We start from the raw sequence: 57,671 nt of genomic DNA on the forward strand, positions 1-57,671 counted from the left end.
TGGGATTATTTTAAGAAGCAGCGCTAATGCCTTGAAATGAACATTTTTACATCTCAAATTTTTTTTGCTTTAGGATAACAGCCCAAGAATTATCCTTAAAACATAGTCCAATTTGGCAATTTTCGAGACCAGACCCACAAGGTTTCTGAAACCTTGCAGGTCTTTGTTATAAAAAAATAAAAAAGGATTCTCACCCTCACCTTCCTCTTTTACAATACCGTTGTTCTTGTCTCCTGTTTCCTGATTCAGAAGATCTCCAGCAGATAGCGCTGATTTTCGCAGCTTTTTTTAAACTTAGAAACTTTTTACTTTCCACTCTTCTGCGTTAGGGATAGCAGCGGCATCCTTATAGCGGTTGATAGGACTACGATTTTGACAATTATCGGCCGACCCATGTTATTACTCTCCCCCCTTACCCCGAAAACCGCTATAAGATATAGCGAATAGCCCGGCCCCGACCTTTTAAGGAGGGGAAACGCCAATAAAAAATTTACTATAATATAATCAAAACCTGTACACTGGAAAGAAAACCAGTTTATTCCTCATCTTTCCAGGAATTCTAAAAAAAAACCAATTATAGAAATCGTAAGTTATCCAGATAATTATATGAAGAAGTTCCAAACGAGCCCGAAACGCACCAGAAAATCTGTATAAGGATAACGGGGGGCCGCAAAATTATTATTTCCGGTAATAAGAGAGTTTAAGTTTTCCAGTTTAAAAAAGACCCTTGTCTGCCTCACTTTTCCGTTAAAAAAGAAATCGAGAATGGGATAACCACCCAATTCCTGCTCCTGCTGTACGTAAAATTCGGCTAAAACAGGGTCATATCCATTTATCTCATAAGGAGAGAAATATTTAAAAGTAAAACCGGTTTGCAGATACAGCGCTTTATCAAACCAGTGATCATTATAATAAAATGAATTTCTGGTAACAAAATCAGGAAGTTTTAAAACCTCTGCTCCGTTTACCACATTTTGATACATAAGGGTATGGTGCATTCCAAAAACTCCAAGATTAAACTCCCGCTCTGCCTTTACCTTATAATAACGCACCTGATCACTATACTGGAAGGGTTTTACCTGATTAATTTCTTCGGCAAGACCAAAAAAGGTATAATTCTGAATCTGAGTTAGATTAAATTCGGCATCAAATAATTTTTCTGAATCCAGCCGGAAATGCAGGTTTTGTGAATTCACATTATCGTAGTTGTTTTGCCAATTATAATTCAAGTAGTCGCTCTGGTAAAGCAAAAAATTATAATTTGGCACTTTGCTGCTCTGGTTAAGTCCAAATTCTATTTGGTTATCTTCATCTAAAGCATAGGATGCTGTTGCCTTTAAATAATTTCCGGAAAATTCACCGGCCAAATTAAGAGAGGCCTCGGCATCCAGATTAAAACCACCAATATTTTTTTGATATTCTCCTCCTATGGACACCACTCCACCGGTAAGTTTATTGGTAATCACCTGATCGTTTTCCAATACATACACGGAATTATATCCATAATTAAAATGCTCATATCCTGCTTTTGCTACTAATTTCCCTAAAATGTTATTTTTAAAAGTCACATTGGCTTCATTATAAACTTCTTCTAGCCGCACCTGATCTTTCAAACCGGAACTTTCAAATGATTCTCCAAATACATCCGGCACTGCCTGAGCCTGATTGTAAGTGTACTTTTTATAATTATAATTAAAAACATGTCCCACCGAAAGGCTGTTAAGACTATCGGTTAAAGGATTGGTGAGGAAATATTCATGCTCAAGATAGAATCTTTTACCATGTAGTGTATTTTCGGCATTTTCAAACCGTACATCCAGCAGGGAACGATCTTCAAATTCTTCTTCTTCAGCAATGTATTGTGCCAGCGCCTGGTCTGTTAATCCGCCATTTTCTTCGTTAGTAAGATTATGCGTTATAAAATGACTACGCAACTGGTATTTTTTATTGGCAGTATGATAATTTGCCGTAGTTCGAAATATTCCTGTACTGGTTAGATAATGCTGGTATTTCCCAAGTGCACGCACCCCATTATAGGCTACTGAAAAATTAAAATTATCTGAAGTATTAACGGTAAAAAAGGCATCCAGCTGCTGCCCCTGTTCAGGAACAGTTTTAAAATATAATTCGGTTAAAGGAGTGGGTACCCTGTAATATGATATATCTTCCACTTCAAAAAAATGAAAATGCCTGGCCTGCGCCCCGAAATCGGGCGTGATTTGATCAAATTCTGGATTATAGCTTAATTTAGTGTATGGCTGACCTGTATTGTTAAAAGGTAAGAGTTCAAAATTGTCTTTTCGAAGATAGTTGAACCTATAATCTTTTTGGATGGTTAACGAGGTATCTACAAAAGTGGTATCATTTTCATGGGAAATGATTTTATAATCCTGAATGGGAGCTTTGGCAAGACTATCCGGAACTGTGGTTTCTTCGGAAGATTGGCCGGATGGCTGTAGCGATCCTTCTTCTTGTTGGGCAATAACATGGAAAGTGAAGAGGCTAAAGAAAACTACAAGCAGATTGTTTTTCATCATTTCTATTAAACTTCAACAAAAGTAAAATATTATATGAAATGAGCCAGAAATTGGCAGAAACAAAAAAACCACCCCGAGGGGTGGTTTTGGAAGAATTCCTATAAAATTGATTATTCAGCTGAATCGTCTCCTGCTGAATCGTCTCCTTCATCAGAAGAATCATCATCACCGGCATCTTCCCCGGCTGAACCTGTCATATTAACTCTAACAAAAAAGGCATCACCATATGCGCTTCCGTCCAAAGTTCCAGCCAATCCGGGTTGAACTAAAACAGGAGAAATTTCCATGATTTTCTCACAAGAATTTACTATTTCACCTGACCCTTTAAGATTATAATCCGGCTGAGGATCACCCTCATATATGGTGGATACATAATACTGTTCGGGAATAGTTACTTCAAATGATTCAAGATCTACTTCAAGTCTTACTAGTGACTCATCTACAATAGGTTCCCCCCATGCATCATTAAGCCATCCATAAACGAGGCCTCCGGTCATCATCAATTCACCATCTTCTATATAGGTAGTAAATTCAGTGGGATAGCCCCAAATATCAGTTCCCGACCAGGTTCCGACAAGTTCCTCCAAAGTAATTGAACATCTCCTAAAAAGTTCAACATTAAGTGTCCCGTTATCTACAAGAGTCTCATTGCCGTCAACATCTGTAAGGTTAAGAATTAAATATGAACTTCCACTTTCCGGGATAGCCGCAAAGTTGCCTGAAATAGTTAGTGTTCCAGTATATGAGCCCGCAGGTATTACCAAATCACCAACATTATACTGATCAGCAGACGCAGTAGATTCCGGATCTATTTCTACATTTACACTTCTTTCTGTAGATGCTGTATTGGTTACAACCACATCAACCTCTACAGAAGCTCCTTCCTCGGGCGTAGCCAAGGTCACGGATGAAGTAGAAAATTGAGCTAGAACCGGATAGTCATCACCAATTGTAGGTATCTCATTCTCCTCACAGGAGACCAGCGCCATAGTACTTACTATGAGAATACCAATCTTATTAATTATATTTTTCATAATTCAAATTTTATTTTGATTAGTATCCAGGATTTTGCTCTATATTAGAGTTTGCATTAATCTCTGCCTGAGGAATTGGGAATTGAAATCTAAAATTCCCTGCGGGAAGAGTAAGTTCTTGTGGAGGCGTTCCAGATCCATCAAGTATATCTCCATTATTTGATCTAACAATAGCGTCACCCATTCTTTTAATATCGAAAAACCTATGTCCTTCAAAGGCTAATTCAATTCTTCTTTGGCTTAAAATAGTATTTAGTAACTCCTCTCCAGCTTCTCCCCCTTCATAGGAATCCAATCTTTTATCCCGAAGCTCGTTAAGAGTTTCGAGCGCCTCAGTTTCCATACCAAGACGGTATTGAGCTTCAGATTTGTTTAAAACAACTTCAGCAGCACGCAAAACTTTAACATCTACAAGGCCATTATTCTGTCCCTCTTCTCCTAAAAACTTCTTTACCGCATTGTATTGATTTCCTGAATTTACCCCTACATAAGTTAAGACATCATGACGGACATCACTAGTATCTACACTATTAATAAATTCATAATCAGCCACATATTCTGATCTTACAGTTTCACCAGTTGTTTGGCTGTAAGCAACCCCTATATTACTAAAAGTACTTTCCGATGATGTATTGACTGACCATTCTACTATAACTCCAGTATTGGTAGCATCTGTATAGACCCCGGGAAGTTCCTCGGCAGTTGCTATTGGCTCAGAAACTTCATTTGCGGCGTCAATTACATTTTGATAATCCCCGTTATAAAGGTACACTCTAGAAAGAATCGCGTAAACCGCATCTCTATCTAGCCTACCTTCTCCATTACTGGCACCAATTAATTCTGCCGCCCTTTCCAGATCACTTATAATTTCAGCATAATTACTTTCTACTGTTTCTCTGGCCGGTTCTGCATAAGGATCCCCGGTATCGCCGTCTTCAACTTTTACATATACCACCCCAAGGGAAGAATTTGCATCTTCACTTTGCGTAGGAATTTTAGCATATATCCGCACTAGATCAAAATGAGCGAAAGCCCGGGCTGCCAAAGCCTGTCCAAGAATATTATCTTTCACATCTCCTTCAGGAAGGTTATTAATTTGACCGATAATTAAATTTGCAGCATTAACAGCTTCATAAGCTTCACTCCAGTAAAGAGAGATCGCTCCCCCTGTATTAGGAACATACTGCCAATCATAATAAACTTCGTTGGATCTACGGCCAGTTGTTGCCAAAATAACATTATCGGCTAAGATATCAGGAATGGTCTGGTATCCTGCTTCTGCATTATATTCTGTAGTTGAAGCATAATAGTTAAATAATTGACTGTAAACACCATCTACACCATTTTGGAAAGAAGCCTCACTATTGAAAAATGTTTCCGGATTTCCTTCTGTAAAAGGTTCCAAATCATTTATCTCATCATCGCAACTAAAAAGCACAAGTGATATAAATGAAAGTGATAAAAATTTGATATAGTTTTTCATATTCTGATTCTATTTTTTTGATTAAAATCCTATTTCAAATCCTACTGTATAAGATTTGGTTTGAGGATAGCTATATAATGAAAATTCACCAGCAACAAAACCTTCATCTTCAGGCGCAATAGTCTCTTCTGATCCGATTCCGATTTCAGGGTCGCCGGTAAAATTAGTGAAGGTTAGCAAGTTCTGACCTGTTGCAAATATGCGGAAAGTATCAATACCCATTCTTTCTGCAAAACCAGATGGTATATTATAATCTATAGTAAGATTACGCAACCTCATATAATCACCACTTTCTAAAAATCTTGTTGTGGTTTGATCTGCATTAGCCTGATATAATGGACTTGGAAGCACATTCTGGTCTCCTGGCTCTTTCCAATAATTAAATGCTTCTACATATAAGTTCTGATTAACATTACTTATAGCTACACCATCAGATTTTTGATAATTAAGAACATAATTTCCTTTTTTAAATACAAAATCTCCCCTCAATCCAAAACCTTTATATTTAATTGATGTAAAGAAACCGCCTTCAAAATCAGCCTGGGGTGATTTACCATCTATTATAGTCTGGTATGAATCACTATACTCACTTGTAAGATTACCATCGCTATCCAAAAATAGTGGCTGCCCATTAGCTGGATTCACCCCTGCATAACGCGGTAAATAAAATGTATTTATTTCTTCTCCTTCACGCAATATAGTTGTTCCATTAATAATATCTTCTCCATTTACAAGCTCTTTCACTTCATTATCCAGGAAGGCTGCATTACCTCCAACAGTCCAGGTGATATTGGCGTTTCTAATGACATTAACATTTAAAGAAACCTCTACACCACTATTCTGAATTTCCCCGATATTACTTAATATAGAGTTATTTTCATCACCCACAGTTTGGGAAATTGGTCTGTTTAGCAATAAATCCTGGGAAGATTTTTTGAAGTAATCAACTACACCAGAAATCCTGTTATTAAAAATAGAGTACTCCACACCTATATCCAATATTGCCTGAGATTCCCATTGAATATTTGGGTTACCTACTCCAATAGGAATAGCAGTAGTTGATCCATTATAAGTGTTAAATTGCAGTAAGTTCAAGAAATTAAAGTCTCCAATATTCTGGTTACCTGCAGTACCATAAGAAGCCCTTAATTTTAAATCACCAAATACGGAGCCTTCCATAAAGTCTTCATTGGCAATATTCCATGCTGCACTCCCACTATAAAAATACCCATATTTATTATCAGGCCCAAATCTTGAAGAACCATCTCTTCTAATAGATCCCGATAGGATATACTTACTGTCAAAATTATAGTCAACAAACAGACCCTGAGAAAAGAGAATATTTCTCTCTTCCTCACTACCAGCTGAAGTAGCTTCTGCAGCAACTTCCTGATATGGGATGTTTGGGGAAGGAAAACCTCTACTGGAAGCAAAAAGATCGGTATAGATGTTTTCATTATATTCCAAGAGGAAACTCGCACTTAAATTATGTACATCATCAAAGCTATCAGCATATGTAAATAAGTTATTTACGTTATATTGAAAATCTAACTCATAATTATCCGTCTGAGATCCAGGAAAATCAGCATTACCCACAATACTATTAAGAACACCCCCCGCAATTGACCGAGTGGTTCTATTGTACCTGTTACTGGTAGCTCCAACTGTAAACCTATTCGAAAATTTATCGCTGAGCTGAATATCCGCGTGAAGACTACCAAGAATTAAAAAGTTCCTGTTATCTTCAGGTTCAGTTTGTAATGCACGTGCAATAGGAAACCCCTGAGTAGTTGGATTAAAAACAGGAGAGCCATCATCCTCCCTGACAATGTCACCCTGAGCATCTCTTGAATATAAAGGCTCATAAGGATTATAACTGTACATTGCAACAAAAGGATTCTGAACGTTGTTTCTATCCCTGGGCAAATCTGTAGTACTACGGGCAAGGGAAATATTAGCGCCAATTTCTAACCAATCTTTTGCCTGATATGTTGTATTTAATCGTGTTGAAATTCTTTCAAACCCATCAATCCTATCAATAATACCACTATTTTTGTCGTAGCCTAAAGAAAGGAAATAGGATAATTTCTCATCTCCTCCTGAAATAGAAAGGGAGTTGGATTGAATGTAAGAATTCCTAAGAAGTTCTTGCTGCCAATCTGTATCATAAGATCTTAATAATTCCAATTGGTCAGGGTTCGCCGTGAATCCGGGCAAACTTTGTGCATCAGTCACGCCTAGTTCTGCCAATTGTCTCTCATACTCAAGTTTTTGTGCAGCATCCATCATTTCAAAATTCAAATCATCAATTTTAGAACCACTTCCCAATGAAGACCTAAAAACAATTCTCGCCTCGCCTGATCTACCTTGTTTTGTAGTAATAACTACTACACCATTTGCACCCCTGGATCCATACTTAGAAACAGTAGCTGCATCCTTTAAAACAGAAAAACTCTGAATATCTGAGGGATTGAGGTTGTTAATAAAAGATTGATCAACTGGTGTTCCATCTACAACATACAATGGAGTGGAACCGGCATTAACAGATCCAATCCCACGAATTTGAACAAATGCTGTTTGCCCAGGACGACCATTGGCAGCAGTTACTTGTACCCCCGCAGCTTTTCCTTGTAAAATATTATCTACACTTGTAGATGGTACAAAAGTTTCTATTTCTTCAGAAGAAACGGTAGAAACGGCTGATGTAGATAATTCCCTAGAAGTGGCCCCATATCCTACTACTAAAACTTCATCCAGAGCAGCAGCATCAACATCTAAAGCAATATCTATTACATTTGATGCCCCTACAGTCACAGTTTGGGTAGCAAAACCCACATAAGAAAATACGAGTTTACGACCAGCTGCCACTGAAATATCATATTTTCCGTCGAAATCTGTCTGAACTCCATTATTAGTTCCCTGTACAATCACGTTAACCCCTGGTAGAGGTAAACCCTGATCATCCGTCACTGTTCCAGTAACGGTTTTCTCCTGTGCAAATGTAAATTGCACTACGAACGCTAATAGTAGCGTAAGAATTGCATGTAATTTGTGTTTCATTATTATTTAAATTTGAATTAGCCTGCGCCAAAAATGCTAATAAAATGCTAATAACACAAGCAATATTTTAATATTTAACTTCTTCTATCCCCCTATTAGAACTCCACACCTGAGAATTTTACTAAATTTGTCATCATATTATTTTAAAGCCGAGGCCATTTATGCTCAGAAGATTTAGTACAGGAAAAGTCACCGCCGGAACCGACGAAGCAGGACGTGGATGCCTCGCCGGACCGGTAACTGCGGCGGCCGTTTTATTACCTGATAATTTTCGGCATCGATTGTTAAATGATTCTAAAAAGACAAACCTAAAAAATCGGAATCTCCTAAGATTTGAAATTGAAAAAAAGGCAGTCTGCTTTGGAGTTTCTCACATATGCATGGAAGAAATTGATAGAATCAACATCTTAAATGCATCCATTTTGGGAATGCACCGCGCTCTGGAAAAACTAACTCACTGTCCCGAATATATAATTGTAGACGGGAACAAATTCAACACTTATAAAGATGTTCCGCATGAGTGTATTATAAAAGGAGACGGAAAATATTTTAGTATCGCAGCAGCTTCTATACTGGCAAAAACTTATAGAGACGAGTATATGGAGATAATTCATGAAGAATTTCCCATGTACAACTGGAAGCAAAATAAAGGTTACCCCACTCGTGAACATCGTGAGGCTATCCGTAAACACGGAATTACTAAATATCACAGAAAAAGCTTTCGTCTTTTACCGGAGCAACTTGAACTGTCCCTTTAAATTTCTCCACCCTTTGTTGCTATATGAATTAAATCCCTATGTGAATTTAAAATTCGGGGCAAACACACCAGTATGAACCGGAAAAAACGACTTCAAAATTTTGAATTAAACCTTGGGGATTAATCGCTTATGGGGGATAACTAAAAAGGAGGCTTAATGCCTCCCTTTTCAATTAAAACATTTTAATACTATTGACCATAACCAGGATTTTGCTCCAGCAAAGAATTAACATCCATTTCTCTTTGCGGTATAGGAAAAGTTAAACGCTCGTCATCATATTCCAAATCTCCTACTGGTCTCATTGTTCTTTGAAGATCCTGAATAAGAAATCCTTCAAATGCGAGTTCTAATTCCCTTTCTTTCAAAATCTCATCAAGTCCAACATTATCTAGTAGATTTGCATTTGCCCTTTCTCTTATAACATTAATATCCTCAGTGGGAGTATTCCCTATAGAGGTACCAAGTCTAAAATTAGCTTCAGCTCTAATTAGGTACATTTCTGCCAATCTTATCACAGGGATATTGGCGAATTGATTTGTATACTTGGAAGTAAGCGTTTCTCCGTTATCATCACTTTCGTAAAAGAAAGAAGACCTATCATCTGTTTCAGAATCAAACATTTCAATAAACTCAGGATTCACCGTAATGTCTCCGCCTCGTCCTCCTAAATCTTCCTGCGCATAATGCAATACAAGATCATTGCCTCCTCCTTGTGTGGTAACCTGAAAAGCAAAAATATATTCATCACTATCTACCTCATTATTAAATGCTTCCTCATAAGTATCAGTAAGCGAATGGTCACTGTTTTCAATAACATCATTTGCCGCATCCCTGGCTCCTGTGTAATTTCCCTGTTGGAGATAAACCCTGGCTAATAGCGCTTTAGCTGCATATTTATCTGCAAAAAAGGAATTAGATGCAGGCAACATTTCAAAGGCATTATTTAAATCTTCCAAAATCTGATTATAAACTTCTTCTACTGAATTTCTTGGAATTTCAAGATTTCCTGAATAATCTATAACACCTTCAAGAGAAAGAGGTACTCCTGGCTGCGAGTTTTCCTGCCCTGCTTCATAAGGCGCACCATAAAGCCTTACCAAATCGAAGTAAGTAAGAGCCCTCAAAAACATAGCCTGCCCGGCAATATTATCTTGTTCCTCTTCATCTACAAGTTCAATATTATCTACCACAAGATTTGCCTGGTTAATCACCTCATACCCGTTCAGCCAAATATCCCTCACATAAGAATTATCGACGAAAATATTTTTTCTAAAAACATCTCTAGGCTGTGTGAAGGTACCCCTCCAGGTAGCTTCATTTGTAAAACCATAAAGGTCGGACAGCATTTGTATATCCCCTCCATAGGAATCTGCCTGTCCAGCCTCTTCGTAAGCACCTATTAAAATATTCTCCACATTTTCACCGCTAGATAATGCAACCTCTGTTGATATTTCTTGTGCAGGCTCTATATTAAGTTCATCTTCACATGAAGTAAAGGCTATGCCTATTAAGAATGTTGCAAAAATTAATCTGTATTTTTTCATATTATTTTTTTAGAATTTTAGATTTACACCAATGGAATAGGTTCTCGCTGCCGGAGCAGAATAAAAACTAACACCCGTACCTTGATTAGCATCACTTGTACTTTCCGGGTCGTACCCCTCATAATCTGTAATGGTTAACAGGTTTAAACCAGAGAAATAGACTCTGAAATTCTGTAGCCCCAATTCTTCAATTATATGGTCTGGAAGAGTATAACCCAAAGTTAAATTTCTCAACCTGATAAAATCAGATTCCTGAAGATATCTTGTAGATTGTGCAGTACCGTTAGCTCCAAAAAATCTTGCCTGCGGCACATTGGTTATATCTCCCGGCTCCTGCCATCTATCTAACTGATCTGCTGTTTGATTATCATAATAATCTCCATTAGCAGATTGGTAAACACCTCCAGCATTATAAATACTTGCCCCCCATTCTCCCTGGAAGGTAAAAGCAAGATCTATCCCTTTATAATAAAGGGAGTTAGTAAAACCAGCAATCCATTCCGCGTAAGGTTGACCGGCTACTATACGATTAGCTTCATTGGGATTAGTTGTGGTTTCCCTCTCAGTATCTTCACCGTTAACATAATACAGGGCATCACCATTATCAGGATCTACTCCTGCATATTCTAAGAGATAAAAGGCTGAAATTGGCTCTCCTTCCCTTAGTATATTCTGGCCGGTAATAATATCTGCTCCATCGGTAGGCAAAGATTTTACTGTATTATCATTGTTAGCAATATTAAAACTGGTACTCCAGGTAAAATCACCCTGAAAAATATCTGCATTAATAACAAATTCAACTCCTTCATTTTCCATCAATCCAATATTCCTGTTGATAATTGGCCGGCCAGAAGTTCCCGGTAAAGGCACTTCAAAAAGCAATCCATCAGATTCTTTCAAATAATAATCGATTTCTCCTGAAATTCTATTATTCAGGAATCCATATTCAAGTCCCAGGTCAAATTGATCTACACTTTCCCAGGTTAGTAAGGGATTTTCTGCCTGATTTGGTGCAATCCCGGGTCGTTGATTATAAGACACCCCTCCAAAAAGTCCTCTTGAAGCAAAGTCATCTATATTTGCGTTTCCTGTTTGGCCATAACTAGCTCTAAATTTTAAAAATGAAAGAACTGTATTATCCTGAAGAAAATTTTCTTCTGTAAGAATCCATCCTCCTGAAACTGCTGGAAAAGTTCCAAATTGGTTTTCAGAGCCAAACCTTGAGGAACCGTCTCTACGCACACTCGCTTTCAGTAAATATTTATTGTTAAACGCATAAGTTGCCCTGGCAAAATAGGACAGAAAACTATTGCCGGTTTCTTCCCCGCTACCATCAGTAATTTCTGCAGCACTTTCTATTGTCTGGAAATCGTCTGTTGGAAATTCAATTCCTGTAACATCCTGAAACCTTCTGTTAGTATTGTTGTATTCCATTCCCGCAACAACATCTAAATCATGCACACCTGAAAAAGTCTTACTAAAGGAAAAATAATTACTGGTAACGTAAGATTCTGTAGCCACACTGGAAGCGTAGGCCTCTCCATTAGTAGCCTGAAAAGGAACCAGCCTACCTTCAAACTGATCTTCTGTTTGGTAGTACAAATCATATCCAAAATCTGTATTGAATTTCAGGAATTCAAAAAACTGATATTCTGCAAAAGCCCTACCTGTCACTCTTCTAACTAACGTATTATAAAAAGCATATTTATCCTGCAAAAGAAAATTGGGATATAAGGTATTAGAATTAGGCTCCCCATCTTCTAAATATGCCGGAGAAAGAGCAGGCTGTGCCACTGCCTGAACAGGGTTTACAAAAGCATTGTCGTTAGCTATTCTGTCAATATTTGTTCTGGAAAAGCTCATATTTAACCCTGTATTAAATTTATTGGTTAATCTATGAGAAACATTAGCTCGTGCGGTTACACGGTCCAATTCATTTCCGGTAATGATACCTTTCGTATCATTATAAGCTCCTGAAAAGAAATAGGAGGTTTTCTCATCTCCACCAGAAACAGAAAAGTCCATATCCTGTACAAATCCATTTTGAAAAATTAAATCCTGCCAATCTGTATCTACCTCTCCATCTCTCCAGTTTGTACCGTTAGCAAGAGATTCAAAATTCTCTTCTGCCACAGCCAAACCTTCTTCCTCTCCGTAAGTATTAATAGCAGCTTCTGTAAACAATTCAATATATTCATCGGCATTTAACCAGTCCCTTAAATTAGCCGGCTCACTAACCCCATAGGAATAATTAAGGGATAAGCTAGCTTTCCCGCTTTTTCCCTTTTTAGTGGTAATAATTACCACACCGTTAGCTCCTCTGGAACCATAAACTGCTGCAGCAGAAGCATCTTTAAGAATGTCTATAGATTCAATCTCGTTGGAACTAAGAGTAAGCAATGGATTAGTAGGAGCACCGTTATTGGACTCATTATTATTAATAAGAGGAACCCCGTCCAGAACATACAAAGGCTCTGATCCTGCACCAATACTGGAAACACCACGAATCCTAATATTTACACCTCCTTCAACCTTACCATTGGTTTGGGTTACCTGAACCCCTGCCGCCTTTCCTGCCAAAGCACTTTGCACACTTGGTGTAGGGACTTCATCAATATCTTCTGATGTTAGCTTCGCCACATTATCGGTAAGCATCCGTTTACTCTGCGTTCCATACCCCACTACCACAACTTCATCAAGAGCAGCAGCATCCTCGGCCAGCTGAACATCTAAAACATCATCAGTTTCTACAGCCCGTCTTTCAGAAGCAAAACCCAGATAACTAAATACCAGGATTTCCGCAACACTGGCTTCAATACTGTAATTCCCATCAAAGTCGGTTTGCACTCCACGGTTGGTATTCTCTACAACCACATTCACACCGGGAATAGGCATACCATCTGAATCGGTTACCGTACCGGTGACTACTTTTTCCTGGGCAAAGATTAAATGCCCGACTAATAATGGCATTAAAACCAGAAGTCTTTGTAATTTTTTCTTCATATACATTAGATTTTTGAAGGGTCAAAATTCCAAATTATATAGTATACAGGGAAGAAAAAGTTCTTTTTTCTACAGAACCAGAAGAAGAATTATTTGAAAATCGATTTTAGCATGTCAAAATGCGATTGTCGTATTTTGAGCAGCTATTTATTAAAAACTTCAAAATGATTTTTATCCTTCCATCCGCTAATTGCTGCTAAAAATATCTAATACACCCCTAAAAATGAAGGGTAGTCAAGAAATATTTATTCACTTAAGAGAAGTTCTGCCCCAAAAAGCGCAGCAAAATGCTTCAGAAGTTTTTCCTGAACTTCATTTAAAGGAATCTCTTTTTTGCCCAATTCAATATTTAATGAAGTAACTGCTTTATCCTGAATTCCGCAGGGGATAATATTATCAAAATAACCTAAATCGGCATTTACATTTAAAGCCAGTCCATGCATTGTCACCCATCGGCTCGCACGCACCCCCATGGCGCATATTTTTCGGGCAAACGGAGTTCCTATATCCAGCCAAACCCCGGTTTCACCTTTACTCCTTTCGGCTTCAATGTCATACTCTTTTAAAGTAAGTATTACTGCTTCTTCCAACAGCCGAAGATATTTATGAATATCGGTAAAAAAATTATCCAGGTCTAAAATTGGATAAGCTACCAATTGTCCCGGGCCATGATAGGTAATATCCCCGCCCCTGTTTATTTTATAAAAACTGGCATTTTTTTGCTTTAGTTCTTCTTCAGAAATCAATAAATTTTCTGCATTTCCGCTCTTGCCAAGAGTATAAACATGAGGATGTTCCACAAACAACAGATAATTTTTAGTTTCTTCATCCAGACTTTCCCGCCGATTTTTAATTTTCCTGTCCAGGGTTTTTTTAAATAAATTCTCCTGATAATCCCAAACATTCTTGTAATCCTTAAAACCGAGATTTTGAACCTCTACCTTTTTATTCATAACTAACTGTTTGGGTTATTCAGAATAATAAGTGCGGCAATTACTCCGGGAATCCAACCAAGAAGCGTAAGGATAAAAACTATAATAATAGATCCGCAGCCTTTATCAAAAACCGCAAGAGGTGGGAATAAAACTGAAAGAATAACACGCCAGACACTCATTTTCAAAAATTGAAATTATGTCACAAAGATAGAATTAAAATTTCGGCTTTCACTGGCATTGGTGGATAGCGTGATTGTCATTATATTTGCTTCCGCACAAGGCATAAGCCTGTAGAAATCACAATAAAATACCATGCAGTTATCTGAACAGGAAATTATTAGAAGGGAAAAATTATCTGCCCTAAGGGAAGCGGGAATTAATCCGTATCCTGCCAATCTTTATCCGGTAAATCGTACTACGGCCGATATTAAATCGAATTTTGAAGAAGGTGAAAAAGTAGTTATCGCCGGTAGATTAATGTCCAGGCGAATCCAGGGGAAAGCTTCTTTTGCTGAGTTACAGGATTCAAAAGGCAAAATTCAGGTATATTTTAACCGCGATGAAATTTGCCCTGATGAAGATAAGAGCAAGTATAATGATGTTTATAAAAAGCTGCTCGATATTGGTGATTTTATTGGTATTGAAGGCGAACTCTTTAAGACCAAAGTTGGTGAGATGACCGTCATGGTTAAAGATTACAGCCTGTTAACCAAATCTTTGCGTCCGCTTCCGCTTCCTAAGACCGATAAAGAAGGAAATACTTATGACGGATTTAAAGATCCTGAACATCGCTACCGCCAGCGTTATGCCGACTTAGCAGTGAATCCACATGTAAAAGAAATTTTCGTAAAGCGAACAAAATTGTTCAATGCCATGCGAAATTTCTTTAATGATAAAGGCTATTTTGAAGTGGAAACACCAATCCTTCAGTCCATTCCCGGCGGTGCCGCCGCAAGGCCTTTTATCACGCACCACAATGCGCTGGATATCCCGCTTTATTTAAGAATCGCTAACGAGCTTTACCTTAAAAGGCTTATTGTTGGTGGTTTTGACGGCGTATATGAGTTCTCCAAAAACTTCAGAAATGAAGGAATGGACAGGACTCATAATCCCGAGTTCACTGCCATGGAAATCTATGTGGCCTATAAAGACTACAATTGGATGATGGAATTTACCGAAAATCTTCTGGAGCATTGTGCGGTTGCCGTAAATGGCACTACCGAAGCTACTTTCGGAAAACACCATGTAGATTTTAAGGCGCCGTATAAAAGAATTACCATGACCGAAGCCATTAAAGAATTTACCGGATTCGATATTACAGGTAAATCTGAAAAAGAGCTTTACCAAGCTGCCAAAGGAATGGGAATTGAAGTTGACGATACCATGGGCAAGGGCAAACTTATCGACGAGATCTTTGGTGAAAAATGTGAAGGCAATTTTATTCAGCCCACATTCATTACCGATTATCCAAAAGAAATGAGTCCGCTTTGTAAAGAGCACCGTGATAATCCAGAATTAACCGAGCGTTTTGAACTTATGGTCTGCGGAAAAGAAATTGCCAATGCTTATTCAGAATTAAATGATCCTATAGATCAGCGTGAGCGTTTTGAAGAGCAATTAAAACTTTCCGAAAAAGGAGATGATGAAGCCATGTTTATCGATGATGATTTTCTTAGGGCATTAGAATATGGTATGCCTCCCACCTCCGGTTTAGGTATTGGGATGGACAGGTTAATCATGTTCCTTACCAATAAACAATCTATCCAGGAAGTATTGTTTTTTCCTCAAATGAAGCCGGAGAAAAAGGCCCCGATGCCAAAGCCTGAGGATTTTCTCAAAATTGGAGTTCCGCAGGAATGGATAGACACGGTAATGCATGAATTTGCCAGTGTATCAAAATTAAAAGAGCATAAGCCTACGCAGGTACACCAGAAATTAAATGGTTTAAGAAAGAAAAATAAATTACCGGTATCAGCCTTACAGCTGGATGAAGTGGAAAAATGGTTTAACTAATTATTTTAACTTTAATTTAAACCTTTTACATTCACACAAGTCTAAAGACTGCCGAAAGGCGGTCTTTTTATTTCGGACACTCCGGAAGAACTGTTTTTCTTTACATTACATCCTAAACTTAAACTAAAAATTTATGACCAAAAATTTATCTTATAAAGCTTTACTTGTTGCCTTATCAATTTCTGTTTCCGGTTGTGCTGTCTTTAATGGCAAAGATGCATCAGGTACCGCACAGTCATCAGAAAAAAAAGAGACAAAAGAAAAGGACGGACTAAAGCCTTACAATAAAGTAATTACCAACGAAGCAAAATCTGATAATGGCTTATTTACAGTTCATAGAGTAGATGAAAAATATTATTATGAAATTCCGGATAGTCTTTTTAACCGGGAAATGCTTACCGTTACCCGTATTGCCAAAACGGCCAGCGGGATTGGTTTTGGCGGTGGTAAACAGAATACCCAGGTGCATCGCTGGCAGAAAAAAGGCAATGATATTTTGCTTCGTGTGGTTTCTCATGAAATTTATGCCGCCGATTCACTTCCCGTTCACGAGGCAGTGGTAAATTCTAACTTTGAGCCAATTCTTCAAAAATTTCCAATTAAAGCAGTAAAAAAAGACTCTGCCAGCAGCAATGTAGTGATTGATGTGACAGATCTTTATACTAAAGATGTTATGGCTCTTGGCCTGCAGGATTCAGAAAGGGAGGAATATAAAGTTTCCCGTCTTGATGACAGCCGTTCTTATATAGACACCATCAGAAGTTACCCTGAAAATATAGAAGTTAGGCATGTAAAGACATATAATGCGGGAGATCCACCGTCTAACTCCAGCCTGGGGTCGGTATCCCTGGAATTTAGCAATTCCATGATCCTGCTGCCAAAAGTACCTATGGAACGCCGCTATTTTGACCAGCGTGTGGGATGGTTCACCACAGGACAAACAGATTATGGACTGGATGCACAAAAAAGTGAAACCGTGCGCTACCTTGATCGCTGGAGATTAGAGGTTAAGGAAGAAGACAGGGAAAAATTTAAGAATGGAGAACTGGTAGAGCCAAAAGAACCCATTGTTTATTATATAGACCGTGCGACTCCTCAAAAATGGAGGCCGTTTATTAAAGAAGGAATTGAAGACTGGCAACAAGCTTTTGAAGCTTCCGGATTTAAAAATGCCATAATTGCCAAAGATGCTCCTACTGTAGAAGAGGATCCGGACTGGAGCCCGGAGGATGCAAGATATTCTGTAGTACGTTATCTGGCTTCTCCTATTCCCAATGCAAATGGTCCTCACGTAAGTGATCCGCGCTCGGGGGAAATTCTGGAATCAGATATTAACTGGTATCATAATGTAATGACCCTTTTAAGAAACTGGTTCTTTGTTCAAACCGCCGCGATTAATGAAGATGCCCAGGGAGTAAAATTTAAAGATGAAGTAATGGGCCGGTTAATACGATTTGTATCTTCTCATGAAGTTGGGCACACTTTGGGACTGCCACACAATATGGGTAGTAGTGTTGCCTATCCAGTAGAAAGCCTTAGAGACCCTGAATTTACCAAAATGTACGGCACTGCGCCTTCAATAATGGACTACGCCCGTTTTAATTATGTGGCGCAGCCGGGCGATGGCGATGTTGCTTTAATGCCAAATATTGGCCCTTATGATAAATATGCCATTGAATGGGGTTACCGCCCGATTCCGGAAGAAGGCCCTATTGAAGAAAAGAAAGTGCTTGATCAGTGGATTCTAAAACATGCCCGTGATCCTGTTTACAGGTTTGGGCAGCAACAGGGTAATGTAATAGACCCAAGTTCTCAAACCGAAGATTTGGGTGATGATGCCGTGCTCGCCAGCCACTACGGAATTTTAAATCTAAAACGTATTGTACCTAAACTTATAGACTGGACTTCAGAAGAAGGAAAAAACTATGATGATTTAAGTGACCTTTACAGCCAGGTGGTTGGACAGTACAACAGGTATATGGGGCACGTTGAATCTAACATAGGTGGTGTTTATGAAAACTTCAAAACCTATGATCAGGATGGTGCGGTTTACACACACGTTTCAAAGGAAAAGCAGAAAAGTGCTATGGATTTCCTTCAGAAGGAATTATTTAAGACCCCCGAATGGTTGCTAAACGATTCTATCTTCAACAGAATTCAGTACGATGGAAGTATAGAACGAATCCGAACCATGCAGGAAAGAGCACTTGGTAATATCCTGGATTTTGGAAGGATGGCCCGTTTGATGGAAAATGAAGAAATTAATGGCAACAATGCTTATTCTTTGCTAGACATGATAACCGAATTAAGAAAAGGAATATGGAGCGAATTGTCTTCAGGAGGAGAAATAAACCGTTATCGCAGAAATCTTCAGCGGGCATATATTGCCAGGATGGAATACCTTATGACGCAGGAGCAGGAACAGGTACCGGCGCGTTACAGGGAATGGGTTAACCAAAGTGATATTGACGTTTCCCAAAGTGATATAAGGCCTGTGGTACGAGGAGAACTAAAGACGCTGCAAAGGCAAATAAGGAGTGCATCCTATAATACAAGAGATACCCTTACCAAATACCATTTACAGGATGCTTTGGAAAGAATAGATTTAATTCTAAATCCAATTGCTAAAAGCTAATAAAATTTCAAAAGTTTTTGAGCCTGCCAATATTTATCTGGCAGGCTTTTTTTTGCCTGTTATCCAACTTATTTCTGCTATTATCCAGTATCTGTAAGTTTTTCGCTACTTCTTCCAATTAACTGTTTTTCACATAATTAGAACCTATTCAGAAATACTTTTTGTTCACTTTAAGAATCGAGTTAAAGTAAGTCTAAACATGATTTAAAATTTCTGTTTGAGCCGAAAGTTTTACAAATTGGGGTTATTAACAACTTAAAAAAATACAATATGAAATCGACGATCAATTTTGACAAGTACAGTAAGTACTTTTTACTTCTTTTTCTTACTCTGGGAGTAGTAAGCTGCGATGAAGATGATGATGTAATTGACAATGATGAAGATTACACCGGATCCATTACAGCTATGGACCAGACAATTTCTCAGGAGGACAACACCATAATGGTACAGAGTGTTACCGTTGGACAAGATAGCTGGTTAGTAGCAGTGCATTCCGATGAAGAAAATTCTGATAATTTTATCGTAGAGCCGGTAATGGTGGAAGAAGGAAGTGATTCAGACATTATGTTAACCCTGAATGAAGATGCCGGACTTATGGAAGGCGATAATGAAATTACATTAAAGCTTTATGCTGAAGACGACGATGGTGTATGGGATATAGACGATGAGGCTATTACCGATACAAGCGGACTCTTGACCACTACCACTATTACAGTTACTGTAGAAGGCACTACTGCCAATAGTTTTGCAGATTACGATACTGATGGTGACGGATTCCTGAATGCAGATGAAGTTGCAGGGACTTATCAAAACGACTTTAACAACTGGGATACCGATGCTGATGGTTCTTTAAGCGATGAAGAGTTTTCTAATACCACCTTCGCGAATACAGATACAAATAGCGATGATGGTATAGATGAGGACGAATGGAACGCTGGTAACACAGGTCAGTTTAGCACCTATTCAGGAGATAATGATTTTGCTTATTATGATACCGATGCTGATGGTACTATAAACAGTGATGAATGGAATACAGGCTATGCTGATTCTGACTGGTATGGTACTTATGATGCAGATACCAGCAATAGCGTAACAGAAGACGAATGGAACGCAGGTCTTTATAATGACTGGGATACCGATGCTGACGGAATGATTAATGAAGATGAATATAATAACTATAGCGGTTATGCCGGTGGATGGTCCTCTGAAGCCGGAACTGGTACAACCATGTAATATTGGTTGGCGATTGTTAGGAAAAGGCTGGAAGATTATTCTTCCGGCCTTTTCTTTTTTACTAAACTTCTTGGATAGTTAATAAACATCACAGTTTTATATTAAACTATCAACTAGATTACAAGTCTAAGTTCTAAATACTTATAAATATGAAAAAACTAATTTTATTACTGATTATGCTGGTATCTTTATCTGCATTTTCACAGGACGAAGGCCGAAGAATGGGTAACAGAAGCCCCGAGGAAATGGCAAATTTTGCTTCAGAACGAATGACCAATATGCTCGATTTAAATGAAGCACAACAGGAGCAGGTGAAATCATATTACCTGAACAGAACTGAAGAAATGCAAAAAATGCGAAAAGAGCAATCCGGAAGGATGAGCAGGGAAGAAAGAAAAAAAATGATGGAGAAAGCAGCCACTGCTGAAGATGAGGAAATGAAAAAGATCCTTACCGAAGAGCAATATGGAAAATGGCAAAAATCCAGAGAAGAACGCAGAAAGAACTGGCAGGATGGAAACCGCCGCAGAAATTAAGTATCTGTCTTGATAATTAAGAGCCTGTAAAAATGGAGGATTTCAGTACACCATCCCCATTTTTTTACAGGCTTTTCTTTTTCCTATCCAAGTTTCGTAGAACGTAACCTTAACGCATTGGCTATTACCGAAACCGAACTAAAACTCATTGCCAAAGCAGCAATCATTGGAGACAACAAAATTCCGAAGAAAGGATAAAGTACTCCGGCCGCAATAGGCACTCCCACCGAATTATAAATAAGGGCAAAGAAAAGATTCTGCTTAATATTCCTCATCACCCTGGCGCTTAATTGCTTTGCTTTTACAACCCCCTGAAGGTCTCCCTTCAGCAAAGTAATTTCAGCACTTTCAATTGCCACATCAGTTCCCGTACCCATGGCAATACCAATCTCAGCCTGGGCAAGGGCAGGCGCATCGTTAATTCCATCGCCAGCCATAGCCACTTTTTTCCCGTTTTCCTGAAGACGTTTTACTTCTTCCAGTTTATCCTGCGGCAGCATCCCGGCTTTAAAACCAGTGAGGTGCATTTCCTTAGCAACAGCCGCCGCCGTGTTTTCATTATCACCTGTGAGCATAACTACCTCAACACCCTTCTCCATTAATTCTGAAATGGCCTTACAGCTGGTTTTTTTGATGGCATCGGTTACAGTGAGATATCCTGCAATTTTTCCATCAGCTGAAAGATAAGAAACCGTTTTTCCCAGTTTCTGTTCTTCTGAAACCTGCTCCTGAAGTTCTGCGGGCAACGCAACATTCAATTCTTTCATCAATGCGGCATTTCCTATTCCTATCTTTTCGCTATTTATTTTCGCAGTAACTCCTTTCCCGGTAACCGCATTAAAATTTGATGCCTCTAAAAATTTTACATTTTTCTCACGGGCGTAATTTACAGTGGCTTCAGCCAAAGGATGTTCACTCTGGGAATTGACCGAAGCAATTTTCCGCAGCACCTCTTCTTCAGAAAAATCACCTGCAGGCACAACTTTTTCTACGGAAGGTTTGCCCTCGGTTATTGTACCGGTTTTATCAATTATCAGCGTATCTATTTCATCCATCTGCTCCAGGGCGCGGGCATTTTTAATTAGCACGCCGTTTTGGGCACCCTTCCCTACTCCCACCATTACAGACATTGGTGTGGCAAGACCTAAGGCGCAGGGACATGCAATAATTAGTACCGCAATGGCATTGATTAAAGCATAAACATAAGATGGTTCCGGGCCATAAATGGCCCAGATAATAAAGGTTATTACAGAAACTGCCACTACAACCGGCACAAAATATGCTGAAATTTTATCTGCCAGTTTCTGGATTGGCGCCTGCGAACGGCTGGCATCGTTAACCATTTTCACAATCTGGGCCAGCAGGGTCTCATTCCCCACTTTTTCAGCTTTCATGGTAAAGCTTTTATTCCCGTTAATGGTACCTGAAGTCACTTTATCTCCTTCATATTTTTCCACCGGAACAGGTTCTCCGGTGATCATAGATTCATCTATACTTGTTTCCCCTTTTTCAATTGTGCCATCTACGGCAATTTTATCACCGGGCTTTACCCTTAAAATATCTCCCACTTCAATTTTATCTGAAGCAATAACTTCTTCCTCCCCGTTAACAATGCGAATTGCGGTATTAGGTGCTAATTTCAGAAGCTTTTTAATGGCAGAATTTGTCCTGCTGTGTGCCCGGGCTTCCATTACCTGGCCCAGCAAAACCAAGATAAGAATCACCGTGGCCGCTTCAAAATAAACATGCACGGTACCCGCTTCGGTTTTAAACTGCTGCGGAAAAAAATCCGGAACCAACATCCCGAAAACGCTAAAGAGCCACGCAATTCCGGCCCCTATTCCTATTAAAGTAAACATATTGAGGTTCCAGGAAACTATAGATTTCCATGCACGTTCGAAGAACATCCAGGTGGCATAAAAAACCACCGGCAGCGATAAGCCTAATTGTATCCAGTTCCAGTACTTCAAATCCATCCATTCATAAAGCGGATTATCAGCCAGCATTTCAGACATGGCGATAAGAAAGACAGGCAGGGTAAAAGCAATTGCAATTTTGAACTTTTTCAGCAGTTTTCTATAAGTTTTGTCCTCGGCTGAAGAGTCTACTTCTTTAGGCACAAGATCCATCCCGCAAATGGGGCAACTGCCGGGGCCATTTTCTTCAATTTCAGGGTGCATTGGGCAGGTGTATTTGCCACTCACCGCCGTGAGACTCATTTCCTCCACCAGGTCCATCCCACACACAGGGCAATCTCCTGGCTGGTTATAGGTTTTTTCTCCCTCGCAATGCATAGGACAGTAAAAAACACCTGTACCTTCGCCTTTTGATACAGGTTTTTCCTCGTGTTGATGATGTTTATGCTGCTCTCCCGGCAAATGAATCTGGTAATTCCCGCCGGCCTCTTTTAATGCCTGCTGAAATTTGCCTATTTTAATATGCTTCTGCATTTCTATTTCAGCTTCAGCTTTCTCCAGATCAACGGAAGCTTTGGTCACTCCTTCAACTTTATTTAAAGTTTCTTCCACATGGGAACGACAGCCGTTGCAGGTCATGCCGGTTACAGCATATTTATGCTTCATTACATGTTCATGATTTTTCTCTGCCTGTACGGAACTGGAAGCTTCAGAAGAATGCTGATCTTTTTCTTCAGCTTCAGAAGGAAGATAAATTTGATAATTCCCGCCTGCTTCCTGCAATGCCTGCTGAAATTTGTCAATTTTAATATGCTGCTGCATTTCTACTTCAGCTTCAGCTTTCTCCAGATCAACAGAAGCTTTGGTCACTCCTTCAACATTATTCAAAGCTTTTTCCACATGACTGCGACAGCCATTACAGGTCATTCCTGTAACTTTATAGGTATGTTTCATTATTGCGCTCAATTTAGGGCAAGTTAAATTTTCAATATCCAATTCAGTTTTAAAATTGTCGGATTTCCTTTAGAATTCTTTCTACTTTCTTCGGGAAATCTACGCTTCTTTCAGATTAAAATGAGGAGAGTTACAGGCCTGTTCTAATACCATTCCAATTTTACAAACAAAAAAAGCCCGAAAATCCGGGCTTTTATAATCAATTGAAAAGCGTTTGTTTTATGTCAAAAATTCCTCACAGGCTTTTTCACATTCCCTGCAGGATTTTGCACAATCCTGGCAATGCCTGGAATCATGTTTTCCACATTCATCTGCACACTCTCCACATACCTGCTTACAATATTGCACTAAACCTTTTACATTGGCACCATCTATGGCAAGAATCTGAACCAGTGCAGCACAAGCTTCGGCACATACTTTATCTGTACGGATGCAGGAAACCATCATTTCTAAATTATCCTCACCAAGGCAGGCATCTGCACAATAATTACAATGATTTATACAGTTTCCCAGTGTATGAATAAATTTCTCATTTCTCATAATTGTATTTTTTTGGTTACACTTTAAAATTAATAAGCATGAACAAAAATTACTTTTAAAATTATGGTAAAGAATATTGCTATTAAGGAAGATTTAATGTATATCCTTTTTCTGTCCTATAATTTCTTTCGTCACCCTGAATTTATTTCAGGGTCTCAGTATTGCAGTGATTCGCATTGAAATGAGATTCTGAAACAAGTTCAGAATGACGTCATTTTTCAGTTTAGGATACTTTACGGACAAAAAAAGATTTATAAAGAATCCAGGGTGTTACGCTTTTTGACTCGTTTGGCGCGGTATTCAGAAGGGCTTATACCTGTACTTTTTCTAAAAGAACTGGATAGGTATGCAGCACTGGAATAGCCCGTACAGTCAGCAATTTCAGAAATATTTAATTCATCATATTCCAGCAATTCTTTTACTCTTTCTATTCTTATTGTATTCTGAAAACTGGAAATACTCCTGCCCTCATATCTACTAAAAAGATTGGTGAGGTGGCTATAATCATAATGCAGGCGGTCGCTCAATACGCGGGAAAGTTTTTCTTCAGGCATTTCATTTTCATAAACCTGCTCAATAATTATTGATTTGATATTATTTATGATCCTTTCATTTTTCTCCTGAAGAATTTCGAATCCTACTTCTTTAAACTCCTGATCTAGCATACGAAGTTCCGGAGCTGTAAGTTTTCTGTCAATAGCAGCTTCGCCCAGGGTTATATGGCTAAAAGGGATCTTGTGCCGCAGCAATATTTCCCTTACCGTTGCTATACACCGGTTGCAAACAACATTTTTAATCTGGATGGTTTCGTTTTTCAAATCTTCCGGGATTGATAAAGCCGGTTCCTTCAGGGAAAAATCCAGATCAGGAACCGGCTTTTTTTATTAATTTAAAGTTTCTTCAGTTCTTCCACAGTTCAGCATTTTATCTCCGAAATATGGATTCCTGATTTGTTTTGTACTGGAATACCAATAGCCTCCCTCACCTTCAAAAGCCATAGGGCAATATTGCTTATAAATTTCTCCTGACGCTAAAGCCCCTTTCAACACTGGCTCCATTGCGGAAGCCAGGCTGGAAAACGCCTCTCTCTGAACATTTATATCTTCTGTTGCCATAATTTTATTGGCTGCGTTTGCCAATTCTGCCCTTTCTGTATCCTTTTTGATTTCATTCAGTATTTTTTGGGCAGATTTTTGTGCTTCAACAGCATTATCGGCTACCAGCGCATCTTTCACTCCGGTGTAAGCTTCGTAAATACGGCCGGTGATCTTATCGTTAAATTCCGGGGCTGCAGCGGTATCCTGCATTTCCTTCATACTGGTTTCAGATTCCTGGTGATGCTCATTCTGCATGGGCATACTCTCTTCTTCATTTCCTTTATTATCCCTGCAGGATGCCAGGCTTAAACTTCCGGCTATCGCTGCAAAAAATACTGCATTTCTAAATACTCGTTTCATAATTTCTTTTTTTGGGTTATTTAAATTAGTAAATCTTTTTATTATTGCTGAATAATGCTTTAGTATTTTTATTCTGATTTCATTTATTCCCCGCCAAAGGTTTTTTTAATTTCCCCGCAACCCAGCATTGCCTCGCCAAAGTAAGGGTTTCGTATTTCCTTTATTTCACTTATCCAGTAAGCTCCTTTGTTATTATTGGCCATCGGGCAGCGTTGCATGTACAGCGTTTTATTAAGATTATCCATATTGGAAACAAATGCAAGCATATTTTCTGAAAGTATCACAAAATGATCCCTTTGATTCTCCAGCTGGTTATTTTCTGAAATTCCTACCAGCATGGTTTTTATCTTCTCCAGGTGCGAAACTTCCATAGTTTCAAGATTTGTGGTTTTCAGGCTCTGCAACTCCTGAAGCATCTCAAAAGCCGCAGCTCTGGCACCTTCAATATTGGAACTCACCAAAGCATTTTTTAAATCCAGGTAGGCATCAAGCACAGTTGTAAAGTCCTTCTGAAAAGTTTCCGGAAGCTGCATTTTCATATTCCCGGGCTTTTCTTTTTCCATAATATCACTGTTCATCATAGAAGGTTTCCCCTGCAGCTGGGCAGCGGCATCTACCGTAAAGGTTCCGTTTACAACAATTTCCTCACCCAACTGTAAACCTGCAACCACCATATAACTATTGCCCGTTTGTGTCCCGAGCTGCACTTCCCTCATCTCAAAAACGGGTTTTTCAGGACTGGTTTGTACATAAATCAGGGAACGTTCTCCCGTCCATAGCACAGCAGATTTAGGAATACTTATATTTTCTGAATTTGCCATTTGCGCTGTAGCAATATTTCCTTCCACAAACATTCCCGGTCTCAAAACATTATTCTCGTTTTCCAGTTCAGCTCTTACTCTGATGGTTCTGGTAGAACTATTCAGCAGAGGGTCTACAAAAGAAATTTCTGATACAAATTCCCTGTTTGGAAACGAATTGATGGTAATGCTAATTTCCTGGCCTTCTTCCAAACTGGAAATCTGATTCTCGTAAGCATCAAAAACCGCCCATACTGTATTTAAATTGGCAATTTTATAAAGTGGCTGTCCCTGCTCTACGTAATCTCCCTCCTGCACCAGTTTTTCGGTTACCGTTCCACCCAGCGTTGCATAAATGGGGAAATTTTCCCTCACGCTTCCGGAGTTTTCAATGGCATCAATTTGTTTATCTGAAAGCTTCCATAGCTTCAGTTTGTTGCGAACAGCTTTGTAAAGTGCCGGCTGATTTTCTTTTAATCTTGCTGCGGTCAATAATTCCTGCTGGGCAGAAACCAGTTCCGGCGAGTAAATAGTACCAAGTAACTGCCCCCTGTTTACCTGCTCACCGGTGGTATTGATATTCAATCTTTCTATACGCCCGCCGAAATAGGAAGATTGCACCGCGTTGGCTTCTTCATTTATCCTGATTTTTCCCGATAGTGTCAATTTACCCGAATTTTCCTCTGTGCCGCCTACCCTGGTGGTCTGGATATTAGCCAGGGCCATGGCATTTTCTGTCAGGCTAAACTGTTCTGCAGACAATCCAGAAGTCCCAGATTCTGATGGAACAAGGTCCATCCCGCAAATTGGGCAATCCCCGGGCTCCGGCTGCATAATCTGCGGATGCATGCTACACGTCCACATTTGCCCGATATTCTCGTTTTCATGCTCATCATTCCGGGAAGTGTTTTCCCCTGCTCTTTCTTCAGCATTAGTTCCGAAGAAAAGATAGCCCAGCAGCAATCCTGAAAGCAAAATTCCTATGTAAATGATATATTTTTTCATCTCTTTTAAATTTAAAAAATAGGTTTCGGCTAAGCTCCACCTGGCATTCTGCTATAATTAATTGCTTAAATAATTCACCATTGTGGCCTGCATGTAAAAATTCTTCACCGCTTTTATATGACCAAGCTGAAATTTTAACTGCATTTCCTGGATTTCCAGCACATCATTAAAATCTATGGTGCCGGTTTCGTAATTTTTAAGCAGAATTTCTTCCGCATCATTCGCCTGTTCCAGGTTTTCTATATAAGTGGCTGCGGTAATTTTTGCTGAAGTCCTCTTATTTATCGCTTCCCGCAGCATGGTTTGCAGCTTAAGCTGCTTACTTTCCCGCTGCGCTTCAATTTCCTTCTGCCTTAATTCGTTCTGCCGTGTCACCGATTTATTTTTGTTGGTGAAAATGGGAATAGCCACCGATACCATAGGCATCAGGATATCTTTGCCATTATCGCTAAAATCCATATCGGCCCGTTCCGCCACACTCACGTAATCCACGCCCAGGCCAATTTTTGGCAGGGATTCTTTCTGATTTAATTTTTCAGCTTCAGTTACTGAAGCATATAATTCTTCAAATTTCAGTAATTCAGGATGCACTTCTGAAATTTGCTCTTCTTCTGCGGAAAGCTCTCCATCGGGAATCACTAAAGAATCCATAATTGAAACCGGGAAATTCTCTTTCCTGTTCAGCAGATTTATTAACTGGTTCTTTTCTATACCGACTTCCTGTTCCAGGGTTTCTGCCTGTTGTAAAAGGTCATTCTGCCTCATTTGAAGCCGAAGCACATCTACCGCCGAAGCATTTCCCACTTCCACAGAATTCAAGGCGAGTTCATGGTAGGTCTGCAGCAATTCTGCATTTTCCTCCAGGATGGCTTCTTTTGCCTGCAGCTCATAAAGCCGGTAATAGGACTGGGCTACAGCTAATGCCAGTTTTCGTTTGGCAATGGCAATTTCAACATATTCAGCATCAGCCATGGAATTTGCATAATTTTGCCGGGCAGTTAGCGTTCCAAACCAGGGCAGCATCTGTCTTACCGAAAACCGCGCTTTTTGCGGCCCCGTCCTGGTTTCCGGTTCACTCACAAAATATCCCGCGCTGAACTCGGTATCAGGCAAGGCATCCACTTCTTCCGTTTTCTCTGCAGTAAGTTCATAATGATATTGCAGCGCCTGAATCTCCGGACTATTTTCTTCAGCCTCCTGAATGTAAGACTGCAATTGCTGCGCGCTTGCTGATTGAAGAGTGAAAAGGGAGAAAATCAGGAAAAACATTCTCCCTGCATTTGCTACCTGTATTTTTTCGTACCTTCTCATACTATTCTAAATTCTAAATTCTAAATTCTAAATTCCAACTTCTTACTTCTTACTTTAATTTCCTGTCTCCAGCTAAACAATACCGGCACCACAAACAAGGTGATTAACGCAATGAGCATCCCGCCAAATGAAGGAATGGCCATTGGGATCATAATATCACTTCCCCTTCCTGTGGAAGTTAATACCGGCAGTAGCGCGAGAATGGTAGTTGCCGTGGTCATTAAACAGGGACGTATCCGTTTTTCGCCTGCTTCCACTACCGAAGCCCGAATTTGCTCCTTTGTTTCGGTTACATTTTTGTCAAAAGTCTGGGTGAGATAAGTCGCCATCACCACACCGTCATCGGTTGCGATTCCAAAGAGCGCAATAAAGCCCACCCATACGGCTACACTCAGGTTTATGGTTCGCATCTGGAACAGGTCTCGCAGGTTTTCTCCGAAGAAATTAAAATTTAAGAACCATTCCTGCCCGTAAAGCCCGATAAGCAGAAACCCGCCAGCAAAAGCCACCGCAATTCCTGTAAAAACCATAAGTGAAGTGGAAACCGATTTAAACTGAAAATACAAAATGAGAAAAATGATAATCAGGGATAAAGGAACAACTACAGATAAGGTTTTTTCTGCCCGCAGCTGATTTTCATAAGTTCCTGTAAACCGATAAGTAATTCCTTGTGGCACCTCTAATTCTCCGTTATCTATCTTCTGCTGAATAACCTCCTGGGCATTTTCCACCACATTCACCTCAGCATATCCATCCAGCTTATCAAAAAGCACATATCCAATCAGGAAGGTATCTTCACTTTTAATTACCTGCGGGCCCTGCTCATATCGTATTTCCACAAGTTCGCCCAGCGGTACCGGGCTTCCGTTTTCCACAGGCACATAGATATTTTTTATATCTTCCGGATTAGCCCGTAATTCCCGGGGATAACGCACCCTTATTCCATAACGTTCCCTGCCCTCTACGGTTTGGGAAAGCTGCATCCCGCCAACGGCTACTTCAAGAATTTGCTGCACCTCTTCTATGCTCACGCCATACCTTGCCAGCCTGTCCCGCTGAATATCAATAAGCAGATAAGGTTTCCCCACAATCCTGTCGGCAAAAACAGCTTCATCTTTTACACCATCTACTTCCTTTAGAATTTCTTCCAGTTTTAAGCCGAAATCTTCAATAGTTTTAAGATCGGGCCCTTTTACTTTAATTCCCATGGGCGCACGCATTCCCGTTTGCAGCATTACCAAACGTGTTTCAATTGGCTGAAGTTTTGGTGCTGAAGTAATTCCCGGTAATTTTGTTACCCTTACAATTTCGTTCCAAATATCATCCGGCGATTTAATTCCCGGCCTCCAGTTTCTAAAATATTCGCCGTCTTCATCTTCTACCAACTCTTCGGGCGCCACATCGAGTGAAGTCCGGATATCAGCTTCCTGATAATTTTCATTTTTGGTAGCTTCATCTATATCAGAATTAGGATTTAGCACCAGGCTTCCATTCTTAAGAATAAAAAAGCCGTCATCATTTACCTTATATCGCTGCCGCTTCCCTGCTTCGTTACGCATGTATTCAGATTTATACTGAATAATATTTTCATACATGGAAAGCGGGGCGGGATCCAACGCAGATTCGGTACGGCCGGCCTTTCCAACCACGGTTTCAATTTCGGGAATATTGGCCACAGCCATATCTAACTGCTGCAGGATGCGCTTATTTTCTTCAACTCCCGCGTGAGGCAGGGAAGTGGGCATCAGCAGGAAGGAACCTTCATTTAAAGAAGGCATAAATTCTTTCCCGGTATTCTTCATAATAAGAAAACCAAGAATCACAATTAGGGTGGGAATTGACAAAAAGAGCAATTTATTCCGAAGGGCCCAGCGTAATATCCTAGTGTAATAATTTCTGAAAAGCAGAAAGCCGCCCAGTATTCCGAAGGTGATAAGACTGACAAAAATCAGGTTCATAAAAATGCTACGGTCAAAGCCCAGCGGGCGCCAGTATTCGGCTAAAAGGAAAACAATAGCGGCTGCTGAAATAATCACATTTACCAGATTTGCCTTTTTGGGCGTTATCTTTTTCTTCAGAAGTAAAATTCCGGTTACGCCGAAAGCCACCAGCACCAAACCTATAAAATAGCCAAAGATAATGGCGGTAACCCCGCAAATTATTAAAACGGCATTAAGTACATAACCAATACTGGTTTTTGCAGTTCTTTTTCTAAAGAAAGCAGCTGCAAAAGGCGGAATTAAGAAGAGAGCTACGATTAAAGATGCCGTTAAAGCCATTGTTTTTGTAAAAGCCAGCGGGCGAAACAATTTCCCTTCAGCTCCAATCATTGTAAAGACCGGGATAAAACTGATAATAGTGGTAAGCACCGCAGTAAGAATGGCTCCGGAAACTTCAGAAGTTGCATTATAGACTATAGTGTTAACGGGCAGTTTATTGCCATTATCATCTAAACTGAGTTCATCCAGGTGCCGCAGGATATTTTCAGAAAGGATAACGCCCACATCCACCATTGTTCCAATAGCAATGGCAATACCCGATAAAGCCACAATATTGGCCGGTATATCAAATGCTTTCATCGCAATAAAAACCATGAGCACCGCTACCGGTAATAATCCTGAAATTAGTACAGAGGCCCGTAAATTATAAACCATGACAATTATTACCAGAATGGTGATAAGAATTTCCATCGTGAGGGCTTCATTTAAGGTACCCAGCGTTTCCTGAATAAGATCTGTGCGGTCGTAAAAGGGAACGATGGTGACCTGAGAGGTGCGCCCGTCTTCAAGCGTTTTGGACGGAAGTCCGCCGCTAATCTCATCAATCTGTTCTTTTACATTATTGATAACCTCCAGCGGATTCGCCCCGTAGCGTGCCACCACCACTCCGCCAACCACCTCGGCGCCTTCCTTATCCAGAATACCGCGACGCTGTGCAGGACCTAAGCTCACATTGGCAATATCGCCAATGCGCACAGAGGTGAAATCTTCAGAAGTAATAACCGAATTTTCAATATCTTCTATAGACTCCACATAGCCCAGGCCGCGCACCAGGTATTCTGCACGGTTAATTTCCAGGGTTTGTGCACCAATATCACGGTTGCTTTGCTTTACGGCATTCACCACTTGCGGCAGGCCAATGTTGTATTGCCGCATAAGTTCCGGATTAACATCAATTTGATATTCCTGAACATAGCCGCCAATAGAAGCTACTTCTGAAACTCCGCTGGCTCCCGAGAGGGCATATTTAACATAGTAATCCTGAATACTTCTTAATTCCTGAAGGTCCCAGCCGCCGGTAACATTTCCTTCTTTATCATGACCTTCTAATGTGTACCAGAAAATTTGGCCCAAACCCGTAGCATCGGGGCCAAGTGTGGGATTTACACCATCGGGCAGTAAATTTGCAGAAAGAGAATTCAGTTTCTCTAGAATACGGCTACGGCTCCAGTAGAAATCCAAATCTTCCTCAAAAATGATGTAGATACTGGAAAAACCAAACATGGAAGAACTCCTGATGGTTTTTACCCCCGGAATCCCCAGTAAAGACGTGGTAAGTGGATATGTAATCTGGTCTTCAATATCCTGCGGGGAACGGCCGGGCCATTTGGTAAAAACGATCTGCTGATTTTCACCAATATCAGGAATAGCGTCCACCGCTACGGGGTTTGAAGGCAAAAAGCCGGTATCCCAGTTAAATGGGGCATTTACCAATCCCCAGCCCACGAAAAGAACCAGGAGCAGCACCGCGACGAGCTTATTTTCAATTAAGAATTTTATGCCTTTATTCAGCATAATGCATATTATTTAAGTTTTAAGAATCAAAAGTTGGAAAACAACAGTGACAGGCTAAAAAGATTATTTTTTGCCTGCAGCTTCTAAAAACCTAAATATCAAATAAGGAAAGTCTCGTGAAGAACGGGTATGTCCTTCACCAGTAAAGGCGGAATATAATCTTTAAATGGCACCACCTGTTGTGGCAGGCTTTCAAAGAGATTTATATATGTGTAGCTGAAAACCGTAAAGAAAAGCTGCTGGTCCAGATCGAAAGACTGAAGAGCATTCTTCAGCTCATCCTGGCCTTCGACGGCAATTTTTTCATTGCTGCAACAGGAATCCTTCAGCTGATCTTCAGAAGAAGACGTCTCCATTCCGCAGGTTTCAGCTTTAGACAAAATAGCAGAATCCACCAGTACGCTTCCGCAGAAATGTTTATCTACGGTAAAAGACATGGTAGAAAACATGACCACCAAGGCCATGAGGACAGAAATGCTATTTTGAAATGCTTTTTTCATCAGCCACAAAAATACAAATTTTTTAAATATCAGCAGATGAGGTGATATTTTGCTACAAATTTATTTAAAAGACATGGTGCAAACTTTAGATTTCTTCGGAAATGTTTTTGTTTTGAAGGGAATATAAACTCCGCAGGCGATAATAGTGAAAAGCGGGGAGCAGAATAAGGATAAAAATGGGATGGATCAAAAATCTGCGCACATAAAAGAGGGCCAGAAAATGTTCATTTTCAATATTAAGCAGAAGAAAAATAAAAACTGAACCTCCTATCAATAAAAGAATTAAATATAGAAGTGAAGCAAATCTTACGATATTTTTATTAAAAAAAGCAATATAAAGTATTGCCAGAGAGATAACAGTATTTAGCAAAAACCTTAATACCAGGTTGAGCAATAAAAGCCAAAAATTGAATTCGGGAATTTGGTGATGCAGGTAATCCCGTTGATAAAATTCTATAAGCGGATCATAAAAAAGGGCCTTTTCAAACATACGCACTAAAATGAGAAAAATAACCAGCACGCCTATCCCCAATGTCTTTTTTAAAATTCTCATGCTCTTGCTGCTTTAGAATAGATGCGTACCCAGATGAGCCACAGGATAAATACAGTGCCATAAATAATTAGTGGAAACATAATACTGTGCAGAAAATTGGTATACTGTGGCAGTTTATAGAGCCCGATGGACAAAAGAGCAATCCTTACCACATTCATGGCATAAATAATCACACTCCCGGCAAGTATAAAAAGAAAACTTGGCTTTGGTTTCCCGAAGAAAGAAAGGATAAAAGCTGTAAAAAGAATAATGATGCTTACCGAATTACATCCTTCAACAATTCTCGCCAGATAAATATTGTTCACAAACAACTTCATGGAAAGTTCTGTCTTATGGGGTAAAACCGCCCCATGGAAACCAAAGGAATCAATTAAAGCTTCGCTTTGTATCCCTACCAGATGAGTAATATAATCTGGAAAGTATTTGTCTGAACGAAAGAACTTCAGGTAGGCATTGTAAAACATGGAAAACACAAAATAACTTCCCAGAAACATAAACATGAACCGAAGCACCGAACTATATTTCCTAAATAACTGAAGCAAAAATCCCCTTGTTTTTAACAAATTTATACAAATAGAAAAGCTTGCCGCCTATAAAAAATCAAATACTTTTGCAGAAAATATTAACCTTATGCCATTTCAAAAATTAAAACCACAGGTTGAAGCAATTTTAGAAAATGAAAAACTTTCTGTAGAGCACCGCCTTACTCAGGTTTGTGAATTATTGCAGGAAAGCATTTCTTATTACGACTGGGTGGGATTCTATTTTAAAAACGGCAATAAAGAAGAGTTAAAATTGCATTCTTTTGCAGGCGAACCTACAGACCATACTATTATTCCTTTTGGAAAAGGTATTTGCGGCCAGGTTGCTGTTTCCAACAACAACTTTGTGGTGCCGGACGTAAAGGCCCAAAACAATTATATTGCCTGTAGTATTAATGTGAAGGCCGAAATTGTAGTGCCTTTATTTGTGAACGGTGAAAATTTAGGTCAGATTGATATCGACTCCCATACCGAGGATCCTTTTTCCAGGGAAGATGAGGATTTTTTAGAGTGGATGAATGAAAAGGTAGCGGAGGTTTTGGAAGTTGGAAGTTAGAAGTGGGAACTAAGAAAGGGTTTAATTTAAACTCTTTATTAAACTTTATTTTAACCTATATTTCTTTTAACATCAATCATTCTATTCGGATTCCGTTTTACGTCAAAAACATCATTTATGAATAGCTGATTTTCTTCCATTCTATAAATTATTTTATAATTTCCAGTCAAAATATATCTATAGTGGTAATGGTGTTGTTCTAAAAATAATTCAACCTGACCCGATTCCGGAAAATGAATGAACTGTTTTGTCGAGTTAAGGATTTGCCCCCGGATTTGCTCAGCAACCTTTCTGTTAACGTTAACTTTATAATAATCAAAAATACCCTTTAAGCTTTCAACAGCAAAGTCTGACCAAATAATTTTCATAATTATCTGCTTACCACTTCTCCATTATTTTTTCTAATTCAGCTTGAGTCTTAAAATTTCCATTTTTAAAATCTTTTTCAGATTTTTTAATCCGACTCTTTAATTCTTCAATTGTAAAAGGCTTGAATTCAATTTTATCACTTTCTGTTGTCTCTTTTAAAAGAATATCTTCAATTGTAACGAGAATACTTTCATCCTGAATTTGAGCAAGACAGGAGATTAGATTTAATTTTCGAGTTTGTAAATCCATAACAAAATTGTTTATTCAAATATACACAATTGCTTTTTTATCAAGTCTTTAAATATAAGTGGTAGGTGCAGCAACAAGAATCAGGAGAAAATACTTTCCACTCCCCACTTTTTACTAATTCGTACTTCCCATTTCATATTCCTTACTTCAAAATTACATTCCCGTTCTTATCGCCTCCACAGGATCAAGTTTTGAAGCTGAAATTGCCGGAATAATTCCTGATATCAAACCAATAATAGCAGAAACTGCTGTACCAATCAGGATGTTTAGCGGAGATAATACAAATTCAAAATCGCCGGTGAACTGAGAGGCTATCAGTGATACAATCCACACGAGAAACAGACCTATTAATCCTCCTATAACTGATAAAATGATGGCTTCAAAAAGAAACTGGGAAAGGATAAATTTATTTTTTGCACCCAAAGATTTCTGAATACCAATAAGATTGGTCCTTTCCTTTACGCTTACAAACATGATATTTGCAATCCCAAAGCCCCCAACCAGGAGAGAAAATCCGCTGATAATAAGTCCTATTAAATTAAGCTGACCGGTAATGGTATCTATAAAATCTGCAAATCCCTGAATCCTGTTTACAAAAAAAGTATTTACCTCTCCGGGTTTTAATCCGCGGTAACTACGCAGCTGCTGCTCTGCCATAGCTACAAATTCGTCATCATCGGTTCCTTCTTCGGGCTTTAAAATAATCTGTCCAAAAATATTTTGATTATTATCCCCAAAAATGCGCCGGGTAAAATTAACCGGTACCATTACCTGGCCATCCCGGGAATTCCCCATTAGCCCGGAACCCTGCTTTTCCAAAACACCAATCACCGTAACTCTATGGCCGTACATTCGCACCTGTTTGCCCAGCGGATTTGAATTTCCGAAGAGATTTTGAGCAATTTCATACCCGAGTACCACCACCGGCGCCCCACTGGCCGATTCGGCTTCAGAATAAAACCTGCCTTCAGCAATATCAAATTGTTCAATATCATAATACCCGTTGGTTACCGCTACCACACTAATACCGCTACTGGTTATATCCTGATATTTAAGTGACGCCTGCGGTACGCCCTGGGCAAAGGTACCCGCTGCCACATCTGGCAGGCTACGCATTAAATACTGATATTCATCATAAGAAGCGTGGGGAAACTGCTGCCGCTTCCACTGTGGGATATCACTTGGCCCAAATGAAAATTTCATAATCATTATCGTGCTGTTATCCAAAGCGCTAAGGCTTCCTTTCACCTCCCGTTCCAGAGAATCTACGGCTGCAAGTACTGCAATAATGGAAAAAATACCTATGGTTACACCCAACAAAGACAGGAAAGTACGCAGCTTATTATTACGCAGGGCACTCCATGCGAAGAAGAAACTTTCTTTTAGTACTCGTAGATAGATCAGCATAGTGAAATAGCCGGTTTTACAGGATTTAAAGATAAGACGCAGGCATCAAATATTCGTTACAAAATTAATTGATAAATAAGAACAGCAGCTTTTAATTTTTTTGGGTGATTTACTTACTTTTGCCACCTTAACAAACACAACGCAATGAGCAACTTAAAACAAGCTAAATCTGCCCTTATTTCTGTATTCAGCAAAGATGGTTTAGCTCCAATCGCAAAAAAACTTGATGCACTTGGAATCACCATTTATTCTACCGGTGGAACCGAAAAATTTATCAAAGATTTGGGAATAGAAGTGATTCCCGTTGAGGATGTTACTTCTTATCCTTCAATTTTGGGAGGAAGGGTAAAAACACTTCACCCTAAAGTTTTTGGCGGGATCCTTAACCGCCAGGATAATGAAGCTGATATAAACGAATTGGAAGAATTTGAAATTCCTCAGATAGACATTGTGATTGTGGATTTATATCCCTTTGAAAAAACCGTTGCTTCGGGCGCTGCGGAACAGGATATTATTGAAAAAATTGATATCGGCGGGATTTCGCTTATTCGTGCTGCGGCCAAGAATTTTAAAGATGTGGTTTGCGTTTCTTCCGTAGAAGATTACCAGGAATTTGAAACCCTGCTGAAGGAGAAAAACGGTGAAACCAGCCTTGCCGACAGAAAAAGATTTGCTGCTAAGGCTTTTAATATTTCTTCTCATTACGACACCGCGATATTTAATTATTTCAATCAGGAAACTAAAATTCCCGCGTACAAAGAAAGTATTGGAACCGGGAAACAGTTGCGTTACGGGGAAAATCCGCATCAAAAAGGAACTTTTTACGGAGAATTTGAAGAAATTTTTGATAAATTACATGGTAAGGAACTTTCCTATAATAACCTTCTTGATGTAGATGCCGCGGTTAACCTGATGAGTGAATTTAAAAATGATATTCCAACTTTTGCAATTTTGAAACATAACAATGCCTGCGGACTGGCCCAGAGGGAGACCATTCACCAGGCGTATGTTGATGCCCTGGCCGGAGATCCTGTTTCAGCATTTGGTGGAATTCTTATAAGCAATGTGGAAATTGATAAAGTAACTGCGCAAGAAATACACAAATTGTTTTGCGAGGTGGTAATTGCTCCTTCTTTTTCTGCGGAAGCTGAAGAAATTCTGAAAGGAAAGAAAAACAGGATTTTACTTATTCAAAAAGATACGGAATTGCCAAAAAACCAGGTTAGAACCTGCCTTAATGGAGTCCTGGTTCAGGATAAAGATATTAAAACCGATTCCATTGAAGATTTAAAGTACGCTACAGATAATAAACCTACAGATGAGGAGTTATCTGACATGATATTTGCTTCCAAAATTTGCAAGCATACAAAATCCAATACCATCGTTTTAGCCAAAAACAAACAACTTTGTGCCAGCGGAACAGGGCAAACTTCCCGTGTAGATGCGCTAAGGCAGAGTATAGAGAAAGCAGGATCTTTCAATTTTGACCTCAACGGTGCGGTTATGGCAAGCGATGCATTTTTCCCTTTTCCAGATTGTGTGGAAATTGCGGGAAACGCGGGAATATCGGCAGTAATACAGCCGGGTGGCTCTATAAAAGACCAGGAAAGTATAGACTACTGCAGCAAAAATAATATTGCTATGGTGCTTACGGGAACACGCCATTTTAAACATTAATTTTTAGTACATTTACCAAACCTCAACACAGATTATATGGGATTTTTCGATTTTCTCATTGAAGAAATAGCAATAGATTTAGGAACCGCCAATACCCTTATTATTCATAATGATAAAGTGGTGGTAGACAGTCCTTCCATAGTAGCACGGGACAGGACTTCCGGCAAAATTACCGCGGTAGGTAAAGAAGCTGCCATGATGCAGGGTAAAACCCATGAAAATATAAAAACAATCCGGCCTTTAAAAGATGGGGTTATTGCAGATTTTGACGCTAGTGAGAAAATGCTCACTATGTTTATAAAAGAAATTCCTGCGTTAAAGAAAAAAATGTTTACCCCCGCTTTGCGTATGGTGATCTGTATTCCTTCAGGAATTACCGAAGTGGAAATGCGTGCGGTAAAAGAAAGTGCCGAGCGTGTAAACGGTAAAGAGGTTTACCTTATTCACGAACCTATGGCCGCTGCTATTGGTATTGGTGTTGATATCATGCAGCCAAAAGGAAACATGATTGTGGATATAGGTGGTGGTACTACAGAAATTGCGGTTATCGCCCTTGGTGGGATTGTTTGCGATAAATCTATAAAAGTTGCCGGAGACGTTTTTACCAACGATATTGTTTATTACATGCGCACGCAGCATAACTTATATGTGGGAGAACGTACTGCGGAAAAAATTAAAATCCAGATAGGTGCCGCCACCGAAGACCTGGAAGTTCCGCCGGATGAAATGAGCGTACAGGGACGTGACCTTTTAACCGGGAAACCAAAACAGGTTAATATTTCTTACCGTGAAGTGGCAAAAGCGCTTGATAAATCTATTCTTCGTATTGAAGATGCGGTTATGGAGACCCTTTCTCAAACCCCCCCGGAGCTTGCAGCCGATATTTATAACACCGGAATTTATCTTGCAGGTGGTGGTTCTATGCTAAGAGGTTTAGACAAAAGGTTATCTCAAAAAACAGATTTGCCGGTTTATATTGCCGAAGATCCTTTAAGAGCGGTGGTAAGAGGAACGGGAATCACTTTAAAGACATTAAACCGCTATAAGGGAGTTTTGATTAAGTAGGGAAAGAGCGTGTTATGCAGCAAATATTTAATTTTCTTATCCGGAATAAGAATAATATTCTATTCTTGTTACTGCTGGCGCTGTCTGTTTTTCTCACTATTCAAACCCATTCCTTTCACAAAAGCAGGTTTATAAGTTCGGCTAATGTTGTAACCGGAGGGGTATATAACTGGGCAAATAATTTCCAGACCTATATGCACCTGGACGAATATAATGAACGGCTCATTGAAGAAAACAAAGAACTAAGGAACATTCTCACCAATTTGAATGTGAGCGATACTGCTATTGCTAAAAATTACCAGGATTCCACCTCCTTTAGCAGAGACTATTTTTTCAGATCTGCCCAGGTTATCAATAACAATTTTTCTAAAGTTGACAACTACCTAACCATCAATAAGGGTGAAAATGATAGCATTGAGCCGGAATTTGGAGTGGTTACCAGTCAGGGAATAATTGGTATAGTAGACAGGGTTAATAATAACTTTTCAAGGGTTATTTCTATCTTAAACAGCAGGTCAAAAATAAATGCACAGCTAAGCAAAACCAATCATTTTGGAAGCCTTGTATGGAACGGAGAAAATCCTAATGTAGTACAGCTTATAGATGTTCCCAGGCAGGCACCCATTAAAGAAGGTGATACTATTATAACTGGAGGGAAATCGCTTATATTCCCAAAAGGATTACCAATTGGCAGCATAAAAGATTTTAGCCTGGACCCAACCCAAAGTTATTATACTATAAACATTAATCTCTTTAACGACATGACTAATATAGGCTATGTCTATATTATTGAAAACATGAACAGGGAAGAAATTGAATCTCTTAATGAGCCCGATGAATAGCAGTATTTTTTCAAATATCGCCCGCTTTTTCGGACTGGTTTTTTTACAGGTACTGGTATTGAACAATATCAATTTTCTGGGCTATATCAATCCGTATTTATATTTTCTGTTTATACTGCTGTATCCTTTTAACTCTAACAGAAGTCTATTTTTACTACTGGCATTCCTGCTTGGCATAAGTATTGATGTTTTTGAGGACAGTGGTGGTATACATGCCGCGGCCTGCCTGGTGGCAGCTTTTGTAAGGCCACAATTTTTAAGATTTTCCTTTGGAATAAGTTATGATCATCAAACCTTAAGATTATCGGTTACTCCTTTTGGAGCCCGTTTAAGTTATGTCTTCCTGATGGTAATGGTGCATCATTTAATACTTTTTTCTCTTGAAATGTTTAGCCTGAACCATATACTTTTAATTCTGAAAAAAACGTTATTTTCAGGAATTTTCACTATAATTTTGGTATTTCTAAGCCTCGCTTTATTCAGTAAAAAATACAGATGAGAAGAATACTCCTTTACATATTAATCGTTACTACGGGAATTGCATTTCTTGGACGTCTTTTCTACCTCCAGGTAGTAGATACCTCCTTTGCCGTAAGGTCTCAGAACAATGCAATTAAGGTGGTTTATGATTATCCGCAGCGGGGCTATATCTATGACCGCAATGGGGAACTTATGGTTTCCAACCAGCCTTCCTACGATGTAATGGTTATACCACGTAATTTAAAACCCTTTGACACGCTTGAATTTTGTAAAATCCTTAGCCTTACTCCTGAAGAATTAGGGAAAAAACTAGACAAGGCCAAGATATATTCCTCCATGTTACCCTCTGTTGTTATCCCACAACTCACCAAGAGTGAATACGCATACTTGCAGGAAAAGATGAGGAAATATGAAGGTTTTTATATTCAGAAAAGATCTTTAAGAGATTACCAGGTACATAACAGCGCTAACGTACTGGGGTACATTTCTGAAGTAAACCAAAAGATTGTAAATGAAAACCCTTATTACATTTCAGGAGATTTAATTGGTCGCCAGGGTGTGGAGCAGCAATATGAAGAATTGCTGAGAGGCGTTAAAGGTGTAAAACATATTCAAAAAGACAGGTTTAACAGAGATATTGGCCCCTATAAAGACGGTATTTATGATACTCTTCCCGAAAAGGGAAAAGATATTACTATTTCTATAGATGCCGCTTTACAGGCTTACGGAGAAGAGCTAATGGAAAACAAGCGCGGTGGAATTGTTGCCATAGAGCCATCTTCAGGAGAAATTTTATCACTGGTAACTGCTCCAACCTACGATCCGGCTATGCTCGTGGGCAGGAAACGCTCTGAAAATTTTACCAAATTATATTATGATAGCATTTCCCGCCCTTTATATGACCGGGGATTACTGGCAGAATATCCGCCCGGCTCACCTTTTAAAACCATGAATGCACTTATAGGCCTTCAGGAAGGCGTGGTGGATACTGACGATACTTTTTCCTGCCATCATGGATACAGCTACGGAAGAGGCCGGAAAATGGGCTGTCACTCCCATGCGAGTCCCCTGGATATGATCCCGGGAATTGCCAATTCCTGTAACTCCTATTTTGCTCAGGTTTATCGTAAAATCATTGAAAAATATCCAACGCCACAGGAAGGAATAGATGCATGGAATGCACACCTAAAAAGTTTTGGTTTAGGGGATTATTTAGGTAATGATCTGCAAAACGGCCGACCGGGAAAAATTCCAAATTCTGACTATTATAATAAGATCTACAATTACCCTACCTATAAATGGTTTGCCACGGCAACTTTATCTAATGCTATTGGCCAGGGTGAGGTGCTGCTTACCCCCATACAACTGGCAAATATGACCGCTACTATTGCCAATCGTGGCTGGTTTTATACTCCCCACCTTCTGAAAGAAGTGGAGGGTAACTCTATTAAAGACGAAAAATTTACTATTAAGAACCATACCACCATTGAACCTAAATATTTTGATCCTGTGGTAGAAGGTATGCACCAGGTTTACAAGAATGGTACAGCTTCAAGCCTTCGAATTCCAGGGATAGAAATAGCCGGTAAAACAGGTACTGCCGAAAACTTTACCAGAATAGATGGAAAACGGGTACAACTTACTGACCACTCAATTTTTGTGGCTTTCGCACCTGTAGATAACCCGAAAATTGCCATTGCGGTTTTTGTAGAAAACGGATATTGGGGAAGTCGCTACGCAGGAAGAATTGCCAGTTTAATGATAGAAAAGTATATTCGCGGCAATATCACAAGAACAGACATGGAGGATTGGATTCTTTCCCATAGTCTTCAGGATGAATATGCAAAACCTCTAAGCGGCGAACCCTTTACAATCAACCGGTAATGGCGAAAAGTTCAGCAGGATTTGACTGGATAAGCATTTTAATTTATATGGTCCTGGTACTCTTTGGCTGGGCAAATATTTATTCAGCTTCCCTTGGGGGAGACTCCGGTTCTTATTTTGATCTGAGCCAGGTTTATGGTAAACAGGCTTTATGGATTATCATGAGTTTTGTCCTGGTTATTATTATACTTTCCATAGAAGCCAAATTTTATCAACGCTTTTCCAGTATATTCTACATAATTTCTTTACTCTCCCTGGCAGGGCTCTATATATTCGGAACAACAATATCGGGAGCTACTGCATGGTATTCAATCGGATCGGTAAGAATTCAACCTTCAGAATTTGCCAAAATTGCCACTGCCCTGGCCCTTGCAAAATACGTAAGTGATATTCAAACCAATATTACCAGGTTCTCTAATCAATTCCAGGCCTTTATCATCATATTATTACCTGCTGTTCTTATTCTTGCCCAACCAGACCCCGGCAGTGCTATGGTGTATAGTGCTTTTTTCTTCCCACTTTACCGTGAAGGACTTTCAGCAGTATATCTTATTATAGGACTTTCGGCAATTGTAATTTTTGTACTTACACTGGTTGTGGGACCAGTTTGGGTTAGCGCAGGAGTAGTATTGGCGGGCATCCTTCTAATGCTTCGGAAGAAAAAAAAACGACCCGGAAAAATTCTTATTATCAGTCTTATCGCTATGGCGATAGGTTTGTCTTTCTCAGTAAGCTATATTTTTACAAATGTATTTAAGCAACATCACAGAGACCGTTTTAATATTGTGTTGGGCAAAAAAGTGGATTCCAGGGGAATAGGCTACAATACCAATCAAAGTGAAATTGCCATAGGAAGCGGCGGCTGGTTTGGCAAAGGCTGGACCCAGGGCACCCAAACCAAAGGACATTTTGTTCCTGAACAGCATACAGATTATATCTTCAGTACTGTTGGAGAAGAATGGGGTTTTGTAGGTAGCGCCATGGTCATCATTCTGTTTATGCTGCTTCTGCTACGATTAATTGTTCTTGCCGAAAGGCAAAAAGACCAGTTTCACCGCATATACGGCTACAGCGTTATTGGGATAATGTTTATTCATTTTATGGTAAACATTGGTATGGTGATTGGCGTCTTTCCAACGGTAGGCATCCCCCTGCCTTTCTTTAGTTACGGAGGCTCCGGACTATGGGCATTTACCATCCTGCTGTTTATCTTTATTAAGCTGGATGCAGAAAGAATGTCATTCTAATATCTCCTGTTGCATGTTGCAGCCATTGCATTCTAAAAGTCAACATCGTCTTAATGGAAACTTCTTCAGAAATAGAAGTCATAATATTGGAAATCTGCCCTGGAAATTATAAGACTCCGTTTTTTAATTAACGACCTACAAAAGCTTATAAAATTTCCTTCTGAAATAGAGGATTTTGCTTTGTAAAAGAATTAACTGCATTGTTCCACAATTAGCAGCAATGCCGCTACCAACAATATCAATACAGGATATACAATTTTTCGCTTCATTATAAACTATAAAAATTAAGCGCCCCAAAGGAGATCAGGGCGCTTAAGTATTTAGAATAATATTTTCAACTAGTCCTTAATATTGGCATATTTTGACTTATTGATGTTGTTCATTTTCATATCCGAAAGCACATTAATAGCCTCTTCCATATAAACATCACTACTCAGGCTTTTATGCCATCTATCTCTTTTTTCCTGCAAAATGGTATCGGTTTCAAAAGCTTCTCTTTCGTATGGCAGAGAGGTAAAAGATAAGTTGGTCTCATAATCTTTTAAAGAATCAAACCTTTTTGCCAACTCTGTTTGCTTTTTAACATTAGAAGAATATTCGTTGTAATCCAAGGAGTATTCATTGTCTTCGCTTTGTTCTTTGATCCACCTGGCATTTTCCTCTATCAGCTTAAGCTGCGTGTTTTCACTCATACGCTTCTTACTATTTTCTATGGCTTCATCAAACTCCACATAGCCATCCCACACATCATATTTGGCGGGATCTATCTTATCCCATGGCAATGGGTTCTCCTGGTCTTTTTCACCAATATCAACAAAGCTGTACCTGTCCGGAACCACCACATCACTTTTTACTCCTTCCAACTGGGTGGAACCACCATTTACTCTATAAAACTTTTGAGTAGTAAGTTTTAACGCTCCAAGATCACCATATTCATTATTCCTTAACCAACGGTTTAGGTCAATTACATTTTGAACTGTACCCTTACCATAAGTTTGTTTGCTCCCAATAATAATGGCTCTTTTATAATCCTGCATTGCAGCCGCAAGAATTTCAGAAGCCGAAGCTGAAAGTTCATTTACCAGGATTACCAGCGGGCCATCCCAAAGAACTCCCGGGTCTTCGTCTTTTAGCACCTCTTTACGTTGTCCATTGGATTTCACCTGTACCACAGGACCTTCTTCAATAAATAAACCGGCAATATCCACTACTGTTTTTAGGGAACCTCCACCGTTATTCCGAAGATCCAGAACAAGTCCCTGCATATTTTGATCTTTCAGGCGAATAATATCCTTTTTAATATCTGAAGCTGCATTCCGTTCTTCATAATCTTCCATATTAAAATAAAACTTGGGCAAATTGATAACGCCGTATTTCTTTCCGTCCTTCTCTACCATAGAAGTCTTGGCATAAGTTTCTTCTATTTCTACCACATCACGGGTAAGAGTGACCTCTTCAATATTCCCCATTAACTTTTTGCGTATAGTAAGTGTCACCTCGGTTCCTTTTGGACCTTTAATTAGGTCCACCGCATCGTTAAGGCGCATTCCCACAATGCTCACCGCATCCTCTTCATCTTCCTGTTTTACTTTTAGGATCTCATCTCCCGAGTCCAGTTCTTCGCTTCTCCATGCAGGGCCACCGGAAATCACTTCGGTAATTGTTATATTGTCGCTTTTCTTCTGAAGCCTTGCTCCTATTCCTTCCAGTTTTCCAGACATGGCGATATCAAAACGTTCTTTATCCTGTGGTGCGAAATAAAAGGTATGCGGATCAAATTCTTCTACAATAGCATTAATATATATTGAAAAATAATCCTCTCTTTCAAGGTCATCTGTAAAATCATAATATTCATCCAAGGTACCAAGAGTTATTTCTCTTGCTTCTTGTTCAAGGTCAGCATCAGACTTTATTTCATAATCGGCATCATTCTCTTTTTTAGCTTCCTCCTGTTCTTTTAAATCACGATAAGTTACAAGAGTGGAAAATTTAAGCTGCTTTCTCCATCGCTCTTTCATCTCCTGCTTAGAAGCAACGTAACCCAGCTCATCATAGTTGGTATTAATGCTTTCCTGTTCGCTAAAATCAAAAGGCTCTGCTAAAATACTTTTATAAATTGACCGTGTTTCCTCCATTCTCTTACTCAGCGTAGAATAAGCAACATCAAAGAATTCAATTTCTTTGTTTTTAATCTGGTCGTCGATCTGACCTTCATATTTATTAAATTTTTCAATATCACTGGCATAAAGAAAACGCTTTGACGGATCCATAGATTCGAGGAAATCATTATAAACATTGGCGGAGAATTCGTCATTTATTTCCTTAGCGTCATAATGCCCCTGCTCAAGAACGTATGTAATAAGATCTATTAAAAGTTTATCTTTATTTGGATCTTCGAATTTTTTGGTGGTAAAGCTACATGCCGATGCCGCCATCACCATCAGCATTATTAGTATTTTGAAATTTCTTTTCATAAACTGCATAAGTTTCATCATTATTCTTCTGCCAAATACATTAAAAATTGTGCCAACCTTTAAGGAGGCTCTGTATTTTTTGTTAAACCACTAAGATAAGCTTTCCCCGGGAAATTACTATTTTAGCCCATGTAAAAAAAATTGTTATGTCAAAAGAAAAACCCCTGATCCTGGTGACAAATGATGATGGCATCACAGCCCCCGGCATCAGGGCGCTGCTGGAAGTAATGAAAGAACTGGGAGACGTAGTAATTGTTGCCCCGGATAGTCCGCAAAGCGGAATGGGCCATGCTATTACCATTAGTAACACTCTCTTTTGTGAGCCGGTAACCATAAAAAAGAATTATAAACACAAGGAATACAGCTGCTCCGGCACTCCGGCCGATTGTGTTAAAATTGCGACACAGGAGATTTTGCACCGCAAGCCCGATCTTTGTGTAAGCGGGATTAACCACGGTTCTAATTCTTCAATTAATGTGATATATTCAGGCACTATGAGCGCTGCGGTAGAAGCGGGTATTGAAGGAATTCCCGCCATTGGCTTTTCCCTTCTGGATTATTCTCTTACTGCCGACTTTGAGCCTTCAAAAAAATACGTGAAGAAAATCACACAGGATGTCCTGAAGCATGGTCTTCCCAAAGGAGTGGTTCTTAATGTGAATTTACCCAAATTTCCTGCCTCTAAAATAAAAGGTATTAAAGTATGCAGACAGGCAAATGCACATTGGGAAGAAGAGTTTGACAAGCGTACAAATCCGCAGGGCAGGGATTATTTCTGGCTCACCGGTAAATTTGTGAACAAGGATGAAGGGGAAGACACCGATGAATGGGCCCTGAGTAACGGTTATGTTTCGGTAGTACCGGTGCAGTTTGACCTTACGGCCCACCAGTTTTTAAGAGAATTAAACACCTGGAGCTTTAATGAATAAGCAGGATCTTTTTACAGGATTTTTAGTAGGGGTTGCGGCCAATATTTCCGGCATCTTTTTATATATTTTAATCTTTTCAGAATTGAATATAGATGCCACCCTACAGGATGCATTTAGAAATGGGTATTTGGGAAAACTTATCGCTCTGGGAGGTATTCCTAATTTCCTGCCGTTCTTCCTTTTTCTGAAAAAGAAGCACAATGCACATGCACGGGGAGTTTTAATGGCTAGCATTCTGGCAGCAATCTCAGTGGGAATTTTTAAAATCGCGAATTAGAAAGAATAACCTAATCTTTTTTCAAATTTGAAGTATTATATAATTGCAGGAGAAGCTTCAGGAGATCTTCACGCCTCTAATTTAATGAAGGCATTGAAGCAGACTGACGAAAATGCCAAATTTCGATTTTGGGGCGGCGACCTTATGCAGCAACAGGGTGGGGAGCTGGTAAAACATTACCGGGATCTCGCTTTTATGGGTTTTGCTGAAGTGTTGCTTAACCTTCGCACTATCCTTAACAATATTTCTTTTTGTAAAAAAGACATCACAGCATTTCAGCCCGATGTATTGATTTTTGTAGATTATCCGGGTTTCAACCTGCGCCTGGCCAAATGGGCAAAAAAAGAGGGCATTCCCACGCATTTTTATGTTTCCCCGCAAATATGGGCCTGGAAAGAAAACAGGATTAAAGATATTAAGCGGGATATTGATAAAATGTATGTTATCCTCCCCTTTGAAAAAGAATTTTATGAGGAAAAGCACCAGTTTCCTGTTCATTTTGTAGGACATCCGCTTATTGACGCCATCTCTCAAAAAAAACAGATTCCTACAGAAGCTTTTAAGGAAGAATTTAACCTGGATAACAGGCCAATAATTGCCCTTTTACCGGGAAGCCGGAAACAGGAAATTTCAAAAATGCTCGAAGTGATGTTAAGCATTGTCCAAAACTATAAAAATTACCAGTTTGTAATTGCCGGTGCCCCAAGCCAGGACCGGGAATTTTACCGGCAGTTTATCAAAAAAAGCAATGTAAACCTGGTAATGAACCGCACTTATGATTTGTTAAGCCTGGCAACAGCAGCCCTGGTAACCTCCGGCACCGCTACGTTAGAGACCGCTCTTTTTAAAGTTCCTGAGGTGGTATGCTATAAGGGTAGTTTTATCTCCTACCATATTGCCAAACGCATTATCAATTTAAATTATATTTCGCTGGTTAACCTCATAATGGACAAAGAGGTGGTAAAAGAACTTATCCAGAACGATTTCAACAAAAAGAATCTTATCTTAGAACTGGATAAAATTCTTGATGAGAAGCATAGAGAAAATATTTTTAAGGATTATTATCTTTTGGAACAAAAACTGGGCGGCACAGGTGCCAGTCAGAAAACAGCCGAACTTATTTATAATAGCATCCATGAACAGAAAAATTGAATCCCGTTTTTTTCTCCTTCAGGATTTTCTTCTGAATCCTTTTTATATGCGAAACCTGCTAAAGATATGCAGCTTTATCCTTTTTGCCATATTACTTACCTCCTGCGGCAGTTCAAGATCCAGAGGGACCAACCAGAGAAAAATGGTTTCTTCAGAAAAAAAGTTTAAAACAAATCCCGAAGTTAAACCTGAAGATAAGAGGGTTTATAAGGTTATTTCAAATGCAAAAAAATTTGAAGGTACACGCTACAAATACGGCGGCACCACAAAAAGAGGAATGGACTGCTCCGGACTTATTTATGTTGCCTGTCTTGAGGAAAATATTGCCATGCCCCGCACTTCCAGGGCCATGTCTTTGGAAGGAGAACGCCTTTATCTTGAAGAAGTCACTGCAGGTGACCTGCTTTTTTTCGAAACCAATAAGAACAAAAAAGTGATAAATCATGTAGGACTTGTAGTTGAGGTACTACCCGGTAAAATTCTTTTTATTCACTCCACCACTTCAAGGGGCGTAATAATCTCTTCACTTTCCGAAGCTTACTGGCATAATAACTTTGTAATGGCGCGGCGGATAATTTAATTCTGAATATAGAGGGTTTCAGGAGACTTTTTTGTTTCGGATTTCTTTTTAAACTAATACCCTTCATTTCCCAAAAAGGGTGTCGATTTTTCTCTATCTTAAGCAGTAAATGCTGTAGCCATAAAACTTCTGAATTTCACCTTAATCAAGCTGTGCCTGTTCTTTACAGCGGGAATACTTTCCGGATTCTATTTGTCCCCGGCCAGGGAAATAATTTTTGTTATTGCCGGTATAGGATTTGTTCTTTTCCTGTTCTCTTATTTCAGGGCACATAAGAACATTTTTCAGGATGCTTTCTTCGGAATAACCTCCTGTATATTCTTCTTCATTATAGGTATCTGTACTGTTTTTCTTCATAATCCTGAAAATCAGCCGCAGCATTATGTAAACATTTCTAAAGAAGATATCCAACCGGAATTTCTTGAACTTAAAATAGAAGAAAGGCTAAAAGACGGATTTTATACTGAAAAATTTATCGGCAGGGTTATTTCCGGAAATCATTCACTCCGCAAACCAAAAGGTAAAAACCTCCATGGAAAAATCCTTCTGAACATTGAAAAAGATTCAACATTAACTTTAAAGGTGGGACAGCATATTTTGGTGCCCTGCAAACTATCTTCATTTGCAAAACCACTCAACCCATATGCTTTCGATTACGGAAAGTATATGAAGCAACTTGATGTTTTAAAACAAGTGAATTTATCCGCAGAAGAAGTTTATACCTTAAATATTGAAGAATTAAACCTGAAAACTGTTGCCGCCGGCCTGCGGGAAAAAAGTATAGAGCGACTAAAAGATCATGCATTTCCCAGCCAGGAAATGGCTATTATTCAGGCGCTCATTTTAGGGGAGCGCAGGGATATTTCCGGCGAAGCTTATAAAAATTATGCTGCTGCGGGCGCAGTGCATATTCTGGCAATTTCAGGCCTGCATGTGGGAATTATTCTGCTCATTCTCAACTGGATTTTAAAGCCTGTAGAAATATTACAAGGAGGAAAAACTATAAAATTACTGCTTATCCTCTGCGGGCTGTGGAGCTATGCTTTTGTTGCAGGTTTATCCCCTTCGGTTATACGCGCGGTAAGTATGTTCTCTTTTCTTGCCGTCGGAATGCAAATTAACAGAAGAACGAGTACCATGAACACGCTTTTTATGTCGCTGCTCGTGTTACTTCTTATCAATCCGTTTTACATTTTACAGGTAGGTTTTCAGCTGAGTTACCTGGCTGTATTTGCCATTATCAGCATCCAGCCAGAATTGTACCGAATATTTCAGCCTGAAAACCGGCCTGTGGATTATCTGTGGAAAATCCTAAGCGTAAGTATAGCCGCGCAAATTGGGGTGTTCCCGCTAAGTCTTTATTATTTTCACCAGTTTCCCGGCTTGTTCTTTATAACCAATCTGGTGATACTTCCTTTTTTAGGATTAATATTAGCCGGAGGAATTCTAATAGTTTTACTGGCACTCCTGAATATTTTACCCGAACCTGTTGCTGAAATTTATGGATATTGCATTTCCCTTATGAACGACTTTATAAACTTTATCGCAGGAAATAAAGCCTTCATTTTCAGTGACATTTACTTTACCAGGTCCATGGCAATAGCCGCATATTTTCTTATTGCTGCAGGAATTATTTATGTTTATAAACAGCGTTACAGGACTTTAGTTATGCTCCTTTCCGGAATTATACTCCTGCAATGCCTGCTAATTTTTAATAAGGCTGAAAACAGCAATTCCGAATTCACGGTTTTCCATAAGAACCGGAATACCCTGCTGGGATTAAAACATGGTAATCAGCTGAAAATTTCCCATTCCGATTCACTGAATCCTCAAAATGAACCTTTTCTGAAGGAATATCTGGTAAACAACAAAATTGAAAAAATTGAATATGAAAGTCTGCAAAACATCTATTCATTAAACGGAAAGCAACTTCTTGTATTAGATAGTACAGCGATTTATAACATTCCAAATCTCCATCCGGATATTCTCTTACTTACCTCCTCTCCACAGTTAAATCTGGAAAGACTAATTGCTGAATTTCATCCGGAAATTATTATTGCAGACGGAAGTAATTTTAAGTCCTATGTAAAAAGATGGAGAAAAACCAGTAAGCACAAAAAAATCCCTTTCCACTATACGGGTGAAAAGGGAGCTTTTCAACTCAACTAATTAATACTTAATTTTTAAACTCACCCACGAAATTCTCACGGTAGTCAGAAAAAGCGGACTGACTGGTAAGTTTTTTATGATCGTCTTTGGCAAACATTTTCAGGAATATTTCCAGCTGTTCCGGGGTCCTGTAACCAACAATTGGCGCAATAAGATCTCCGTCTTCCGCAAAAAACACGATTGTTGGATATCCGGAAATCCGCATGGCACTGGCAAACTGATGCGTACCATTTCTTCCGGTACGGGAAGCGTCGTAATTGGGATTGGTAAAAGTCATGTCCTTATAATTTATAGTACCTTCCCCTTCAGCATTAAATTTTACCGGATAATAATGCTTATTTACATATTCCACCACATCTTTATTGGCAAAGGTATTCCTGTCCAGTAATTTGCACGGGCCACACCAGGTGGTGTAAGCATCCATAAAAATCTTCTTCGGATGCTTTTTTTGAGCCTTGAGGGCTTCATTCATCGTCATCCATTTAATTTCCTGTGCCTGTATCACTCCGGCAGAAAGTACTATCAAACAAGCGATTATTCTAAACTTCATAAATTTTTCCTCTTCTAAAATCAAAAAATGTTCCTAAATAACTAACGCTCTCATATGCCCATTATTATATCTGTTTGGTTTCAGTATAAGTATCTTCAGGAGAGCTTAGGAAAGACCGCTAACAACCCTCCTGCTGGCACTATGAAAATTTAGAAAGTGGATAGATAAAAGAATTAACCATACATACTAACTTTTATACCTTCAGCTACATTAACGTTTACGGTTTTTGTTGTTATTGCCTTCTTCATTAATTATCTCTTCATCCCCCAGTTCAAATTTCTCCTGTTGGGGCAAATCCCCTTCATTATCTTCCACTCCATGAGTAAGCCTTTTCAATGGTTTCAACAGCAATATGACTAAAATTCCAAAAATTGCGGTAAAAATTGTAATTCCCCAAAATGTTTTATATTCCATATCGGTTTGCACCTCTTCAACCACAAAATTACCACTGTAGCCACTCCTATCTTCTGCCTGTTTAAAGTCAATTAATACGTGATAAGGATCTTCTACAGTAACATTTTCTTCCTGAAGGATTTCCACAACCTCGTTTGTCCTCTCTTTATTTTTAAATTGGATATAATCCAGAACAGGTTCTCCTGTTTGCATTTCCAACACATGCAATTCTCCATTTTCTTCATAAACTTCTCCAGCTAATCTGAAATCTTCCTGATTTGAAACCACTGAATCATTTAACTGAAGGTTCTGAGTCATTTCAGAATCACTGGCAACAAGATTAACTACCATAGGTTCTCCCTGAGAAAATTCACCAATAACACCCGCTACTTTATTTCCCAAACCTGTTGCAGCAAAATAAACTCCCATCATTAAAGAAGCATATTTTACAGGTGCCAGCTTAGTAATAAAAGAAAGCGCTACCGGAGAAGAACACAATTCCCCAATAGTATGCAGCAAATAAGCCAGCACCAGCCAGAACATAGCTGATTTATGCTCGTAAGGAACATAATTTTTAGCTGCCATAGCCATAAATATGAAACCAAGCCCCATTATAACAACTCCTGTGGCCATTTTGAAAATGGAAGAAGCCTCTTTACTTTTTAACTTTCTTCTGGCCCAGAAATTAGCTACAATTACACCAAAAATAATTATGAAAAGAGCATTTAGAGACTGAAACCAGGTAGCAGGCACCTCATTCCCAATTAACGGCAGTGAAAAAGGAATCCTCCTGTCGGTTTTATCGAGGGCATAAATGTTCATTAGCCCCCCCGCCTGTTCAAAGGCTCCCCAAAAAACAACTACCAGCAGGAAAGAAAGAATCATTACCACATAACGATCCTTCATCACCTGCGAGGTAAGGTCTTTATAAACCATCAGCATTAAAGCAGTTACCAGTGTAAGGAAAATATAAAGCAATCCGTAAGGCAGAGATTCAAAGAAGAGGTAGTAAAGTGACCCAAGCATCAAAATTGAAGTGATAACCAGCTGCAAAGGAGATTTCAGCAAATCTTTAAACATTCCGCCAAGAGAGGCACCTTCATCACGTTCAGTACGGGAAAGCAGGTTTCCAACATTCCGCAGGTATTTTTGTCCCCACATATAAACAATAAGCCCCAGTGCCATAGCTATTCCGGCTAGTCCAAAGCCCCAGTGCCATCCAATATTTTCTCCCACATATCCCACAATCAAACTGGAAAGGAAAGCCCCCAGGTTAATCCCGATGTAAAAAATGGTAAAGCCTTTATCCCGGCGAATATCACCTTCTTTATAGAGACCGCCCACCATTGTAGAGATATTGGGTTTCAGCATTCCTACCCCGGCAATAATTAGTGCCAAGCCTAAGTAGAATGCCCACATTTCTTCAACAGCAAGTATTCCGTGGCCTGCAACCAGTACGATCCCGCCAATAAGGACCGTTTTCTTCTGTCCTAAAAGTTTATCTGCTATAATCCCACCGGGAATTGAAGCTACATAAACCAGCATGGTGTACCAGCCGTAAAGTGCAATTGCTTCCCCACCTGTCCAGCCCAAACCGGCATTACCACCAGTTGTGGCACTTACCAGATAAAGAACAAGAATAGCCCTCATCCCGTAGTAAGAGAAACGCTCCCACATTTCGGTAAAAAAGAGTATATAAAGTCCTACCGGATGTCCAAATAATTCCTTTTGCGGTGCCGGGGTTGCTGAATTTGCCATTTATCGTGTGTAGTTTAATTTATTGTATTGGTATTATCTTCCTGCATTCCTTCTTCCAGAAGATTTTCTTTTAGGAAATTTGTCATCTTGGTATAAAGATGAAGTCTTGTATTTCCACCATAAATCCCGTGGTCTTTATCAGGATAAATTGCCCAGTCGAACTGCTTGTTTGCCTGTATCAAGGCTTCAACCATTCGCATGGTATTCTGAAGGTGCACATTATCATCTCCTCCCCCGTGGACTAACAGGTAATCCCCTTTAAGTTTTTCCACATGATTAATTGGAGAGTTATTATCATATCCTGAAGCATTTTCCTGTGGCGTGGTCATATATCTTTCAGTATAAATACTGTCATAAAACCTCCAGCTAGTTACCGGCGCCACCGCTATAGCCATAGCAAACGTATCATTGCCCTGAAGAAGTGCATTGGAAGACATAAAACCTCCATAACTCCAGCCCCATATACCTATACGGTTTTTATCAATATAACCTCTCTCTCCAAGCTTTTGTGCCGCCGCAATCTGATCCTGTACTTCATATTTACCTAATTCCAGTTGGGTGATTTTTTTAAAATCGGCTCCACGGAATCCTGTCCCCCTGCCATCAACGCAGGCAATAATAAAGCCTTCATCTGCCAAAAGCTGGTACCAGTAATCATTGGTGTTAAAATAAGTATTGGAAACAGATTGCGAGCCAGGACCGGAATACTGGAACATTAGCAGCGGATATTCTTTATTTTCATCAAAATCCTGCGGCCGGATCATCCACATGTTCAAACCGTTTCCGTTCACTTCTATCGTAGAAATTTCCTTTGGAGAGAAATTGTAAGCTGCTTCTTTTTCCAGCAAATCTGAATTATCTCTGATCTCCCTTAGCAGTTTCCCATCTTTAGCCCGGTGAAGGGTATAGATATAAGGTGTGGAAGTATTGGTGAAAGAATTAATGAAATAGGTGAAATCAGCACTAAAATCGGCACTGTTTGTTCCTGTTTTATCCGTTAGTTTCCTTTTACTTTTCCCATTCGGCTTTATAGAATATACCGTCCTGTTCACACTACCCTCTTCGGTGCTTTGGTAATAAATACGGTTATTTTTTTTATCAAAACCGTAATAATCTGTTACTTCCCAGTCTCCTGAAGTTACCTGGTTAATCAGATTACCATTTTCAGCATAATGGTAAATATGGTTGTAACCATCTTTCTCACTGGTCCAGATAAAGCTGTTGTCTTCAAGAAAAGTAAGGTTGTTGGTTATATCAATATAAGCCTTGTCCTGTTCGTTCAGCACCACTCCCTTAGAATTATCTGTAGCATCAACAAAAATAAGGTCAAGATCGTTCTGGTGGCGGTTAATCACCTGCACGCTTAGCAACATTGGTTTTGTCGTCCATTTTATACGCGGAATATAAAAATCTTCATAGTCTCCCAGTTCAACTTTTTCACTTTCTGCGGAAGCAAGGTCGTACATGTGCAGGGATACTTTTGAATTTTCCTCGCCTGCTTTTGGATATTTAAAGGTATATTCTGAAGGATATAAACTCTGCCCGAAAATGTCCATTGAAAATTCCGGTACATTAGATTCATCAAACTTCAGATAAGCAATTTTTTCTCCGGTGGGATTCCACTGAAAAGCTTTTACGAAAGCAAATTCTTCTTCATAAACCCAATCGGTAATTCCGTTGATGGTTTCATTTTTCTTTCCGTCAAACGTTACCTGTGTCTCATTTCCTGAAGGAATGTCATAAACATAAATATTGTTTTCAAACACATAGGCCACTTTGGAAGCATCGGGAGAAAATGTTGGCTCCTGGACCATCTTACCGGTTAATTTAGTCAGGCTTTTATTAAAATCGTAGATATAATAAATGCCTTTGCTGGAACGGCGGTAAATCTTCTCAGGATTGGTAGAAAGCAGCAGCTTATTTTCTTCCGCACTTAACTCAAACCCCTGGAAAGAAGAAATACCTTTAAGTGCTTCGCTACTTAACATAGTGCGGACTTTTTCGCCAGTACTGTACTTATAAACATCGAGAGTAGTGAGACCGGTATTTCTATCGCGATTCAGGACAAGATATTCTTTGCCGTTTTGCAGGGATTGAAGAGACTGCAAACGCTCCTGCCTAAAAGTACCATTCCATATTTCTTCAAGGGTAATTTGCTTTTCCTGAGCGTAAATCATTGAGGTTGTAAACAGTAGAAATGTGACAACCATTTTAGAGAACTTCATAAATTTTAGAAAATATTTATTGACTGCCAAGTTTACTAAATTTTCAGCAAAAAAAGTAGCCGGGTTGTGTTAAATACTAATGATTTGTTAAAGAAAAAATCGCGCCAATCTTGCTTTCAAGAGAATAATCTTCCTTTTATGCATCTCAAAATAACAATCGTATCTTTGTCTTTTATCAAAAACAATAAAAATGAGCCAACCTGTAACAGGTTTTTCAAAGCTTAATAAAGAAGAAAAAATTGAATGGCTAAACAGTCATTATCTTCAAAACAGCCCTGATGCAATTAAAGTCCTAAAGCAATATTGGAATGAAGATGCAAAGCTTCAGCAACTTCATGAGGAATTTACCGAAAATACACTTTCTAACTTCTACCTTCCATTTGGTGTTGCCCCAAATTTTCTTATTAACGGGAAATTAATGGCTATTCCAATGGCAATCGAGGAAAGCTCTGTGATTGCCGCAGCAAGTAAAGCCGCCAAATTCTGGGGTAGCCGGGGCGGTTTTAAAGCCACGGTTATTAACACCAAAAAAATAGGCCAGGTTCATTTTATTTATACCGGTGAAAAAGAAAAACTAAAGCGATTTTATGATTATATAAAACCCGTATTATTAGATTCGGTCCGTGATATTACCCAAAATATGGAAAAACGCGGTGGTGGCGTGCTGGATATCGAGTTACGAGATAAAACCGCGGCATTGGAAAACTATTATCAGCTGCACTGCTATTTTGAGACAAAAGATTCCATGGGGGCGAATTTTATAAATTCCTGCCTTGAAAAATTTGCTCATGTTTTTCAGGCTGAAGCTGAGAATTGGAAAGAGTTTACTTCAGAAGAAAAAGATATCGAGATTCTGATGAGTATTCTTTCCAATTATGTTCCGGAATGCGTTGTTAGGGCTGAAGTAAGCTGCCCTGTGGAGCAACTTTCCGAAGAAAATGGAATGAAGGGGGAAGAATTTGCTCAAAAATTTATACGCGCTGTCCGCATCGCCGAAATAGAGAAATATCGTGCCGTAACCCACAACAAAGGTATCATGAACGGGATAGATGCGGTGGTGCTTGCTACGGGAAATGATTTTAGGGCAGTGGAAGCAGGAATACATGCCTATGCTTCAAAAAATGGCACCTACACCAGCCTCACGCATGCCGCTGTGGAAGATGGTATTTTCAAATTCTGGATGGAAATACCGCTGGCTTTAGGTACTGTTGGAGGTTTAACCAGCCTTCACCCATTAGTAAAACT

General features: G+C 39.3%; 43 protein-coding genes (1 of these 43 running past the window's edge). 18 read left to right on the forward strand and 25 right to left on the reverse strand.

Annotated features, from left to right (window positions below; genetic code table 11):
* Nucleotides 1–602: 602 nt before the first annotated feature.
* From RM539_RS00005 to RM539_RS00020, 4 genes are all read right to left on the reverse strand, one after another.
* Nucleotides 603–2,537 (reverse strand): putative porin, encoded by a 1,935-nt coding sequence (locus tag RM539_RS00005; protein WP_311501411.1) that lies wholly within the window; start codon nt 2,535–2,537, stop codon nt 603–605.
* Between the two features lie 110 nt (nt 2,538–2,647).
* Nucleotides 2,648–3,571, reverse strand: coding sequence for a hypothetical protein (locus RM539_RS00010; protein ID WP_311501412.1), 924 nt, complete (start codon nt 3,569–3,571; stop codon nt 2,648–2,650).
* Between the two features lie 19 nt (nt 3,572–3,590).
* A complete protein-coding gene (locus tag RM539_RS00015; protein WP_311501413.1) occupies nt 3,591–5,054 on the reverse strand; it encodes a RagB/SusD family nutrient uptake outer membrane protein in 1,464 nt (487 codons plus the stop codon).
* 21 nt (nt 5,055–5,075) lie between these two features.
* Complete coding sequence (locus RM539_RS00020; RefSeq protein ID WP_311501414.1) at nt 5,076–8,114, reverse strand: SusC/RagA family TonB-linked outer membrane protein; 3,039 nt, start codon at nt 8,112–8,114, stop codon at nt 5,076–5,078.
* 161 nt (nt 8,115–8,275) lie between these two features.
* Between RM539_RS00020 and rnhB the strand changes: the two genes are divergently transcribed.
* The gene (gene rnhB, locus RM539_RS00025) at nt 8,276–8,872 is read left to right on the forward strand and encodes a ribonuclease HII (protein WP_311501415.1); all 597 of its coding nucleotides are present in this window, start codon (nt 8,276–8,278) and stop codon (nt 8,870–8,872) included.
* 188 nt (nt 8,873–9,060) lie between these two features.
* On the opposite strand, the gene RM539_RS00030 is transcribed toward rnhB, so the two are convergent.
* The 4 genes from RM539_RS00030 to RM539_RS00045 form a co-directional block, all read right to left on the reverse strand.
* Nucleotides 9,061–10,416: a RagB/SusD family nutrient uptake outer membrane protein gene (locus RM539_RS00030; RefSeq protein WP_311501416.1), complete on the reverse strand. Its 1,356-nt coding sequence runs from the start codon at nt 10,414–10,416 to the stop codon at nt 9,061–9,063.
* Between the two features lie 9 nt (nt 10,417–10,425).
* Nucleotides 10,426–13,419: a SusC/RagA family TonB-linked outer membrane protein gene (locus tag RM539_RS00035; protein WP_311501417.1), complete on the reverse strand. Its 2,994-nt coding sequence runs from the start codon at nt 13,417–13,419 to the stop codon at nt 10,426–10,428.
* 245 nt (nt 13,420–13,664) lie between these two features.
* Nucleotides 13,665–14,372 (reverse strand): lipoyl(octanoyl) transferase LipB, encoded by a 708-nt coding sequence (lipB, locus tag RM539_RS00040; protein ID WP_311501418.1) that lies wholly within the window; start codon nt 14,370–14,372, stop codon nt 13,665–13,667.
* A 2-nt stretch (nt 14,373–14,374) separates the two neighbouring features.
* The gene (locus RM539_RS00045; RefSeq protein WP_311501419.1) at nt 14,375–14,533 is read right to left on the reverse strand and encodes a YqaE/Pmp3 family membrane protein; all 159 of its coding nucleotides are present in this window, start codon (nt 14,531–14,533) and stop codon (nt 14,375–14,377) included.
* Between the two features lie 133 nt (nt 14,534–14,666).
* Here RM539_RS00045 and lysS point away from each other — a divergent pair, with 133 nt between their 5' ends.
* From lysS to RM539_RS00065, 4 genes are all read left to right on the forward strand, one after another.
* Entirely contained in the window at nt 14,667–16,367 is a 1,701-nt protein-coding gene (gene lysS / locus RM539_RS00050) for a lysine--tRNA ligase (RefSeq protein ID WP_311501420.1), read from the forward strand.
* Nucleotides 16,368–16,500: 133 nt separating this feature from the next.
* Complete coding sequence (locus tag RM539_RS00055) at nt 16,501–19,002, forward strand: zinc-dependent metalloprotease (protein ID WP_311501421.1); 2,502 nt, start codon at nt 16,501–16,503, stop codon at nt 19,000–19,002.
* Nucleotides 19,003–19,272: 270 nt separating this feature from the next.
* On the forward strand, nt 19,273–20,235 hold the full coding sequence (locus RM539_RS00060) for an EF-hand domain-containing protein (protein ID WP_311501422.1): 963 nt from the start codon (nt 19,273–19,275) through the stop codon (nt 20,233–20,235).
* Nucleotides 20,236–20,384: 149 nt separating this feature from the next.
* On the forward strand, nt 20,385–20,771 hold the full coding sequence (locus RM539_RS00065; protein WP_311501423.1) for a DUF4890 domain-containing protein: 387 nt from the start codon (nt 20,385–20,387) through the stop codon (nt 20,769–20,771).
* Between the two features lie 83 nt (nt 20,772–20,854).
* On the opposite strand, the gene RM539_RS00070 is transcribed toward RM539_RS00065, so the two are convergent.
* The 10 genes from RM539_RS00070 to xrtF all read right to left on the reverse strand — a co-directional run bounded on the left by RM539_RS00070 (nt 20,855) and on the right by xrtF (nt 34,143).
* Nucleotides 20,855–23,641, reverse strand: a complete 2,787-nt coding sequence (locus RM539_RS00070) for a heavy metal translocating P-type ATPase (RefSeq protein ID WP_311501424.1) — start codon at nt 23,639–23,641, stop codon at nt 20,855–20,857.
* Nucleotides 23,642–23,860: 219 nt separating this feature from the next.
* Nucleotides 23,861–24,181 carry a four-helix bundle copper-binding protein gene (locus RM539_RS00075; protein ID WP_311501425.1) on the reverse strand — a complete coding sequence of 107 codons (321 nt, stop codon included), beginning with the start codon at nt 24,179–24,181 and terminating at the stop codon, nt 23,861–23,863.
* A 251-nt stretch (nt 24,182–24,432) separates the two neighbouring features.
* On the reverse strand, nt 24,433–24,999 hold the full coding sequence (locus RM539_RS00080) for a helix-turn-helix domain-containing protein (RefSeq protein WP_311501426.1): 567 nt from the start codon (nt 24,997–24,999) through the stop codon (nt 24,433–24,435).
* Nucleotides 25,000–25,065: 66 nt separating this feature from the next.
* Nucleotides 25,066–25,638 (reverse strand): DUF3347 domain-containing protein, encoded by a 573-nt coding sequence (locus tag RM539_RS00085; protein ID WP_311501427.1) that lies wholly within the window; start codon nt 25,636–25,638, stop codon nt 25,066–25,068.
* A gap of 83 nt (nt 25,639–25,721) precedes the next feature.
* Nucleotides 25,722–27,443, reverse strand: a complete 1,722-nt coding sequence (locus RM539_RS00090) for an efflux RND transporter periplasmic adaptor subunit (protein ID WP_311501428.1) — start codon at nt 27,441–27,443, stop codon at nt 25,722–25,724.
* Between the two features lie 57 nt (nt 27,444–27,500).
* Nucleotides 27,501–28,754 carry a TolC family protein gene (locus RM539_RS00095; RefSeq protein ID WP_311501429.1) on the reverse strand — a complete coding sequence of 418 codons (1,254 nt, stop codon included), beginning with the start codon at nt 28,752–28,754 and terminating at the stop codon, nt 27,501–27,503.
* A 20-nt stretch (nt 28,755–28,774) separates the two neighbouring features.
* Nucleotides 28,775–32,548 (reverse strand): efflux RND transporter permease subunit, encoded by a 3,774-nt coding sequence (locus tag RM539_RS00100; RefSeq protein WP_311501430.1) that lies wholly within the window; start codon nt 32,546–32,548, stop codon nt 28,775–28,777.
* Nucleotides 32,549–32,646: 98 nt separating this feature from the next.
* A complete protein-coding gene (locus tag RM539_RS00105; RefSeq protein WP_311501431.1) occupies nt 32,647–33,048 on the reverse strand; it encodes an HYC_CC_PP family protein in 402 nt (133 codons plus the stop codon).
* Between the two features lie 85 nt (nt 33,049–33,133).
* Nucleotides 33,134–33,601, reverse strand: coding sequence for an exosortase F system-associated membrane protein (locus RM539_RS00110; protein WP_311501432.1), 468 nt, complete (start codon nt 33,599–33,601; stop codon nt 33,134–33,136).
* A complete protein-coding gene (gene xrtF / locus RM539_RS00115) occupies nt 33,598–34,143 on the reverse strand; it encodes an exosortase family protein XrtF (protein WP_311501433.1) in 546 nt (181 codons plus the stop codon). Before xrtF ends, RM539_RS00110 begins: the two co-directional genes overlap by 4 nt.
* A gap of 88 nt (nt 34,144–34,231) precedes the next feature.
* On the opposite strand from xrtF, the gene RM539_RS00120 reads away from it, so the two are divergent.
* The gene (locus tag RM539_RS00120; protein WP_311501434.1) at nt 34,232–34,699 is read left to right on the forward strand and encodes a GAF domain-containing protein; all 468 of its coding nucleotides are present in this window, start codon (nt 34,232–34,234) and stop codon (nt 34,697–34,699) included.
* Nucleotides 34,700–34,749: 50 nt separating this feature from the next.
* On the opposite strand, the gene RM539_RS00125 is transcribed toward RM539_RS00120, so the two are convergent.
* The 3 genes from RM539_RS00125 to RM539_RS00135 all read right to left on the reverse strand — a co-directional run bounded on the left by RM539_RS00125 (nt 34,750) and on the right by RM539_RS00135 (nt 36,724).
* Complete coding sequence (locus RM539_RS00125; RefSeq protein ID WP_311501435.1) at nt 34,750–35,067, reverse strand: type II toxin-antitoxin system RelE/ParE family toxin; 318 nt, start codon at nt 35,065–35,067, stop codon at nt 34,750–34,752.
* 10 nt (nt 35,068–35,077) lie between these two features.
* Nucleotides 35,078–35,317: a hypothetical protein gene (locus RM539_RS00130; protein WP_311501436.1), complete on the reverse strand. Its 240-nt coding sequence runs from the start codon at nt 35,315–35,317 to the stop codon at nt 35,078–35,080.
* A gap of 153 nt (nt 35,318–35,470) precedes the next feature.
* A complete protein-coding gene (locus tag RM539_RS00135) occupies nt 35,471–36,724 on the reverse strand; it encodes an ABC transporter permease (protein WP_311501437.1) in 1,254 nt (417 codons plus the stop codon).
* 144 nt (nt 36,725–36,868) lie between these two features.
* Here RM539_RS00135 and purH point away from each other — a divergent pair, with 144 nt between their 5' ends.
* Genes purH through rodA form a run of 6 tightly spaced genes read left to right on the forward strand, consistent with a single transcriptional unit; the run spans nt 36,869 to nt 43,919 of the window.
* Nucleotides 36,869–38,401: a bifunctional phosphoribosylaminoimidazolecarboxamide formyltransferase/IMP cyclohydrolase gene (purH, locus tag RM539_RS00140; protein ID WP_311501438.1), complete on the forward strand. Its 1,533-nt coding sequence runs from the start codon at nt 36,869–36,871 to the stop codon at nt 38,399–38,401.
* Nucleotides 38,402–38,437: 36 nt separating this feature from the next.
* On the forward strand, nt 38,438–39,466 hold the full coding sequence (locus tag RM539_RS00145) for a rod shape-determining protein (RefSeq protein WP_311501439.1): 1,029 nt from the start codon (nt 38,438–38,440) through the stop codon (nt 39,464–39,466).
* Between the two features lie 14 nt (nt 39,467–39,480).
* Nucleotides 39,481–40,308: a rod shape-determining protein MreC gene (gene mreC, locus RM539_RS00150; protein ID WP_311501440.1), complete on the forward strand. Its 828-nt coding sequence runs from the start codon at nt 39,481–39,483 to the stop codon at nt 40,306–40,308.
* Nucleotides 40,301–40,807: a rod shape-determining protein MreD gene (locus tag RM539_RS00155; RefSeq protein WP_311501441.1), complete on the forward strand. Its 507-nt coding sequence runs from the start codon at nt 40,301–40,303 to the stop codon at nt 40,805–40,807. Before mreC ends, RM539_RS00155 begins: the two co-directional genes overlap by 8 nt.
* Nucleotides 40,804–42,672 carry a penicillin-binding protein 2 gene (gene mrdA, locus RM539_RS00160; RefSeq protein WP_311501442.1) on the forward strand — a complete coding sequence of 623 codons (1,869 nt, stop codon included), beginning with the start codon at nt 40,804–40,806 and terminating at the stop codon, nt 42,670–42,672. Before RM539_RS00155 ends, mrdA begins: the two co-directional genes overlap by 4 nt.
* Nucleotides 42,672–43,919, forward strand: coding sequence for a rod shape-determining protein RodA (rodA, locus tag RM539_RS00165; RefSeq protein WP_311501443.1), 1,248 nt, complete (start codon nt 42,672–42,674; stop codon nt 43,917–43,919). The genes mrdA and rodA overlap by 1 nt, the downstream gene beginning before the upstream one ends.
* Before the next feature lie 338 nt (nt 43,920–44,257).
* On the opposite strand, the gene RM539_RS00170 is transcribed toward rodA, so the two are convergent.
* The gene (locus tag RM539_RS00170) at nt 44,258–46,393 is read right to left on the reverse strand and encodes a carboxy terminal-processing peptidase (RefSeq protein WP_311501444.1); all 2,136 of its coding nucleotides are present in this window, start codon (nt 46,391–46,393) and stop codon (nt 44,258–44,260) included.
* A gap of 146 nt (nt 46,394–46,539) precedes the next feature.
* Here RM539_RS00170 and surE point away from each other — a divergent pair, with 146 nt between their 5' ends.
* The 5 genes from surE to RM539_RS00195 all read left to right on the forward strand — a co-directional run bounded on the left by surE (nt 46,540) and on the right by RM539_RS00195 (nt 51,500).
* Nucleotides 46,540–47,322 (forward strand): 5'/3'-nucleotidase SurE, encoded by a 783-nt coding sequence (gene surE, locus RM539_RS00175; RefSeq protein WP_311501445.1) that lies wholly within the window; start codon nt 46,540–46,542, stop codon nt 47,320–47,322.
* Entirely contained in the window at nt 47,315–47,599 is a 285-nt protein-coding gene (locus RM539_RS00180; protein WP_311501446.1) for a hypothetical protein, read from the forward strand. Before surE ends, RM539_RS00180 begins: the two co-directional genes overlap by 8 nt.
* 27 nt (nt 47,600–47,626) lie before the next feature.
* Entirely contained in the window at nt 47,627–48,751 is a 1,125-nt protein-coding gene (gene lpxB, locus RM539_RS00185; protein ID WP_311501447.1) for a lipid-A-disaccharide synthase, read from the forward strand.
* Nucleotides 48,735–49,331 carry a C40 family peptidase gene (locus RM539_RS00190; RefSeq protein ID WP_311501448.1) on the forward strand — a complete coding sequence of 199 codons (597 nt, stop codon included), beginning with the start codon at nt 48,735–48,737 and terminating at the stop codon, nt 49,329–49,331. Before lpxB ends, RM539_RS00190 begins: the two co-directional genes overlap by 17 nt.
* Nucleotides 49,332–49,523: 192 nt before the next feature.
* Nucleotides 49,524–51,500 carry a ComEC/Rec2 family competence protein gene (locus tag RM539_RS00195; RefSeq protein WP_311501449.1) on the forward strand — a complete coding sequence of 659 codons (1,977 nt, stop codon included), beginning with the start codon at nt 49,524–49,526 and terminating at the stop codon, nt 51,498–51,500.
* A 7-nt stretch (nt 51,501–51,507) separates the two neighbouring features.
* On the opposite strand, the gene RM539_RS00200 is transcribed toward RM539_RS00195, so the two are convergent.
* The 3 genes from RM539_RS00200 to RM539_RS00210 all read right to left on the reverse strand — a co-directional run bounded on the left by RM539_RS00200 (nt 51,508) and on the right by RM539_RS00210 (nt 56,426).
* On the reverse strand, nt 51,508–52,050 hold the full coding sequence (locus RM539_RS00200) for a thioredoxin family protein (RefSeq protein ID WP_311501450.1): 543 nt from the start codon (nt 52,048–52,050) through the stop codon (nt 51,508–51,510).
* 210 nt (nt 52,051–52,260) lie between these two features.
* Nucleotides 52,261–54,201 (reverse strand): peptide MFS transporter, encoded by a 1,941-nt coding sequence (locus RM539_RS00205; protein ID WP_311501451.1) that lies wholly within the window; start codon nt 54,199–54,201, stop codon nt 52,261–52,263.
* A gap of 14 nt (nt 54,202–54,215) precedes the next feature.
* On the reverse strand, nt 54,216–56,426 hold the full coding sequence (locus RM539_RS00210) for a S9 family peptidase (RefSeq protein ID WP_311501452.1): 2,211 nt from the start codon (nt 56,424–56,426) through the stop codon (nt 54,216–54,218).
* Between the two features lie 190 nt (nt 56,427–56,616).
* Here RM539_RS00210 and RM539_RS00215 point away from each other — a divergent pair, with 190 nt between their 5' ends.
* On the forward strand, nt 56,617–57,671 hold the 5' portion of the coding sequence (locus tag RM539_RS00215; RefSeq protein WP_311501453.1) for a hydroxymethylglutaryl-CoA reductase, degradative. Its footprint extends 265 nt past the window's final position; the window shows 1,055 of its 1,320 coding nt (coding positions 1–1,055); the start codon lies at nt 56,617–56,619; its stop codon lies off the right edge, out of view.

It is taken from the genome of Autumnicola musiva, from assembly GCF_031846585.1.
Taxonomy (GTDB): domain Bacteria; phylum Bacteroidota; class Bacteroidia; order Flavobacteriales; family Flavobacteriaceae; genus Autumnicola; species Autumnicola musiva.

Bases quoted from the DNA above. Each gene is read 5' to 3' on its own strand.
- RM539_RS00105 (WP_311501431.1), bottom strand. From the start codon at position 33,048: ATGAAAAAAGCATTTCAAAATAGCATTTCTGTCCTCATGGCCTTGGTG.
- RM539_RS00035 (WP_311501417.1), bottom strand. From the start codon at position 13,419: ATGAAGAAAAAATTACAAAGACTTCTGGTTTTAATGCCATTATTAGTC.
- lysS (WP_311501420.1), top strand. From the start codon at position 14,667: ATGCAGTTATCTGAACAGGAAATTATTAGAAGGGAAAAATTATCTGCC.
- RM539_RS00155 (WP_311501441.1), top strand. From the start codon at position 40,301: ATGAATAGCAGTATTTTTTCAAATATCGCCCGCTTTTTCGGACTGGTT.
- RM539_RS00110 (WP_311501432.1), bottom strand. From the start codon at position 33,601: ATGAGAATTTTAAAAAAGACATTGGGGATAGGCGTGCTGGTTATTTTT.
- surE (WP_311501445.1), top strand. From the start codon at position 46,540: ATGTCAAAAGAAAAACCCCTGATCCTGGTGACAAATGATGATGGCATC.
- RM539_RS00100 (WP_311501430.1), bottom strand. From the start codon at position 32,548: ATGCTGAATAAAGGCATAAAATTCTTAATTGAAAATAAGCTCGTCGCG.
- purH (WP_311501438.1), top strand. From the start codon at position 36,869: ATGAGCAACTTAAAACAAGCTAAATCTGCCCTTATTTCTGTATTCAGC.
- RM539_RS00005 (WP_311501411.1), bottom strand. From the start codon at position 2,537: ATGATGAAAAACAATCTGCTTGTAGTTTTCTTTAGCCTCTTCACTTTC.
- RM539_RS00200 (WP_311501450.1), bottom strand. From the start codon at position 52,050: ATGAAGTTTAGAATAATCGCTTGTTTGATAGTACTTTCTGCCGGAGTG.
- RM539_RS00125 (WP_311501435.1), bottom strand. From the start codon at position 35,067: ATGAAAATTATTTGGTCAGACTTTGCTGTTGAAAGCTTAAAGGGTATT.
- RM539_RS00190 (WP_311501448.1), top strand. From the start codon at position 48,735: ATGAACAGAAAAATTGAATCCCGTTTTTTTCTCCTTCAGGATTTTCTT.
- RM539_RS00055 (WP_311501421.1), top strand. From the start codon at position 16,501: ATGACCAAAAATTTATCTTATAAAGCTTTACTTGTTGCCTTATCAATT.
- rnhB (WP_311501415.1), top strand. From the start codon at position 8,276: ATGCTCAGAAGATTTAGTACAGGAAAAGTCACCGCCGGAACCGACGAA.
- RM539_RS00085 (WP_311501427.1), bottom strand. From the start codon at position 25,638: ATGAAACGAGTATTTAGAAATGCAGTATTTTTTGCAGCGATAGCCGGA.
- RM539_RS00210 (WP_311501452.1), bottom strand. From the start codon at position 56,426: ATGAAGTTCTCTAAAATGGTTGTCACATTTCTACTGTTTACAACCTCA.
- RM539_RS00120 (WP_311501434.1), top strand. From the start codon at position 34,232: ATGCCATTTCAAAAATTAAAACCACAGGTTGAAGCAATTTTAGAAAAT.
- RM539_RS00130 (WP_311501436.1), bottom strand. From the start codon at position 35,317: ATGGATTTACAAACTCGAAAATTAAATCTAATCTCCTGTCTTGCTCAA.
- rodA (WP_311501443.1), top strand. From the start codon at position 42,672: ATGGCGAAAAGTTCAGCAGGATTTGACTGGATAAGCATTTTAATTTAT.
- RM539_RS00075 (WP_311501425.1), bottom strand. From the start codon at position 24,181: ATGAGAAATGAGAAATTTATTCATACACTGGGAAACTGTATAAATCAT.
- RM539_RS00180 (WP_311501446.1), top strand. From the start codon at position 47,315: ATGAATAAGCAGGATCTTTTTACAGGATTTTTAGTAGGGGTTGCGGCC.
- RM539_RS00060 (WP_311501422.1), top strand. From the start codon at position 19,273: ATGAAATCGACGATCAATTTTGACAAGTACAGTAAGTACTTTTTACTT.
- RM539_RS00065 (WP_311501423.1), top strand. From the start codon at position 20,385: ATGAAAAAACTAATTTTATTACTGATTATGCTGGTATCTTTATCTGCA.
- lipB (WP_311501418.1), bottom strand. From the start codon at position 14,372: ATGAATAAAAAGGTAGAGGTTCAAAATCTCGGTTTTAAGGATTACAAG.
- RM539_RS00145 (WP_311501439.1), top strand. From the start codon at position 38,438: ATGGGATTTTTCGATTTTCTCATTGAAGAAATAGCAATAGATTTAGGA.
- mrdA (WP_311501442.1), top strand. From the start codon at position 40,804: ATGAGAAGAATACTCCTTTACATATTAATCGTTACTACGGGAATTGCA.
- RM539_RS00045 (WP_311501419.1), bottom strand. From the start codon at position 14,533: ATGAGTGTCTGGCGTGTTATTCTTTCAGTTTTATTCCCACCTCTTGCG.
- mreC (WP_311501440.1), top strand. From the start codon at position 39,481: ATGCAGCAAATATTTAATTTTCTTATCCGGAATAAGAATAATATTCTA.
- RM539_RS00070 (WP_311501424.1), bottom strand. From the start codon at position 23,641: ATGAAACATACCTATAAAGTTACAGGAATGACCTGTAATGGCTGTCGC.
- RM539_RS00020 (WP_311501414.1), bottom strand. From the start codon at position 8,114: ATGAAACACAAATTACATGCAATTCTTACGCTACTATTAGCGTTCGTA.
- RM539_RS00170 (WP_311501444.1), bottom strand. From the start codon at position 46,393: ATGAAAAGAAATTTCAAAATACTAATAATGCTGATGGTGATGGCGGCA.
- RM539_RS00010 (WP_311501412.1), bottom strand. From the start codon at position 3,571: ATGAAAAATATAATTAATAAGATTGGTATTCTCATAGTAAGTACTATG.
- RM539_RS00030 (WP_311501416.1), bottom strand. From the start codon at position 10,416: ATGAAAAAATACAGATTAATTTTTGCAACATTCTTAATAGGCATAGCC.
- RM539_RS00015 (WP_311501413.1), bottom strand. From the start codon at position 5,054: ATGAAAAACTATATCAAATTTTTATCACTTTCATTTATATCACTTGTG.
- RM539_RS00090 (WP_311501428.1), bottom strand. From the start codon at position 27,443: ATGAAAAAATATATCATTTACATAGGAATTTTGCTTTCAGGATTGCTG.
- RM539_RS00205 (WP_311501451.1), bottom strand. From the start codon at position 54,201: ATGGCAAATTCAGCAACCCCGGCACCGCAAAAGGAATTATTTGGACAT.
- RM539_RS00135 (WP_311501437.1), bottom strand. From the start codon at position 36,724: ATGCTGATCTATCTACGAGTACTAAAAGAAAGTTTCTTCTTCGCATGG.
- RM539_RS00095 (WP_311501429.1), bottom strand. From the start codon at position 28,754: ATGAGAAGGTACGAAAAAATACAGGTAGCAAATGCAGGGAGAATGTTT.